Below are 57671 nucleotides of genomic sequence, written 5' to 3' on the forward strand. Positions count from 1 at the left end.
CGGCTCACCGGCGCCGCCGAGCGGCTCTACGCCGAGGGGCTGACCCTGCCCAGCGGCAGTTCCCTCAACGAACGGCAGGTCACCGCCGTGCTCTCGGCGATCGACGAGTTCCTGGCGGCGCGTACGAGAGTACCGACGGCGTGACGGTACCGCTGGTCATCGTCGGGTGCGGCGGGCACGGTCGGGAGGTCCTGAGCATCGCCCGCGCGATCAACACCGCCGCCCTCCTGCCCCGCTGGCAGGTGCTGGGTTTCGTCGACGACCGCCCCTCAGAGGTGAATCTCAAGCGGGTGCAGCGACTCGACGTGCCGTACCTCGGCGGGGTCTCGTGGTTCGCCGAGGCGCCCGCCGACACCCACCACGTCATCGGCATCGGCGATCCACGGGTCCGACGCGCGGTCGCCGAGCGGGTCGACCGCTACGGGATCCCCGCCGCCAGTCTCGTGCACCCCGACGCCACGCTCGGCCCGGACCTGCGGCACGGCCCCGGTCTGGTTGCCTTCGCCGGGGCCCGGGTCACCACCAACGTGACGCTCGGACGGCACGTGCATCTCAACCAGAACTGCACCGTCGGACACGACTGCGAGCTGGCCGACCACGTGTCGGTGAATCCGCTGGCCGCGATCTCCGGGGAGTGCCGGCTGGACGAGGGGGTGCTCGTGGGCACCACCGCCGCCGTCCTGCAGGGGTTGCGGGCGGGCCGGGACAGCACCGTCGGCGCGGGTGCCTGCGTGGTTCGGGACGTGCCCGCCGGTGTCGTGGTCAAGGGCGTACCCGCTCGCTGATCACCCCGGCCACCAGGCCCGATCAGCCGACCGGCCACCAGGCAGGATGCGATTCGCCACCAATCGCCGAAAAGCCCGCAAAGCACTCATCACGGATGTAACAAGGACAAGAGCGCACCGCTCCTTCCGCTCACCCCGGGCGGAAGTGGTCGACAGCACAGGAGCCGCAGATGCGGGACACACAGACCACCCGGCAGCCGGACCCGACACCCCGCCGGAGCAGGATCCGGTGGCGCACCCTGGCTTTCCTCGCCACCGACGCCATGGCCTGGGTGGGCGGGTTCGTCGCTGCCGCCTGGACCCGCTACGAGTTCGCCCTGACCACCAGCCAACTGACCCGCGCCGCCGGCTGCGGGCTGCTCGCCGCCGGGCTGCACCTGGCGGTGGCGGGGGCACGCCGGATGCGCTCGGGACGCCACCCGCTCGGCAGCCTCCAGGAGGTACAGGGGCTGGCCGGAACCGCACTCACCGCCGTCGCGGTGATCCTGCTCGGCGTACTCCCGGTTCCCGACCGGCCGGTGCCGGCGAGCGCCCCACTGGTCGGCGGCGCGCTCGCCCTGCTGTTCATGCTCGCCGCCCGGTTCGCCTACCGGCACCGCCGTGACCTGGCCCTGCGCCCGGACGCCCGCTCGTCGACCCCCGTGCTGCTGTTCGGAATGGGTGACGCCGGCCAGGGCCTCCTTCACGCGCTGCTCACCGACCCGCGCAGCCGCTACCGGCCCGTCGGGGCTCTCGACGACGACCCGGACAAGCGCGATCTCTGCGTCGACGGCGTCCGGGTGGTCGGCGGGCGCGGTGACGTCGCCGAGGCGGTACGCCGCACCGGCGCCACCACCGTGATCTTCTCGGTCGCCAACGCCGACGCCGCGCTGATCCGGCAGATTCGGGAGGCCACCCTCAACACCGGGGCCGCGTTCAAGGTCCTCCCGCCGGTACGCGACCTGGTCGACCACCGGATCACCGTCACCGACGTACGCGACGTGCGGATCAGCGACCTGCTCGGCCGCCGACAGGTGGTCACCGAGATGGCGGTACGCACCAACGGCCTCACCGGCCGACGGATCCTGGTCACCGGCGCAGGCGGCTCGATCGGCTCCGAACTGTGCCGCCAGGTGATGAAGGCCGACCCGGGCGAGCTGATGATGCTCGACCGCGACGAGTCGGCGCTGCACGCGCTCCAGATGTCGCTGAACGGTCGGGCGATGCTGGACGGACCCGAGCTGATCCTGGCCGACCTGCGCGACGACGAGGCCATCCGGCGCATCATCCGGGAACGCCGCCCCGAGATCATCTTCCACGCCGCCGCGCTCAAGCACCTCACCCTGCTCGAACGACACCCGGGCGAGGCCGTGAAGACCAACGTCTGGGGCACCCTGTCGGTGCTGGACGCCTGCCAGGACGTGGCGAAGTTCGTGAACATCTCCACCGACAAGGCCGCCGACCCGATCAGCGTCCTGGGCTACTCCAAGCGGATCACCGAACGGCTCACCGCCCACGCCGCCTCACGCTTCCCGGGCACCTTCCTGAGCGTCCGCTTTGGCAACGTGCTGAGCAGCCGAGGCTCGGTGGTCACCGCCTTCCAGCGTCAGATCGAGGCGGGCAACCCGCTCACCGTCACCCATCCCGAGGTGACCCGGTATCTGATGACGATGCAGGAGGCAGTGCACCTGGTGCTCCAGGCCGCCGAGATCGGTCGCGACGGCGAGGCGCTGGTGCTCGACATGGGCGAACCGGTACGCATCACCGACCTCGCCCGGCAGATGGCCGAGCAGGCCGGTAGCGACGTGCCGATCGTCTACACCGGCCTGCGCCCGGGCGAGAAGCTGCACGAGGACCTGCTGGGCACCGGCGAGACCGACACCCGCCCGCTGCACCCGCTGGTGTCACACGTCGCGGTGCCCCCGCTCGACCCGCTGGAGGTCAGCGGACTCGACCCGTTCGACGAGCCGGCCAAGGTCATCGCGGAACTGGCCCGCCTCTGCACCGAGCCGGCCGGCCGTGTCGGCGAGACCGTCCGGGGCGGCCTGCCGCTGCCTCGATAGCAGCCGTCGTACCGAAAGGGCTGGTGACCGGATCGGTCACCAGCCCTTGCCGCTTCAGCTCAGCGGCGGATGCCCGCCCAGTCGTGGTGCCGGCGCACGGTGGACAGGATGAAGTTCACCACCAGCCGGGACGTGTCGGTGACCTGGTAATCGGCCGGGCAGGGGACACCGGCCGCCGCCACCTGGTCGATCGCCACCCGGGCTGCCTCGACGACGCCGTCGCGATCGAGACCCGTCATGATGATCCCCCCGGCGTCGAGCGCCTCGGGACGCTCCATCGAGTCCCGCAGGGTCACCGCGGGGAAGCCGAGAATGGCAGCTTCCTCGCTGATGGTGCCGCTGTCCGAGAGGACGCACCGGGCCCGGGTCTGCAGGCGTACGTAGTCGAAGAAGCCGAACGGCTCATGGAAGGCGATGCCGTCCAGGTCCGTCCCGTCGTCGGTCAGTGACTCCAGTCGCTTGCGGGTACGCGGGTGGGTGGACACCAGCACGGGCAGACCCCACTCCGCGCGTACCGCCCGCAGACAGTCGAGCAGCCGCCGCAGTCGGGCGGGATCATCCACGTTCTCCTCCCGGTGGGCACTGACCACGAAGTACCCGCCGGGTTCGAGTTCCAGTTGGTGCAGGATGGGCGACGCCTCGATCTCGGGTCGGTAGTGGTCGAGCACCTCCCGCATCGGCGAACCGGTGTGCAGGATCCGCCGTGGGTGCAGACCCTCGGCGAGCAGGTTCCGCCGGGCATGCTCGCTGTAGACCAGGTTGAAGTCGGCGACATGGTCGACCAGGCAGCGGTTGGTTTCCTCCGGCACGTTGAGGTCGAAGCACCGGTTGCCGGCCTCCATGTGATAAACGGGCACGCGCATCCGCCGCGCGATGACCGCCGCGATTGCGCTGTTGGTGTCACCGAGCACGAGCAGCGCGTCCGGCCGCAGCTCGCGGATCGCCTCCTCCACGCCGACGAGGACGCCGCCGAGCACCCGCCCGAGCGAAGCAGTGTCGACCCGGAGGAAGCGGTCGGGTTCCCGAATCCGCATTTCCGCGAAGAACACGTCGGAAAGCGATCGGTCCCAGTTTTGTCCCGTATGGACGAGGACATGATCGACCGTTCGGTCCAACCGCTCCGCGATCCGGGACAAGCGGATGATCTCCGGTCGCGTTCCCACCACGGTCATGACCCGCGTCATCGCCTCACCCTTCGCATGGCCGGCTCCGACAATGTGCCGGCAACGGACCGAGGTTCAACGAATGGACCGACCTACGGTGACGTAGCCGAATTACGAGTAAGCGTCACCTTATTGCTCCTGCGATTGATTCTCCAATTGTCAGCTCGCCGCAACCCGTCGAGTTGTAGGGTCCGATTCGATGCGATTCATCAACTCCCCCGGGGACAGCAGGGAAAGACAGGAGGAAATGTGGATTCCTCACTTTCGGGCCGTCGTTTCTTGATCACCGGCGGCACCGGCTCCTTCGGGCAGACGATGGTCTCCCGGCTGCTCGACGCCGGTGCCGCCGAGGTGCGCGTACTCAGCCGTGACGAGTCCAAGCAGGACGTGATGCGGCACCGACTCCGCGACGACCGCGTGCGCTACTACGTGGGCGACGTCCGCGATTCCGACAGCGTCCACAAGGCGGCCCGAGGTGTGGAGTTCGTCTTCCACGCCGCCGCTTTGAAGCAGGTCCCGTCCTGCGAGTTCTTCCCGTTGGAGGCGGTACGGACCAATGTGCTCGGCAGCGCCAACGTGGTCGACGCCTGCGAGCGCAACGGCGTCGAAACCCTGGTGCTGCTCAGCACGGACAAGGCCGTCTACCCCGTCAACGCCATGGGAATGACCAAGGCCTTGATGGAGAAGGTTGCCCAGGCGCACGCACGGAACAATCCGTCGGCACGGACGCGGGTCTGCTGCGTGCGATACGGCAATGTGATGTATTCGCGGGGATCGGTCATCCCGCTCTTCATCGACCAGATCCGCAACGGTGTCGCGCCGACCGTGACCGAACCGACCATGACCCGGTTCCTGATGTCGCTGGGCCAGTCCGTCGAGCTGGTCGAGCACGCGTTCCGGCACGGCCAGCCGGGCGACATCTTCATCCGCAAGGCGGACGCCTGCACCATCGCCGATCTCGCCACCGCGTTGTGCAATCTGTTCGGCGTGCCGGCCAAGTTCGAGGTGCTCGGCATCCGGCACGGCGAGAAGCTGTACGAGACCCTGGCCAGCCGCGAGGACCTGGCTCGGGCCGAGGACTTCGGTGACTTCCTGCGGGTACCGGTCGACAGCCGCGACCTCAACTACGCCCTGTACTTCGACGAGGGTGACACCCGGCAGGAACACGTCGCGGACTACCACTCGCACAACGCCCGGCGGCTGGACGTACCCGAGATCATGTCGCTGCTGCTGACCCTGCCGGAGATTCGCGTGCAGCTCGACGAGGTCGGCCAGCCGACCGCAGTACGCGGCACGTGACCGGGCGTTCGGCCGTCGACCCGGTTGCCGCCCGGGTCGCGCTGGTCAGTCAGTTCTTCCCACCGGAGCCGGTGCCCATTCCCCTGGGTCTCACCCGCTGTCTGCGCCGGCAGGGCTTCGAGGTGGACGTGGTGACCGGGGTACCCAACTACCCGACCGGCATCGTCCACCCGGGCTACCCGCATCGACGGCGTTTCGTCGACCGAGTCGACGGCCTCCGGGTGCTGCGTACCCCGCTGCACCCGAGTCACGACCGCTCCGCGGTCGGCCGCGCCGCCAACTACCTGAGCTGGGCGGCGTCGTCCACGTTGCTGGGCGGGCCGCTGCTGCGTACCGCCGACGTGGCGCTCGTGTACTCCTCGCCGGCGACGGCGGCGACGGCGGCCCTGGCGGCCCGGCTGCGTTGGGGGACCCCCTACGTGCTGATGGTCATGGACCTTTGGCCCGACTCGGTCTTCGCGACCGGCTTCCTCACCGACGGTCTCGCCCGCCGGGTCGCGGAGGGAACGCTGAGCCGGTTCACCGACCTCACCTATCGCTGGGCCGAACACGTCACCGTGCCCTCCCCCGGCCTGCGGGACACCGTCGTGGCGCGGGGTGTGCCCGCGGAGAAGGTGTCGGTCGTCTACAACTGGGCCGACGAGAAGCTCATGCAGCCGACCGAGCCCGATCCGCAGCTGCGTACCCGCCTGGGCCTGTCCCCCGACGACTTCGTGGTGCTGTACGGCGGAAACCACGGACCAGCGCAGGACCTCGGCGTCGCGATCGCGGCGATGGACCGGCTCCACGACCTGACCGACGTACACCTGGTGCTGGTCGGCGACGGGGTGAGCAAGCCGGCCCTGCGTGCCGAGGCCGAAAAATCCGGCCTCCGCACGGTGCATTTCGTCGACCCGGTGACGCCGGAGCGGATGGCCGCCGTGATGGCGGCTGCCGACATCCAGCTCGTCTGTCTGGCCGACGAGCCACTGTTCCAGATCACCATGCCGAGCAAGGTGCAGACCATCCTCGCCTGCGGTCAGCCGATCCTGTCCTGCGCGCCGGGGGACGCCGCACGGGCGGTGCGCGAGGCAGGCGCCGGATTCACCACCGCACCGGGCGACCCCCAGCGGCTGGCCCAGACCATCCGGCTGGCGCGCACCACCCCGCGCGCGCAGCTACGAGCGATGGGACGCGCCGGTCTCGACCACTACCGACTTTTCATGAGCGAGGGGGCGAACGCCCAGGTGCTCGCCGAACTGCTCACCGCAGCCACCGCGAAGGGCGGCGACAGGTTCAACCGAAAGCGGGTGCGACAATGAAGCGACGGGTACTCGTCCTGGGCGCCACCGGCATGCTCGGGCACACCCTGATGCGGGAACTGCCCGACGCCCCCGGCGTCGAGGTGCACGGCGCGGCACGCGGCGTGGCCGGCCTCCCGCCATCGGTCGCCGACCGGGTCACGACGGGTGTGGACATCCTCGTCCCGGGACGGCTCGGCAGGCTGCTCGACGAGGTCAACCCCGACTTGGTGATCAACTGCGTGGGTGTGATCAAGCAGCGGCCCGAGGTCCAGAACGCGGTGCACACGGTCACGGTCAACGCCCTGTTCCCGCACCAGTTGGCCGAGGAGTGCGCACGGCGTGGCATGCGTCTGGTGCACATCAGCACCGACTGCGTCTTCTCCGGTGACCGGGGCGGCTATGTGGAGACCGACATCCCCGACCCACCGGACCTGTACGGCCGGTCGAAGCTGCTCGGCGAGGTCGACCTCGCACCGGCCCTGACACTGCGTACGTCGATCATCGGACACGAATTGAACGGTCACCGTTCTCTCGTCGACTGGTTCCTGTCCCAGGACTCGGTGGTGTCCGGCTACACGAAGGCGATCTACAGCGGGGTCACCACCGTCGAGTTCGCGCGGCTGCTGCGGTCGGTGGTGATACCACGGGAGGACCTCACCGGCCTCTACCACGTGGCAGCGTCGCCGATCTCGAAGTACGAGCTGCTCAAGCTGGTCGCGGACGCGTACGGCTGGCGAGGCTCAATTGTTCCGCACGACTCGTTCGTCTGCGACCGCTCCATGAACGCCGACGCCTTGGCGCAGACCACCGGATACCGCGCTCCGTCCTGGCCGAGGATGATCCACGACCTGCACCGCGCGCGGCATCGGTGGAGCTGAGATGGCCACCTTGTTCCTTCCGGTCCTGGCGCTCGCCGTCATCCACTACGTGGTGGCTGTCCGGCATTACGGGATACTCACGCCGGACGGGTTGTTCGTGGCATGCCAGCTGCTGATGCTCTACGGCACCGTACGCCTCGTGGACCGTGATTCCACCGTCGACCTCTTCTACGCCCAACTGATGGCGGCGGCCACCGCCATCTACATCGTCTCCAGTATGCTAACGAATCTGCTTACACGCCGACGAATAACCCGAGGCAAGAAGAGTGCCGACGGCTACTCCGTGTCGCTGACCAAACCGAACGGATGGATCATCGCGGCCGTAGCAACATCCATCACGGTTACCTTCGTCTACTTCGCCGCCATCGGTTACAGTGCTTTCTGGGTGGGCCTTCAGGGCCAGTTGAACGGCACGCCAGAGGATATCGCCACCCTACGTTTGCAATCGTACGCAGGCGAGACGTACCTGTTTCCGGGCTTCGTCAACCAGTTCAAGAACGCCATTCTTCCGGCCTTGAGCCTGGTGGTGGCAGTATGGTCCTTCAAGAATGGCGGGTTGGCCGCAAGGGCAGCCTCCATCTGCCTCATCCTGATGGCAGCGTTCGCACTCCTCGCCACCGGCCAACGAGGCGCACTTGTGGTCTTTCTGTTGACCACCATCGTTTACGCATACATGCACAACAGACGGCGTCTCCCCAAAGCCGCAGTGATACCGATACTGTTGGGTCTGCCGCTTGTCCTGCTGTCGACAGCGGTTCTCGCCAGAAGTACCGATGCCGCCAGTCCCTTGAGCGGTGCTTGGAGCGACCTGACAAACCGGTTCCTTCACGACAATCAAATATCGGGTATCGCAGCTTTTCGCCACACGTCCTCGCTGTCTGTGGCATACGGCCGCGAGTGGCTCGACGGACTGCTGAGCGTGCTACCGGGCCATCGGGGGAGCACCCTCAACTCCGACGTCTTCTACACGGTTTACGGGTCGACGCGGGGCACCTCCCCACCGTCACTGTGGGGATCGATCCACTACAACTTCGACACTCTCGGACTGATATTCTTCGCAGCTCTCTTCGGTGTCGCGCTACAGTACTTCACCCAACGATCGCTGCGCGGCAGGCGATACAACTCGCTGCAGCTGGTAGGGCTCGCCGGGATCACCGTCGTGCTTGGCACCTGGATCGCCGGCGGGATCGAGACACCTCTCAATGTCGGCCTCGTGAGCTATCTCGGACTCTGGTACTGGGGTAGCCGCGCCGGCGACCCCGGTAGACGACCGGCGGCACACAGAAAGAGGGAACACGGCTGGGCTCCGCCAGCGACCATGGGGAGCGGTTGGACAGGCGCTCCCCGCAAGGCCTACGCAGTACACCCACCGCAGCCGACCAAGTCCGCTTCCTGACCGGCATGGGTCAACCGGGGACGGAGACGAGACGGAGCACGCCGAGACTCTCGACGGGTCGGCATCGTCGCCGCCGGACGGGCTCAGGTCTACGGGGCGTCTTGAGCATCGCGGCGGGAAGTGCCGGCGGCCAGTTGATGCTCCTGCTCGCCGCGCCGGTTCTCGCACGGCTCTACGGCCCGACCGACTTCGGACTGTTCGCCGTGCTTGCCACCTTGGCCGCGACCATCAGTGCGGTCGCGGCTGGCCGGTTCGAGCTCGCGGTGCCACTACCAGCGCACGACCGCGAGGCCCACGACCTGGCCCTCGTCGGTCTCCTCACCACGCTGGCGACAGCCCTGGTCACCACCGCCGTGGTGGCGGCCACCCGCGACGAGGTCGCCGCTGTGTTCGATCATCCGGCGTTACGGACCTGGTTATGGCTGACGCCGTGGACGGCGGCGGCCATGGCGGCGGTTCAGGTACTCAACCAGGTGGCGATCCGACACCGGCGCTACGCCGCGATCGGCCGCCGCAACTTCCTCCAGGCTCTCGCGACACTCCTCACCCAACTCGGCGCGGGCACCCTAGGCGTCCGCACCGGCGGCCTCGCACTCGGCCTTGGGATGGGTCACCTGATCGGTGCGTTAAGCCTGCTGCCTGGTGCGAGGTTGCGCCGCAGCGAAGCGGCACCTGCCCCACGGCGGCGCGGCCTCTGGCGGGTCGCGAAGGAGCATCGCCGGTTTCCGCTGCTCCTCGCACCGGCCGGTCTACTCAACGTGCTCGGTCTCCAGCTCCCCGTGCTGCTGATCGCCCTCTACTACGGTGCGGAGGTGGCCGGCTGGTTGGGCCTCGCCCAACGGATGCTGGCCCTACCGGTGGCGCTGATCGGCATGGCGATCGCGCAGGTCTATCTGGCCGAGGTGTCACAGGCCACGCGTACGGGCAGCGGGAACGCATCGGCACTGTTCCTCCGGACGAGCCGTCACCTCGGCATCGTCGCCGGTGCCGGAGCACTGCTCATCGGCTTCGGCGCGCCATGGGCCTTTGCCATGGTGTTCGGTCCCGAATGGCGCACCAGCGGCGTCTACGCACAGGCCCTAGCGGTGTTCGTCGGGGCACAGTTCGTGGGGTCACCACTGTCACAGACCCTGATCGTCTTCGGCCGGCAGGGTCTTCAACTCGGATGGGACGTGGGACGGGTGCTGCTGGTCGCCGCGGCCGTGACGGTTCCCGCCCTGACCGGTGCCCCCGCCCTGGTCGCAGTGTGGGCGTTCGGACTCACCGCCAGCCTCGCCTACGGGGCGTCCTGGATACTCTCGCTGCACGTCGTGACCGCCGCACAGCGAACGAGGGTAGCGCCGACGGACGACGGTGCATCTCCAACGCTCGCGCCCGTCGAGCGTTGATGGTGACCCGGCAGCGGTGCCACCAGGGCAGGCTGTCTCGCACTGGGCACCCCTTGTCCGGCGCACGCCGGCCACGAAGGCGGGGTGGAAGAGCTATCGTCCGCGACGTCCGGAGAGCTGACGGTAGAAACGGGATCGGATGGAGTAGAGCAGAGGGCTGGCAGCCGAAGCCATGGCGAGTCGATCGGCCATGGGCAGTCGAGTCCGCAGCAGCACCTGAAGTGGCTTTCCGGCGTACCGGAACTGCTCAGCCTCCCACAGCCGCTGTAGCTGCTCCCGCGTCGGCGTCGAGAGGTTCAGTTGCCTCGCGTCGAGCAGCGCCTTATACGACCGATGCCGGGCATACGTCGCCTGAGTCATGTGGCTGAAGGACAAGGCGCGTGGGTTCGAGTTGCCGGAGTGGATCCGATAGTGGAGCACTATGTGCGGGTCCTCGATGACCGTCGTCGCCAAATCTTCCGCCGCGTACCCCCACCAGATGTCCTCACACGCCAGGCTGTCGTCGACGGGGAACACCTTCTCGGCCAGCGGACGGTTGATGGTGATACTGCCACCGGAGCGGCTCGAAGCGCTTCCGCGTGGCAGGACCATGTCGGCGAACCGCGGGTTCTCGGAGAACGTCTTCAACTTGAAGAAGGCGACCGCTGGTTGCGCCGGATCCAGACTTCGGAACGCCGAAACCCGCCGGGCGAACGAGTCGGGCGGCACCACGTCATCGCCACCGACGTGCAGGATGACCTGCCCGGTCGAGGCGCCATACGCCCGGTTGAAGGCAGCGACCTTCCCCAGTTTGCGGCCGTACTCGACCAGCTTGATCCGCTGGTCGCCCCGGGCCGCCTCGACGATGACAGAGCAGGTCGAGTCGGTCGAGCCGTCGTCTACGAACAGCAGTTCCCAGTCACGGTAGGACTGTCCACGTACGCTGTCGATCATTTCGCCGATGAACTTCTCTTCGTTGTGCACCGGCGAGAGCACAGAGATCTTCAAGAGCCGTCCTTACGCCCATCGAACACTGGCTGAACCACGTGCCAGCCGTCACGGATTCGGCGGGACCGGAGTCGGCCTGCCAGTGGCCGGGCCGTCGGGCTACTGCCCGAGCGGCGGCATCGTTTCGCGGCCGCTCCGCCAGCCCCGCCACCACCTCAACGATCCGGGCGACACCGGGTCACGCACTACCGGCCGAGGAGGCTCGCCGCGTCGGGCCAACTGCCGCTGGCACCAGCCATTCCGGATCACGCCGGGTCGACGCTTGGCGGTGCCCGCCGTGCCAACGGCGAGCCACTCCTGGTGCCCAGTGACTGACCGCATAGCCGAGAGCAAGTAGGAAGAAGAAGGTTCGGGCATTCAGTTCACCGGTGGAGGTGACCGCGATGGCCTCGGCTAGTAGCGCCAGAGCGAGCCCTGCTGCCGGTGCGGCTCTCGCGGCCCGCCAGAGCCGGACAAGCACCCAGGCCACTGTGGCGATAAACACCGCACCGATGAGCCAGCCATTCTCCGCCAGCAATTCGAGCCACAGGTTGTGCGGGTACGTGTAGGCGGGCTGCGGCACGTGGACCACCCAGTTGCCGAATCCCACGCCCCACGGATGTTCGGCGATCACACCGATCGTCGCGTGAGCCAACTCTGCCCGACCTGACGCCTCGAGTTCGCCACGGAAGTCGACCAGGGTCGCACCGATGCGGGACGTCGTCGGGATCGCCCCGAGCATCACCGCCAGGTAGAGGCCGGTCGCGACGGCAAGCATCACGGCGCAGGCGCGGACGAATCGCACTGTCACCCCCGAACAGGCGACCACCGACAGCAGCCCGATCATCAACGCCACCATCGGCCCCCGGGAGCCGGTAGCGTACATGCCGGCGAACAGCAGCACTCCGATGGCCAGGGCAGCTCTTCCTACCGCTCGCTGGTAGGCGAGCCAGAGCAGCGCAACGAGCGGCGACCCGATTGCCCGGGCCAACCAGAGCGGGTTGCTGTCGCTCCAACCAGTCGCCCGACCTGAGGCATCGGCCTCACCGATCAGGGCGAGTACCGCAAGCACACATCCGAAGGCCACCCACATCTTCGCCCAGGTCATCAGCATGTCGCGGTCGGCGATCAGGAGTGCTGCTGCGGCCGTGGGCACAGTCAGCAGGAAGAACGTCTACGCCTTGTGCTCCCCGTACTCGGTGGTGGACGGTCCGAACCAGATGGCGACCGCCACGGTCAGTGCCAGCACCGACGCCAGAACCGCCGCCTTTGGTATGACGGGGAGTCCGCGGATGATGGCCCAGAGCACCAACGGGACCAACAGTGCACCGGCGATCATCACCAGCGGGACTCCCCGGGCAGGAAGCAAGGACCCGATGAGCAGTAGTACCAGCAGCAAGGCTGGTACCTGCTGCCTCGCACGACTCGGTGCGGCCATGGCGCCACCTCGGTACGGATCAGTCAACAGGACAGGACAGCGATCTAGCGAGCCGCCCGGGAACGGCCGAGCCGACCGCACCCATTCGGACATTTAACCTCAATAGCCGACGACGTCGACCGGGAACGCGACTGCCCGCGGAATGATCATCCGATCGCCTAATGCCGACCGGCCCCACCGACAACAGTCCACTGCCGGGACGTACCTCCGGCGAGCACCGACCGGACGGGGAGCGGTCGGCAGGTGATGAGGGCACACACATCCCCCTTTCAGTCCGGCAATCGACACCAATGTTTATTGGCAGATGTCCCTACCTTCGAAAGGCTCGCGCCGACAACCCTTCCACCCAAAGGGGGCAGGATGAGGCGCACACCGCTGGCGATCGCCGGCGTGTTCACTCTGGTCGGTGCGCTGGTGCTGACCGCACCGGCGAGCGCACGGCCGCCGTCCGACCCGGGCGGTCGCGACGGCCTGGAGGTGTACGTCGGCACGGTCGATCCCGCGCAACTGAATCAGTTGCGGGAGGCCGGTGTCGACATCGGGCACGACTCGAAGCCCGATCAGTCCGGCATGGCGGAGATTGAGACGGTGCTCAGCCGGGGGCAGGCCGACCGGCTGGCCCGCAAGGGCATCGATCTGAAGGTCAAGAAGGTACGCGGCAAGGATGCCTCGCAGGTGCTGCGGGAGCAGAGCGCGGCGGGCTGGCGGGCCTTCCGGTCGTACAGCGAGCCCGGGGGTATCCGTGACGAGATCACCGCGACGGCGGCCCGCTATCCGAGGCTGACGAAGGTCGAGACGATCGGGCGCAGCCACCAGGGCAAGCCGATCCTCGCGGTCAAGGTCACCAAGAACGCGAAGACCACCAGGGACGGCAAGCGGCCGGCGGTGCTCTACGGAGGGACCCAGCACGCTCGGGAGTGGATCACGCCGGAGATGACCCGCCGGTTGATGCACCACGTGCTGGCCGGGTACGGCTCCGACCGGGAGATCACCCGGTTGGTGGACACCACCGAGCTGTGGTTCATCCCGGTGCTCAACCCGGACGGCTACGACCACACCTTCACCGCCGGCAACCGGTTGTGGCGCAAGAACCTGCGTGACAACGACGGCGACGGCCAGATCACCGGGGTCGACGGCGTCGACCTGAACCGGAACTTCAGCTACAAGTGGGGCTACGACAACGAGGGTTCTTCGCCGAACCCGACCAGCGAGACTTACCGTGGCCCCGGCCCCAACTCGGAGCCGGAGACGAAGGCGCTGGATGCGCTGTTCAAGCGGCTCAAGTTCAAGTTCTTCGTCAACTACCACTCCGCGGCGCAGTTGCTGCTCTACGGCGTCGGTTGGCAGGTGGCCACGCCGACCCCGGACGACGTGATCTACGAGGCGATGGCCGGTGACGACGCCAACCCGGCGGTACCCGGCTACGACCCGGACATCTCCGCCGAGCTGTACACCACCAACGGTGACACCGACAGCCACGCCACGGTGCGCTACGGCACGCTGGGCTTCACCCCGGAGATGTCGACCTGTCAGGCGGCCGCCGCCTCGGACCCGGACGACCAGTGGCGTCCGGAGGACTGCGTCAGCGTCTTCACCTTCCCTGACGACGAGAAGCTGATCGCCGCCGAGGTGGCCAAGAACATCCCGTTCGCGCTGTCGGTGGCGAAGTCGGCGCACCGGCCGGACGATCCGGTGTCGGTGGTCGGTCGCAGCACCCCGGACTTCGTGGTCGACGCCTTCGACGTGTCGTACGGCCGGGACCAGCAGGTCGCCGCGATCACCCGGCGCTCGCTGAAGAACGTCAAGCTGAACTGGACGGTCAACGGGGGCCGGGCGAAGTCCACCACGGTCCGCGAGTGGCGCGGCGGTGAACGCTACGGCGACACCCACAACGACTACTACGCCGAGCTGCGGGGCAAGGTCACCGGCACCCGGCCGGGTGACCGGGTGCAGGCCTGGTTCACCGCGACCCGGCCCGGCCGGGGCAAGGTCAGCAGTGAACGCTTCACCTACCGAGTGCATCACGACATCGGCGGGGACGTGCTGGTCCTGGCCGTGGAGGACGTCACCGGCGTGAGCCCGGTCCAGGACACGACCACCGCGAAGTACGCCGATGAGATCGCCGCCTCGCTGAAGGCGGCCGGACGCAGCAGTGACGTGTACGACTTCGACGCGATGGGGCGTACCGCGCCGCACCACCTGGGCGTGCTGTCGCACTACAAGGCGGTGGTCTGGGAGACCGGCGACGACATCATCCTGCGCTCGCCGGGCCAGGTGCCGGGCACGGCGGCGAAGGCGGCGGCGGACATCGAACTGTCCGTCCGGGACTACCTCAACGAGGGCGGCAAGCTGCTGGTCAGCGGCAAGTACGCGCTCTACGCCCAGGCGGCCAACGGTTCGTACGGCTACCAGCCGGACGCGCCGCCGGAGTGCACGGACGCCGCCGATCCGACCTGCCTGCCGCTGCTCAACGACTTCCAGCAGTACTGGCTCGGGGCGTACAGCTACGTCAGCGACGGCGGCACCTCCCCCGACGGGCAGCCGTACCCGGTCCGGGGCGACGCCGGAGCGTTCGCCGGTTTCGCCGGCACGCTCAACGCCGAGGATTCGGCGGGCAACCAGGACCACACGGCTTCGTTCCTGACCACGTCGGGTTTCCTGCCACCGGCGCAGTTCCCCCAGTTCGCCAGCTCCGCTCCGGTGGGCTGGGAGCGTCCGGGCGGGGCGCCGTTCGACCCGCGTACCGGCGAGTGGTACCTGTTCAGCGGGCAGTCCGACGAGTCGTACAAGCGGTTGAGCCGGACGGTGGACCTGACCGGGGCGAGCAGCGGTGAGCTGCGCTTCTTCACCTCGTTCGACATCGAGACGAACTGGGACTTCATGTTCGTCGAGGCTCGTGAGGTCGGCACCGACAACTGGACCACGCTGCCGGACGCCGGGGGCCTGACCACGCAGGCGACCGGGGACAGCTGCGCCTCCGGCTGGGTGGCTCAACTGCACCCGTTCCTCGCCCACTACCAGGGTGCGGACTGCTCACCGACCGGAAGCACGGGCCAGTGGCACGCGGCGACCGGCACCTCCAACGGCTGGAAGGAGTTCGTGGCCGACCTGTCCGGGTACGCGGGCCGGCAGGTGGAGGTCTCCATCACCTACGCCAGCGACTGGGCCACCCAGGGCCTCGGGGTGTTCGTCGACGACACCAGGGTCGTGGTGGACGGGACCACGGTCGCCGAGACGTCGTTCGAGACGGACCTGGGTGGCTGGACCGTGGCCGGCCCGCCGGCCGGGTCCGCCCCGGCGGCCGACGACTGGTCGCGCAGTCAGCAGGCGTTCGAGGAGGGCTCGGTGGTGGTCACCCGGGACACCGTCTACCTGGGCTTCGGGCTGGAAGGGCTGGCCCCGGCGGACCGGGACGAGCTGGTCGCCCGCTCGCTGACCCACCTGACCGGCCGGCCGCGCCGGTAGCGGCGGTCCAGGGCGCGCCGGCGGTCGGGACACCGCCGGCGCGCCTTGCCGCGTACCGGCATGAAAGCCGCCCGGACTGTGGTGAGCTGTGGGTATGGACCGGATCCGGCTCGGGCTGGTGCTCCACCCCACCCGGGACGTGTCCCCGGTGGTGGACACCATCGCCGCCTGGGCCGCGCCGCACGAGGTGGCCCTGACGGTACGGTCCGAGGACCGGCAGCGGGTGCCCGAGTCGGTCCGGCCGGTGCCGGAGGGTCAGCTCGCCACCGGCTCGGACGTGCTGGTCAGCATCGGTGGGGACGGCACGATGCTGGGCGCGTTGCGGGCGGCCGTACACGATCCGAAGCCGGTGCTCGGCGTACATCTGGGCAGGTTGGGGTTTCTGGTGGAGGTGGAGCCGCCGGAGCTGCCGGAGGCGCTGGACCGGGTCCTGGCCGGCGACTACACCGTTGAGGCACACAGTTGCCTGGCCTGCGACGTGTGTGGCGACGACGTGGTCGCGTTCAACGACATCGCGCTGATCCGCCGTCCCGGGCAGGGTTTCGTCACCGCCACCCTGGCGGTGGACGGGCAGCAGTACGGCTACTACCGCTGTGACGCGCTGGTGGTGAGCACCCCTACCGGGTCGACCGCCTACAGTTACGCCGCCGGCGGACCGTTGATCTCCCCGGCGACGCAGGCGGTGGTGGTCACCCCGAGCGCGCCGATGTCCGGCATCTCCCGGTCGGTGGTGCTCTCCCCCGAGGAGCGGATCCATCTGGAGCTGCGTCCCGGGTCCGGGCCGGTCGCCGTGGAGGTGGACGGAATGGTGATCCGCGACGGGTCGACCGAGGGCGCGGTGCACGTCCGCTACCGTCCCGACGCAGGCCTGGTGGTCCGCCTCGACCCGCGCCGCTACCAGGAACGCAGCCAGCTCAAGCTGAGCCTGCTCGACCTGCCGCTGCTGCCTGAGCAGCTCCGCGAGCTGCTGCCCGAGAACCTGCGCCGCCAACTCGGCCGCCGCGAGCTGCCGCCCCCGCGCTGAACTGTCACGCCTCGCCCGCCCTCGGTAGCAGCCGCCGTCCATCCGCTTGTCATGATCGGCGTGTTCCCGGTCCGGCCTCCGAGGGCGGCCGCACCTGCTTCCACCCGACGCTGCCATGACGTGTGCCCCCGGGCATCCGCGGGCGGACCGCACCCTCCTCGACGCTGTCGAGCTGAGAGCGCAGGCGAATCACGCCCGCCACCAGCCCATCCCCGCCGGCCGAGGCACACCATTCCTGCGGCGTCCATGGCGGCGCGGGCAGCATTCGAGCCCGGCGAGAGCACAGGCGATTCAGCTCGACAGTGTCCGCCCACCACAGCCGTTGCCCTGCCCGACACGCGCCGGCTCGGGCACGTTCCATCTGACCCGCAGGGCCCGGACACGTCCCACCCGACCCGCAGGGCTCGGGCACGCCCGACACCCGGGGCTCGGGCGTGCGCTGGCGCTGTCAGGCGTTGTCGAGGACGTCGGTCACCAGGGCCTGGGCTTCCTGTTGAAGGCGGGCCAGGTGTTCCGGGCCCTGGAAGGACTCGGCGTAGATCTTGTAGACGTCCTCGGTGCCGGACGGCCGGGCGGCGAACCAGCCGCTCTCCGTCGTCACCTTCAGCCCGCCGATCGGTGCGCCGTTTCCGGGCGCGGTGGTCAGCGTCGCGGTGATGGGTTCGCCGGCCAGTTCGGTGGCGCGTACCTGCTCCGGGGCGAGCTTGCCGAGCACGGCCTTCTGTTCCCGGGTGGCCGGGGCGTCGATCCGGGCGTACGCGGGCGAGCCGAAGCGGTCGGCCAGGTCGGCGAAGTGTTCGCTCGGGGCCCGGCCCGTCATCCCGATGATCTCGGCGGCGAGCAGGCAGAGCAGGATGCCGTCCTTGTCGGTGGTCCAGGTGCCCCCGTCTCGGCGCAGGAAGGACGCGCCGGCGCTCTCCTCACCACCGAAGCCGACCGCGCCGTCGAGCAGGCCGGGCACGAACCACTTGAAGCCCACCGGCACCTCCAGCAGCGGCCGGCCGAGGTCGGCGGCCACCCGGTCGATCATCGAGGAGGAGACCAGGGTCTTGCCGACCGCGGCGTCCGGGCCCCACTGCTCCCGGGTGCGGAACAGGTGGGCGATCGCCACGGCCAGGTAGTGGTTGGGGTTCATCAGGCCGGCGTCGGGGGTGACGATGCCGTGCCGGTCGGCGTCGGCGTCGTTGCCGGTGGCGACCTGGTAGTCGGCGCGCATGGCGATCAGCGAGGCCATCGCGTTCGGCGAGGAGCAGTCCATCCGGATCTTGCCGTCGCCGTCGAGGGTCATGAACCGCCAGGTCGGGTCGACGGTCGGGTTGACCACGGTCAGGTCGAGCCGGTGCCGGTCGGCGATCTCGCCCCAGTAGTCGACGCTGGCGCCGCCGAGCGGGTCGGCGCCGATGCGGACCCCGGCGGCGCGGATCGCGTCGAGGTCGAGCACCGCCGGCAGGTCGTCGACGTACGCGCCGAGGAAGTCGTACGTGTCGGTGGTGTCGGCGGCGCGGGCCCGTGCGTACGGGATGCGGCGCACCTCCTTGAGCCCGGCGGCGAGGATCGCGTTCGCGCGGTCCTGGATCCACTTCGTGACGTCGGAGTCGGCCGGCCCGCCGTGGGTGGGGTTGTACTTGAACCCGCCGTCGTCCGGTGGGTTGTGCGACGGGGTGATGACGATGCCGTCGGCGAGGCCGGCGGTGCGACCCCGGTTGTGGCCGAGGATGGCGTGTGAGACCGCCGGGGTGGGGGTGTAGCCGTCGCGGCTGTCCACCAGCACGGTGACCTCGTTGGCGGCGAGCACCTCCAGGGCGTCCACGGCCGCCGGGGTGGACAGCGCGTGGGTGTCGCGGCCGAGGAAGAGCGGCCCGTCGACGCCCTGTTCCCGCCGGTAGTCACAGAGCGCCTGGGTGACGGCGAGGATGTGGTCGGAGTTGAAGGCGTTGCGCAGGCTCGACCCGCGGTGCCCGGACGTGCCGAAGGAGACCTGCTGCGCCGGGTCGGCCGGGTCCGGATGCTCGCTGTAGTAGGCGGTCACCAGCCGCGGTACGTCGACCAGGTCGGCGGGCTCGGCCGGCTGACCGGCACGGGGATGACTGCTCAAGGTTCCACCTTCTGTCCCTTGCCGATGACCACGATGCCGTTGTCGGAGACTGTGTAGCGTTGCCGGTCCCGTTCCAGGTCCACGCCGATCTCGGCGCCCTCGGGCACGTAGACGTTCTTGTCGAGGATGGCCCGGCGGACCACCGCGTGCCGGCCGATCTCGACGCCCTCCATGAGTACCGCGCCGTCCACGTGGGCCCAGGAGTGGACCTTCACCTTCGGCGAGACGATCGAGTTCTCCACCAGCGAGCCGGAGATCACCGCGCCGGGAGAGACCATCGAGGCGACCGCGCGACCGACCCGCTCGCCCCACTGGTGCACGAACTTGGCCGGCGGGTACGGCGGCTGCTCGGTGTAGATCGGCCAGTCGAAGTTGTAGAGGTTGAACACCGGGTGGACGTTGATCAGGTCCATGTGGGCGTCGTAGAACGAGTCGAGGGTTCCCACGTCCCGCCAGTAGCCCCGGTCCCGGTCGGTGCTGCCGGGCACCTCGTTGTCCCGGAAGTCGTAGACGTTGGCCTCACCGCGCTCGACCAGCATCGGGATGATGCTGCCGCCCATGTCGTGCTTGCTGGTCTTGTCGTCGGCGTCGTGCTCGACCGCGTCGATCAGCGCGCGGGTGGTGAAGACGTAGTTGCCCATGGAGGCGTAGATCTGGTCGGGCGCGTCGGGCAGGCCGACGGCGTCGGTGGGCTTCTCCCGGAAGGCCCGGATCCGCCGGCCGTCCTCGCCGACCTCGATGACGCCGAACTGGTCGGCGGTCGACAACGGCTGCCGGATGCCGGCGACGGTCACCCCCGCGCCGGAGGCGATGTGGTCCTCCACCATCTGCCGGGGGTCCATCCGGTAGATGTGGTCGGCGCCGAAGACGATCACGTAGTCGGGCTGCTCGTCGTAGATGAGGTTGAAGCTCTGGTAGATCGCGTCGGCCGAGCCGGCGAACCACCAGGGGCCCCGGCGCTGCTGCGCGGGCACCGGGGTGACGTAGTTGCCGAGCAGCGTCGACATCCGCCAGGTCTTGGTGATGTGCCGGTCGAGGGAGTGGGACTTGTACTGGGTCAACACGACGATCTTCAGATAGCCGGCGTTGGCCAGGTTGGAGAGGACGAAGTCGACCATGCGGTACATCCCGCCGAACGGGACGGCCGGCTTGGCCCGGTCCGTGGTCAGCGGCATCAGGCGCTTGCCCTCTCCGCCGGCCAGGACGATCGCGAGCACCTTGGCAGCCATGAGCAGACGCTATCCATACCGGTGCCGGTTCACCACTCGTACGGGCACAGTTCCGCAGCCGGTGCGGGGTGGGATTCTGCACTAGGGTGCCGGACATGACCGACTCCGCACGGCTGCGCGTGGACCTGCTGACCCGCGAGTACCCGCCGGAGGTGTACGGCGGCGCCGGGGTGCACGTCGAGTACCTGGCCCGGGAGCTGCGCCGGATCACCGACGTGCGGGTGCACTGCTTCGGCGCGCCCCGTACCGAGCCCGGGGTGCGGGCGTACGCCGAGCCGGCGGCGCTGGCCGGCGCGAACGCCGCGCTGCGGACCATGGGCGTGGACCTGGAGATGGCCGCCGGGTGCGCCGGCGCCGACGTGGTGCACAGCCACACCTGGTACGCGAACCTGGCCGGACACACGGCGAAGCTGTTGTACGGGGTGCCGCACGTGGTGACCGCGCACAGTCTGGAGCCGCTGCGGCCGTGGAAGGCCGAGCAGCTCGGCGGCGGCTACGCGCTCTCGTCGTGGTGTGAGCGCACCGCGTACGAGTCGGCCGACGCGATCGTGGCGGTCAGCGCGGGGATGCGCCGGGACGTGCTGGCCGCGTACCCGTCGATCGATCCGGACCGGGTGCGGGTCATCTACAACGGCATCGACACCGCGCAGTACGCCCCCGACCCGGGCACCGACGTGCTGGCGCGGCTCGGCATCGACCCGGCCCTGCCCAGCGTGGTCTACGTCGGGCGGATCACCCGGCAGAAGGGCCTGCCGCACCTGCTACGGGCCGCCCGCGAGCTGCCGGCGGACACCCAGTTGGTGCTGCTGGCCGGCGCGCCGGACACCCCGGAGATCGCCGCCGAGGTGGAGGGTCTGGTCGCTGAGCTGCGGGCCAGCCGCTCCGGGGTGGTGTGGGTGGCCGAGATGCTGCCCAAGTCCGAGGTGATCCAGGTGCTCACCCACGCGACGATCTTCGTCTGCCCGTCGGTGTACGAACCGATGGGCATCGTCAACCTGGAGGCGATGGCCTGCGAGACGGCGGTGGTGGCCACCGCGACCGGCGGCATCCCGGAGGTGGTCGCCGACGGCGAGACGGGGCTGCTGGTCCCCATCGAACAGGCGGCCGACAGCACGCCGCTGGACCCGGCCCGCTTCGAGGCCGACCTGGCGGGGCGGCTCAACGAGCTGCTGGCCTCTCCGGAGCGCGCCGCCGCGCTCGGCCGGGCCGGGCGACGCCGCGCCGTCGAACACTTCTCCTGGGACGCCGTCGCCGCCCGCACCCTGGAGCTGTACCGCGCGTTGCGCGGGTAAGGAAGGGCACCTTATTAACGCCTGCGGTAGAGGAAGGGCCCCCTTTTAACACCGCGCAGCCCTCGAAGTTGAGGGCGGCCCGCAGCGGGCCGCCCTTTCCGTGGTGCGTTCGTCAGGGTGACGTGCGGCGTCAGCGGAAGGCGGGGATGCGCCCCGCGACCCATTGGGCGAAGGTGCGCGGCGCCCGCCCGAGCAGTTGCTCGACGTGTGCGCTGATGCGCTGCTCGGCCTCGGTGGGCTCGCCGAGAATGGACAGCGTGCCGTCGACCACCGGCTCGGGCATGAAGGCCAACATCTGTGCGCGAGCCTCCCGCGGTGTCTGCTCGACGAAGGCAACCGGCTCGCCGAGCGCGTCGGCGAGATCGGCGACGCGTTGCCGAGGCGTGCTGAGCACGGGCCCGGTCAGTTCGTAGGTCCGGCCGGCGTGTGCGTCGTCCCGCAGCACGACGGCGGCCACCTCGGCGATGTCGTCGGGGTCGATGACCGGCAGACCGACATCACCGTACGGTGCCGCGACGGTCCGGCGGGTACGGACGGACTCGGCCCAGGCGTACGCGTTGGAGGCAAAGCCTCCCGGTCGCAGGATCGTCCAGGCCAGGCCGGAGTCCTGGATCGTCCGCTCAGTCTCCCGCAGCGGCGCGTGCGACACCGACTGCGGGCGGGTGCCCGCCGCCTGGGAGGACAGCAGCACGACCCGTTCGAGCCCGCCGGCCTGGCCCACCTTGAGGATCTCGTTGACGTCCAGATGGCCGCCGGCACCGGAGACCAGGAGGAAGAGCGTACGAGCGCCGGTCAGCACAGTGCGGAGGGTTTCCGGCTCGGCCAGGTCGGCCTGCTGGTAGTGCACGCCCTCGGGCAGGTCGACGGGCAGTTGTCCGCGCGACACCGCCGTCACGGCGCCCGTCCCCGCCAGCGCCCTCAGCAGGGTACGACCGACGTTCCCGGTGGCTCCCGTTACCACAATCATGATCAGTTCTCCCCGTCACAACGGTTCGGTCGCGTCCGGTCAGGACGCGACACCGCCTCGCGCCGGTGCGGCTACGGGCGACGCCGGGAACCGTAACAACGCGGGTATAGTAGGTACCTAGAAGAAAGTGACTATCCGATCGGGAGCGTGGATGGCGGACAGTCAGGCGACCTGGGAAGCGTCCATGTCCGCCGATCCGGAGCTGGCCTGTCCGATCGCCCCGGTGGTGGACATCGTGTTCAGCCGCTGGACGACTCCGATCCTGTGGGCACTGCACCAGTACGGTCGGCAGCGGTTCGTCGAGTTGGAACGCCGGCTGACCACCATCACGCCGAAGGTGCTGACCCAGCGACTACGGCAACTCGAACGCGACGGCCTGGTCGCCCGCACCTACCACCCCGAGGTCCCACCCCGCGTCGAATACGAGATCACCGAACTCGGCGCCAGCCTCGCCCCACTCTTCGCCCACCTCGCCGAGTGGGCCGCCACCAACCTCGACGCCGTCGAGCAGTCCCGGCACGCCTACGACACCGCCCAGCAGGCCCGCCCACGGCACCCGCCGGCGTGATCCGGAACAACTTCGGGGAAACTGCTGCCTCCGGCACGGGTGAGGCAGCAACTTCCCCGAAGTTGCGCGTATCGAAATGAGCTGACGGTAGGGGCGCCGGGTCCGGGTCAGCCGCGGAGGCCAGATATTGCGTCGGGAACGAGCCCGAGCCCGTGGGCGGTCGACCGAGCGAGCAGGGGGCCAAGCGCTGTTGGCGCGGCTCAGGCCAGGCGGGTGCGTACGACCAGGTCGTGCAGGGCGTCCACGGCGGCCGGGTCGGGCTGGTCGGGCAGGGTGGAGGCGTCCCTGGCCTCCTCCAGGTCGGCGCGCAGCCGTGGTACGTCGACGGCGAGTCGCTCGGCGGTGCCCGGGGGCAGTGGCCCGTGCTCGGCCTCCCGCTTGGCGGCGATGAGATCCGGCACGTACGTCAGGCTCTTTCCCAGGATGCCGAGGTCCGTCTCCAGGCGGCCCGTGCGCATCAGGTGGCTCCCGGTGAGCAGGACCCGCAACGTGTACAGCGCGGGCTTGAGTTTCCCGGTCTGTAGGTACAGCCGCTGCTGGGTGGCGGCGAAGCCGAGGTAGTGGTGCGCGTGATGACGGGTGACAAGTCTCGGTGCCAGGGCCACGAGTTCGGCGTGCACCGGGGTGGTCACGACCACCAGCGGCGACAACACCTGTTCCAGCACGTACCCGTTTCGGCTGTTCAGCAGCCGGGCGAACTTCAGCAGATCGTGGCTGACCACGTCCAGTTCGACACCGTCGCGTACGCCGGTGTGCTGCAGGGTGTCCGGTCCGGTGCGTAACCCGACCACCTCCGTCGCCGGCAGCAGGTGCGCGGCGCGTAGATCCAGGTCGGAGTCGACGGACGCGAAGCCGTACAGGTGGGCGCCGCTGACGGTGGCGAACAACAGCGGGCGGGGTAGCTCCCGGGCGGCCTCGGCGGCCCACGACGGCACGTTGACGGTCACTACAGGTTCCTCTCCCGTACGCCGGTGAGCAGCCGGTCGACGGCGTCCCGGTCGGGTTGTTCCGGCAGCGTGGTGGTGGCCGCCGCGTCGGCGAGTTCGGCGAGCAGGTCCTCGGCCCAGCCGGTGACCGACTCCCAGCTCAGGTCGCCGCGGCGTACCGCGAGCAGCCGGTCACGCAGGTGCCGTACGTCCACCAGGATCTCCCCGGTGCGCAGCACGTGCACCCCGGCGATCAGCAGTCGGACCATGTGCATGGCCTGCTTGTGGTTCGTCTCGCCGGTGCGCTCGCGGCTGGCCGCCACCCGGTCGAGTTGGTCCCGGGCGTAGCTGCCGTACGTCTGGGCCACCCGCCGCGACAGGAACGCCCGCCGCGTGGCCAGCAACTGCCGCCCGTCCTCGGTGATCGTCTCGACCAGCGGGGACCAGAGCACCTCCAGCACCGTCGGGTTGCTCTGCAGAGCCAGCTCGCAGAGGCGTTCGAACTCCCAGGAGAACTGCTCCTCCGCCGGCCCGTCGAGGTGGGTGGGCGGCTTGTCCAGGTGCCAGAAGGCACGGGTGGGCGCCACGTACACGCCACGCCGGTCGTGGTCGGAATCCGGGCCGTGCAGCCCGTACGCCCGCGACCCGACCACGACGGCGAGCACGGTGTGCCGCTCGACCAACTCGATCACGCCCGGCACGCTACCCGCCTTGTTCTGTGGCAGTTCTGCCGTCTTCACCTCGGCGTGTCGTCCACCTCGACCGCCATGGATCGGGCGTACCGCCGCCCTTCATGATCTCGTTGGTTGTCGGCCGAGCGCGAAGCGATCTCGCGCAGTAGGTTGAGGCGGTGAGCGGACGGTTCCCGATCGAAGACGTCTCCCCCGTCGTCTCCTGCGGGCGTTACCCGGCCCGTGCCGTGGTCGGCGAGTTGGTGCCGGTGTCGGCGCGCGCCTACCGCGAGGGGCACGACGCGCTCGGCTGCAACGTGGTGTGGCTCGGCCCCGACGGGCTGGCCCGCCCGTTCACCCGGATGAGTCCGGGTGAACCCGGCCAGGACCGGTGGCACGCCACGATCGTGCCGGACGCCGTCGGCGAGTGGATGTTCACCGTGGAGGCGTTCAGTGACCCGTACCTGACCTGGCACAACGCGGTGACCAAGAAGATCGCCGCCGGCCAGGGGCCGGCCGAGCTGGCCAACGACCTCGCCGAGGGCGTACGCGTGCTGACCGCCGCCACCGCACTGGTGCCGAAGGCCGAGCGGGCCCGCGTCAAGAAGGCCGCGAAGGCCCTGGGCGACGTCGACCGGGCGCTGCCGCAGCGGGTGAGTCCGGCGTTGGAGCTGGCCGACCTGCTCTGGGCGCATCCCGTCCGCGAGTTGGTGACCACCGGCGAGGAGTACCGCATCTGGGTGGACCGCGAGCGGGCGCTCTTCTCCGCCTGGTACGAGTTCTTTCCCCGCTCCGAGGGGGCGATCCCGGCCACCGTCGACGCCCCGGCCCGCTCGGGCACCTTCGCCACCGCCACCGAGCGGCTGCCGGGGGTGGCCGCGATGGGTTTCGACGTGCTCTACCTGCCGCCGATCCACCCGATCGGCCGGGTCAACCGCAAGGGGCCGAACAACAGCCTCGTCGCCGGCCCGGACGACGTGGGTTCGCCGTGGGCGATCGGCGCGGCCGAGGGCGGGCACGACGCCATCCACCCCGACCTGGGTACGGCGGAGGACTTCCGGGACTTCGTCGCCGCCGCCGCCGAACACGGCCTGGAGGTGGCGATGGACCTGGCGTTGCAGTGCGCGCCGGATCACCCGTGGGTGACCGAGCATCCGGAGTGGTTCACCACCCGGGCCGACGGCAGCATCGCGTACGCGGAGAACCCGCCGAAGAAGTACCAGGACATCTACCCGCTGAACTTCGACAACGACCCCGACGGCATCCGCGCCGAGGTGCTGCGGGTGGTGCTGCACTGGGTCGGCGAGGGCGTGAAGATCTTCCGGGTGGACAACCCGCACACCAAGCCGGTCGACTTCTGGCACTGGCTGATCTGGGAGGTCAAGCGGGTCGACCCGGACGTGCTCTTCCTCGCCGAGGCGTTCACCCGACCGGCGATGATGCACGGGCTGGCCAAGGTCGGCTTCACCCAGTCGTACACGTACTTCACCTGGCGGACCTCGGCCGCCGAGATGCGGGAGTACTGCGTGGAGCTGGTCGCGGCGGCCGACTACATGCGGCCGAACTTCTGGCCCAACACGCCCGACATCCTGCACGCCTCGTTGCAGCACGGCGGGCCGCCGATGTTCAAGATCCGGGCGGTGCTGGCCGCGCTGCTCTCCCCCTCCTGGGGCATGTACGCCGGCTACGAGCTGTTCGAGCACGTGGCCCGCCCCGGCGCGGAGGAGTACCTCGACAACGAGAAGTACGAGCTGCGCCCGCGGGACTGGGCCGGCGCGGAGGCGCGGGGTCGCTCACTGGCGCCGTTCATCACCACCCTGAACCGGGTACGCCGCGACAACCCGGCCCTGCGCCGGCTGCGTAACCTGGTCTTCCACGACATCGACAACCCGGCGCTGCTGTGCTGGTCCAAGCACGACCCGGCGACGGGCAACACGGTGCTGGTGGTCTGCTCGTTCGACTCGCACACCGTGCAGTGGGGCAACACCACCCTGGACATGCCGGCGCTCGGTCTGGACTGGCACGACCGGTTCACCGTGCACGACGAGCTGACCGGCGCAGACTACGACTGGGGGCAGCGCAACGCGGTCCGGCTCGACCCGTACCTGCAACCCGCACACGTGCTCACCCTGCGCCGACCGGCCGCCGGGTCGCCGGGGCCGGCCGGCACCGAACCGGCCACCCTGACCGTCGAGGACGTGCCGGGCGACCTGTCCGGCACCACCGCACCGACCTCTCCCGCCCAGAAGGACGACGCCCGATGGACCAGCTGATCTCCGGGGAGATCCACGACCCGCACGCCGTGCTCGGCGCGCACCCGGCCGGCGGGCGTACGGTGATCCGCACCCTGCGCCGGGGGGCCGGCGACGTGAGCGTGCTGGTCGGCGACGAACGGCACCCGATGAAGCGGGTGCACGACCTCGGCGTCTTCGAGGCCACCGTCCCCGGCGAGGTGCTGGACTACCGGCTCGACGTCGACGGCGTACGCCACGACGACCCGTACCGCTTCCCGCCGACCCTCGGCGAGCTGGACCTGCACCTGATCGGCGAGGGCCGGCACGAGCGGCTGTGGGAGGCGCTCGGCGCGCGGGTCGTCGACGGCGGGGTGGCGTTCGCGGTGTGGGCGCCGAACGCCCGGGGGGTGCGGCTGGTCGGTGACCTGACCGGCTGGGCGCCCGACGACGGCTGGCCGATGCGCTCGCTCGGCTCCACCGGCGTGTGGGAGATCTTCGTGCCGGGGGTCACCGCCGGCGCCCGCTACAAGTACCGCGTCCTGGGCGCCGACGGGTACTGGCGGGACAAGGCCGATCCCCTCGCGGCGTACGCGGAGGTGCCGCCGGCCACCGCGTCGGTGGTGCACCGGTCGACGTACGAGTGGTCGGACGCGGACTGGCTCGCCCGGCGGGCGCAGCGGCAGCCGCACCAGGAGCCGATGAGCGTGTACGAGGTGCACCTCGGTTCGTGGCGGCCCGGCCTCGGTTACCGGGAGCTGGCCGAGCAGTTGACCGCGTACGTGGTGGAGCTGGGCTTCACCCACGTGGAGTTCCTGCCGGTGATGGAACACCCGTTCGGCGGCTCGTGGGGCTACCAGGTGACCGGCTACTTCGCCCCGACGTCCCGGTTCGGCGACCCCGACGAGTTCCGGCACCTGGTGGATCGGCTGCACGCCGCCGGGATCGGGGTGATCCTGGACTGGGTGCCGGCGCACTTCCCGAAGGACGAGTGGGCCCTGGCCCGCTTCGACGGCACCCCGCTCTACGAGCATCCCGACCCGCGTCGCGGCGAGCACCCCGACTGGGGCACGTACGTGTTCGACTTCGGCCGCCGGGAGGTGCGCAACTTCCTGGTCGCCAACGCGCTCTACTGGTTGGACGAGTTCCACGTCGACGGGCTGCGGGTGGACGCGGTCGCCTCGATGCTCTATCTGGACTACTCCCGGCAGGACGGGCAGTGGACGCCGAACGTGCACGGCGGTCGGGAGAACCTGGAGGCCATCGCGTTCATGCAGGAGGTCAACGCGACGGTCTACAAGCACCACGCCGGAGTGGTGATGATCGCCGAGGAGTCCACCGCCTGGCCGGGTGTGACCCGGGCCACCAGCGACGGCGGGCTCGGCTTCGGGTTCAAGTGGAACATGGGCTGGATGCACGACACCCTGCTGTACACCTCGAAGGACCCGATCTACCGCCAGCACCACCACCATCAGCTCACCTTCTCCCTGGCGTACGCCTGGAGTGAGAACTACGTGCTGCCGATCAGCCACGACGAGGTGGTGCACGGCAAGGGGTCCCTGGCGGGCAAGATGCCCGGCGACGAGTGGCAGCGGCTGGCCAACGTACGCGCGCTGCTGGCGTACATGTGGGCGCACCCGGGCAAGCAGCTGCTCTTCATGGGCTGCGAGCTGGCCGACGACCGGGAGTGGAGCGAGGAACGCGGCCTCGACTGGTACCTGCTGCACGACCCGGCCCGGGCCGGCGTGCAACGCCTCGTCGGCGACCTGAACCGGGTCTACCGGGACACCCCCGCCCTGTGGGCGCAGGACACCTCCCCCGCCGGTTTCCGCTGGCTCGCCGGTGACGACGTCGCCAACAACACCGTCTCGTTCGTCCGGATCGCGCCCGACGGGGCGACCCTGGTCTGCGTGGCCAACTTCTCCGCGCTGCCGCTGGAGGACTACCGGATCGGCCTGCCGGCCGCCGGTGCCTGGGCGGAGGTGCTGAACACCGACGCCCACCACTACGGCGGTTCCGGCGTCGGCAACCTCGGCACGGTGCACGCGGAGAACGTCCCCTGGCACGGCCAACCCGCCTCGGTGTCCCTGCGCGTGCCCCCACTCGGCGCCCTCTGGCTCCGCCCGAGCTGACCCAGATCTTGGTGTGTTCCCTCCCCTCCGGGGGCGTTGACATACCAAGATCTCGAAATCCGGCCCGTGAGTGAACCGTCGTGGTCGTTGTGTCCGTATCACCGGGGGTAGACGGGCGACGATGCGGAGGATCGATGGCGAGCAGCAGGCGTACGGGTAGGGACAGCGGACACGAACCGTCGCCACGGCAGCGGAAGATCGCCGGTCTCGCGGCGATCGGACTGACCTTCGGGGTGGCCTTCGCGGTGGCGACCGGGACCAGTTCGGCCAGCGAGAACTGCGACGGCCTGGACGCCGCGGTGGGCAGCAACCTGGCGTTCATCGCCGACCAGCTGGTGTTCCCGGACGAACTGTCGGAGGCGCGGATCGCCAACCGGCAGGCGGTCATCGACCAGTTGGAGCAGCGGCGCGCGGCGTCCGGCTGCACCGGCGAGGTCGAGGTACCGGACGCGGACCCGAACGCGGCGCTCAACGGTGGCGCGGCGGAGAACTGCGACGGCCTCGCCGGCGCGGTCCGCAACAACCTCGCCTTCATCGAGGGGCAGCGGCGCAACCCGGACGCCCTCTCGGAGGCCCGGATCGCCAACCGGCAGGCCGTCATCGACCTGCTCGAAGACCGTCGCACCCTGGCCGGCTGCACCGGCGAGGTCAGCCTGACCCCGGGCGGCTGACCGACCGGAACACGCGGGCGGGACCGCACCGCGGTTCCGCCCGCAGGCAGGGCCGCACGGACAGTTCCGCCCGCAGGCAGGGCCGCACGGGCGAGGCGGCAGCCGGCTCCGGATCAGGCCGCGCCCAGGCGGCAGATCCAGCTCAGACCAGGCCCGCGCCGCGCAGCAGGGTCCACAGCCCGGCACCGTCGGGAGCGGAGAGCCACTTCTGCCCGATCGGCCCCTCCGTGGGGTGATCGTGCGGGACGGGCAGGCTACCGGCGAGCACCGCCTGGGTGGGCGAGAGCCGGCGGATCGCCACCCCGGCCACGTTGTCCGGGTGGGCGACGGCGAACTCGCGGTAGATCTCCTGGTCGTGCTGGCCGTCGTCGCCGACGAGCAGCCAGCGTACGTCGGGGAACTCCTTGGCCAGCCGGGCCAGGGTGGCCCGCTTGTGTTCCCGGCCGCTGCGGAACCAGCGGTCCTGGGTCGGCCCCCAGTCGGTCAGCAGCAGCGGCCCGGCCGGGTAGAGGTGCCGGGACAGGAACCGGGTGAGCGTCGGGGCCACGTTCCACGCGCCGGTGGAGAGGTAGAACACCGGCGCGCCGGGGTGGGCGGTGACCAGCCGCTCGTAGAGCACCGCCATGCCGGGCACCGCCGCGCGGGCGTGCTCGTCGAGGACGAACGTGTTCCACGCGGCGAGCAGCGGCCGGGGCAGCGCGGTCACCATGACCGTGTCGTCGATGTCGGAGAGGATGCCGAAGCGCACCTCCGGGTCGAGAATGCGTACCGGCGCCTCGACCGGCTCGGCGTCGGGCATGCTCAGCCGCACCGAACCCCACCCGGGCGGCAGCGCGGTCTCGACCACCGTGTCGATGAACCCGCTGCGGTCGGCCTGCGCCTCGTGGACCACGCCGCCGGTCTCGATGGTCACGGTGACGTGCTTGGCCGGCAGGGTGGTGAAGCTGCGCCAGCCCCGGACCTTCTCCAGCCGGCCCCGTTGGCGGGTGTCGGGCCGCCCCAGCAGCACCCGGCACATCACCCGTACCCAACCCGGCGCGCCGTAGCCGGTGTACGCGATGATGTTGGTCCGCCAGCCGGTGCGCCGCAGCCGGCGTTCGACCAGGGCGTGCACGGCGTCCTCGATCCGCGCGGCCCGGTGCAGGTTCGGTATGGCCAGCTGGCCAGCGGGAGTGGGTGGCACGGTTGCAACCCTGCCACAGAGCGGCGACCTCGGCCACGCGAGCTGAGCCGAACCGCCACGCCCGGCGTCGCCGCCGTGTCACACTCCGGTCGGGACGGCGACGGGGGCGAGGTCGTGCCGCGAGCAGGGACGGAACCAGAGCAGCAGCGCGGGTGGTGGCGGCCACGGCTCGACCGGCCGGCACTCGTCGCCCTGCTGCTCGGGCTGATCGGAGTCGGCTACCGGCTGGTCCTCGTGCTGAACACGGTGCCCGTCTCCAACAGCGACGAGGCGACCTTCGGGCTGGCCGCGCTGCACATCGCGCAGGGCCGCGAGCATCCGGTCTTCCTCTACGGCCAGCGGTACATGGGCACGCTGGAGTCGTACCTGGCCGCACCCCTGATCGCGGTGACCGGGCCGCGTTGGCCGGTGCTGCGGCTGCCGGTGCTCGCGCTCTACGCGCTGTTCCTCTGGCTGATCCACCGGTTGACCCGGCGGATCGGCTCGCCGTGGTTCGCCACGCTGGTCGTCGGGCTGCTCGCGCTGGGCTCCGAGCGGGTGATCCGGGACCAGGTGACCGCCGTCGGCGGCCGGCCGGAGGTCAAGGCGGCGGTGCTCGCCATGCTGCTGGTCGTGGTGGCGCTGGCCCGTGGCACGGTACGTCGCCGGGCGCTGGCCGTCGGCGGGTTCGGGCTGCTCGCCGGGGTGGCGCTCTGGTCGGACTGGTTGATCGTGCCGTACCTGGCGGTGGCCGGGCTGGCCCTGGTGTGGACGCTGCGCCGGGAACTGCTCGGCTGGGCGGGTCTGCTGCTGGTCGCCGGGTTCGTCGTCGGGCTGGCCCCGATGATCCGGGACAACCTGGTGGCCCCGCCCGGGCAGGACTCCCTGTCGGTGCTGCGCGGCGTCAGCGGCGGAAACGGTGCGGTTCCGCCCTGGTCGCAGCGGCTCGGTGGCGGGCTGCTGGACGGCGTGCCGCTGGCCGCCGGGCTCTGCCCGGTCGACGGTTGCGCCCGCTGGCAGGAGTCGTTCGGCCTGCTCTACCCGGTGCTGCTGGTGGTGGCGGCGACGCTGGCCGGGCTCGCGTACCGGCGGGCCGCCGGGCGGGGCGACCGGGTCGGGCCGATCGTGCACCTCACGCTGCTCGTCGGCGCGGCGCTGACCCTGCTGGCGTACGTGCGCAGCCCGCTGGCCGCGACGGATCCGCTGGGCAACGCCCGTTACCTGTCGGTGCTGCAACTGTCGCTACCGGCCGTGCTCTGGCCGCTGTGGGTGGCGGCGGTGGCCGGCTGGCGGGGCGCCCTCGGCGCGGCCGGCCGGGTGCTCGGCGCGGCGGCCACCGCCGTGCTGGCTGCGCTGGCGGCCACGTCGCTGGTGGTGACCGTGCTCTTCGCCACCGGCGGCGCCGCGCCGGGGCGCACCGAGGAACGGCACGCCCGGGAGCTGGCCGACACCGTGCGTGCGGCCGGCCTGCGCGAGGTGTACGGCGAGTACTGGACGTGCAACCGGCTGGTCTTCAACACCGCCGAGGAGGTGGTCTGCGGGGTCCTCGACGGCAATCTGCACCCGGGGCAGAACCGGTACCCGGCGTACTGGTGGCGGCTGGCCCGGGCGCAGCGGCCCGGGTACGTGCTGGCGGCGGACGCCCCGGCGGACCGGCGGTTGCGGGAGCTGCTCGGCGACCGGGCCGACGCGGCGTTGCTCGCTGAGGTCGGCGGTTTCCGGGTGTACCACCCGCCGGAGCCGCTGCGGCCCTGGCGTTAGAGTCACCCATGCTCATCCTGCTGCCGCCCTCGGAGGGCAAGGCCGAGGCCGGCTCGGGCCGCCGGCTGAACCTGGACAGGCTCTCCCTGCCGGAACTCAACCCGGTGCGGGAGCAGGTGCTGTCCGCGCTGGTCGCCCTGAGCGCCGGGCCTGCGGAGGCGGCGCTGACCGCGCTCGGCCTCGGCACCGGACAACAGGGCGAGCTGCGGCGCAACGCCCGACTCCGGCAGGCCGCCACCGCGCCCGCCGGCCGGATCTACACCGGCGTGCTCTACGAGGCGCTCGACCTGGCCACCCTGCCGGCGGCGGCGCAGCGGGCGGCGGGTCGGCAGGTGCTGGTCAGCTCCGGTCTGTGGGGGGCGGTACGGCTGACCGACCGGATTCCGCCGTACCGCTGCCCGATCGGTGCCCGACTGCCCGGCACCGGTGCCCTGCCGGCGCTGTGGCGCCGGGAGCTGGGCCCCGCGCTGACCGCGGCGGCCGGACGCGGCCCGGTGCTGGACCTGCGCTCGGGGGCGTACGCCGCGGCCTGGACGCCGCGCGGCGAGCTGGCCGAGCGCACCCTGACCGTGCGGGTGCTGCACGAGCGGGAGGTCGACGGGGTGCCGGTGCGGTCGGTGGTCAGCCACTTCAACAAGGCCACCAAGGGCCGCCTGGTCCGTGACCTGCTGCTCGCCGGTGCCCGCCCGCGTACCGCCGAGGCGCTGGTGACCGCGCTGCGGGACCTGAAGTACACGGTGTGCGAGCAGGCCACCGCGCCCGGCCGTCCGCGCCAGGTCGACCTCGTGGTTTCCGAGTTGTAACCAGCCGCAAGATTTCCTCAAGCCTCGACCGGATCGGTACCACCGTCCGGTGTCGCCCGTCACCGTAAAGGGACCCGACGCGACGAGGAGGCCTTGCGGTGGTTGCCGAACCCGTCCTGCTCGACCGGTCCCGTCCGTCACCGGCCGCGACGACGTCCGCCGTGCCGTCGCCGACCCGGCCGGCCTCGACCCTGCCACCGCTGGACTGGACGACCCTGGCCGACGCCTTCGAGACGGCCTGCCTGCTGCGCTGCATGCCGCCTCCGGCGACGCCCGGGCACCGGCAGCCCGGGCAGCAGACCGTCCGGCCGGCGATGATCGAGTTCAACCGGGAGGAGGCGGCGCGACGGACGCGGCAGTTGCTCGATCGCCTCGACATCCCGGTCCGGCACGAACTGACCGTCGGTGGGCTGCGCCGCCGCTACGAGCTGCACCGGCTGCACGTCCCGCGCGAGCACCGGCCGGCGTACGCGGCGGTGGTGGAGAACGGCTGGCGTCGCGGCCGGCGGGAACTGCTCGGCGGTCCGGTGCCGGGTGCCTCGACGGCGCGGCGGTTGTGGCGCACCCGGCTGGCCGCCGCCGCCTGGCGGGCCGCGCTGCTGGCGGGCGGCCGGCACGTCCGTCGGCACATCCTCGGGGTGCGGATCACCGACCGGGAACTCGGTGCGGTGCTGGTGCGCGGCGCCGCCCTGCTCGACGTGCCGGCGCTGCTGCGTCCGAGCACCGGGTGCTTCCTGGTCAGCGTGGCGCACGGCCCCGACCGGGACCGGATCCTGCGGCACGCGGCGGAGGAGGCGGTGCAGCGCCCGGTGGCCTGACCGCCGGCCGACACCCGGCCGCACGACGCTTCGCCGACCCCGGGCTTGCGCCGCGGGGGTCCGGCGGCGCACAGTGCTGCCCGTGAGCCGTTCCCGGTACCCTGCCCGATCCCGGTGGCGCGGCGCCCGCGCGGCGCTCGCGCTGGCCGTGCTGCTGGCCCTGCCCGGCCTCGGCGGCTGCCGCGACGATCAGGGTGAGCCGGTGGTCATCCGCATCGCCACCGGCAGCCCGACGGCCGTGTACCACGCCTTCGGCGAGTCGCTGGCGGCCATCCTCAACCGGGAACTGCCTGAGGTGCGGGCGGAGGTGCTGGTCACCGCGGCCTCGGCGGAGAACGTGCAACTGCTCAACAGCGGGGCGGCGGAGCTGGGGTTCACCCAGGCCGACGTGCTGCCCGCGGATCCGGGTCCGGACCCACAGGTGGTGGCGGTCGCCCGGGTCTACGACGACCTGCTGCACCTGGTCACCACCGCCGACGGCCCGGTGCGGACCCTGACCGACCTGCGCGGGCGGCGGGTGTCGGTCGGCGCGCCCGGCTCCGGGACCAAGATCACTGTGGACCGGCTGCTCGACGTGGCCGGCCTGGGCGGCGTGCAGGTGCGGCAGGAACGGCTCGGTCTGGACGACTCGGTGGCCGCGCTGCGGGACGGCCGCATCGACGCCTTCTTCTTCTCCGGTGGCCTCCCGGTCCGCGCCGTCGCCCAGTTCGCCCAGGACACCCCGACCCGCATCGTCGACCTGGGCGAGTGGACCGCACCGCTGCGCCGCGGCAACCCCGAGGTGTACGTGCCGCGGGACATCCCCCGCTCGGTGTACGGCGTCGACCCGGTCACCACCGTGGCCAACCCGAACTACCTGGTGGTGCGGGCCAACCTGCCGGAGTCGCTGGTCCGCGAGGTGACCCGGCTGCTGATGGAGCGCCGCTCCGAACTGGCCGCCGCGCACCCGGCGGCCGGCCGGATGAGCCCCCGCTCGGCCATCGCCACCTCGCCGTTGCCCCTGCATCCGGGCGCCGTCGACTACTACCGGGCCAGCAAGCCCTGACCCGACGGGTCAGGCGGACCGCGCGGCGGGCGGGGCGTCGCCCAGCCGGGGGAACGGTTCGGCGGAGAAGACCACCTCCACCGGCACCTCGAAGTGCCGGGCGATGCGCAGCGCCAGGTGCAGGCTCGGGCTGAACTCGCCGCGCTCCAGGTAGCCGATCGTCTGGTAGTGGACGCCCAACGCCTCGGCCAACTGGCGGCGGGAGATGCCCCGCTCGGCCCGGAGCATGGCGATGCGGTTGTAGACGACCTCACTCATCGACGGCCCTTCCTCACGTCACCCGCTGCATGGCCTTCTCGCGACGGGCCGCCACGCTCGACCCGGACTCGCGACGAGCCATCCGGCGCAGCACCATCGGCGCCAGGATCAGCCCGGCGACCGCCCAGCCGCCGAGCACCAGCAGCGTCTCCAGATGCCGCCACGAATCGCCGATCTCGACGGCGGCCATGGCCTCCGGCAGCAGCGCCGACCGCATGCCGAGGCCGAGCCAGTAGATCGGGAAGATCTGCGCGACCGCCTGCAACCAGCCGGGCAGCGCCGTGATCGGGTAGAAGATGCCCGACGTGGCGATGAGTCCCATCATCGGGAGCATGATCAGCCCCATGTTCCGGGGATTGGAGAGCAACGAGCCGAGGACCGCGCCGACCGGCATGGTCGCCACCATCCCGATCACCATCACCCACGCCAGGGTCAGCCAGGCTCCGGCGCTGTCGAGTGCGAGCGCGTCGAAGAGGAACAGGCCCGGCACGAGCAGCAGGACGACGCTGACCAGCGTCATCCCGGACACCAGAGTGATCTTGCTGATGAGGTAGCCGAACATGCCGTTCGGGGTGGCCTTGGCCCGTAACAGGGTGCCGTCCTCCCGCTCCACCGTGAGGATCGACGCCATGTTGACCAGCCCGCCGAACGCCACGGTCATGCCGAGCGTGCTGGGCAGGGTCTGCGCGCCGAGGGAGAACTCGGTGCCCGGCACGGTGGCGCCGCGCAGGAAGAACATCACCACCAGCAGGACGACGGTCGGGAAGAGGTAGCCCCAGAGGGTCTCCGAGTGGGTGAAGCTCTGCCGTAGCTCGATGCGGCCCCGGGACAGACCGGCCCGGGCGGCCACGACCAGCGGGCGGACCGTCGGAGTCATCGGCCGACCTCCTCGAACGCGCGGGTCGCGCTCTCGGCGCGCCCGGACTCGTGATCGCGTACCAACGTCATGTAGGTGTCTTCCAGGCTCGCCCGGCGTACCTCAAGGTCGGCGATCTCCTCGCCGTGCCGGGTGAACAGCTCGCGGACGAACCCGGTCGCGTCGCTGGTGGAGTGCACGAAACGGGTTCCGCCCCGGCTCCACCGCACCTCGGCGTCGGCGGAGATGCGGCGGGACAGTTCGTCGGCGGAGCCGCTGGCGATGATCCGCCCCCCGGCCAGGATGAGGATCCGGTCGGCCAGCTTCTCCGCCTCGTCCAGATCGTGGGTGGTGAGCAGGATGGTGGTGTCGTCGATGTCGGTGAGCCGGTGCACCAGGTCGTGGAACTCGCGGCGGGCAGCGGGATCGAACCCGGCGGTCGGCTCGTCGAGGAAGAGCACCTCGGGCCGGCCGACGATGCCGATCGCCACGTCGACCCGGCGACGTTGGCCGCCGGAGAGCTGACCGACCTTCTTGTGCGCGTGCTCGGTGAGGCCGACCACCTGGATCAGCTCGTCGATGTCCCACGGCCGGCTGATCCGCCCGGTGGAGTACGGCGCGTAGAAGGAACCGAGATGCTCCAGCAGCTCCCGCACCCGCCATCGGCTGTGGTCGCGCCAGGACTGCAGGACCACGCCGAGTCGGGCCCGCCATCGCTCGTCACCGCGCGCCGGGTCGGTCCCCAGCACGGTGACCCGGCCGCCGGAGCGCATCCGGAAGCCCTCCAGGATCTCGATCGTGGTCGTCTTGCCGGCACCGTTCGGGCCGAGCAGGGCCAGCACCTCACCCTGACGTGCGGTGAACGACACGCCGGTGAGCACGTCGGTGGTGCCGTACCGCATGCGCAGGTCGTGCACGTCCAGGGTGACGCCCCGCTCGGGCGGCGACGTGGTGCTGGTCGGGGTGTCCGCCCCGGCACTGACTGCCATCGACCACTCCCTCCGTATGATCTGTGCGGTGGAATATAGCACTCATACTACGGATGACAGCAAACCTCGGTCGTCGGGTGCGAACTGCTGCTGCTCAGGCCACCACCGGCGCGGACGAGGCCGGGTCGACGGGCGACGCCGGACCGTCCGCCGCGCCCGGCCCGGCGGAATCGGCCGGTTCCGCCGGCTGCGGGAACCACAGCGCGGCGACCAGGCCGCGTGGCGAGTTCGGGTGCATGGTGAGCCGGCCGTCGGAGGCGTCGACCAGCACGGCGGCGATGGTCAGGCCCAGCCCGGCGCCGTCGACGTTCTGCACCTCCGGGGCCCGCCAGAACCGTTCGGTGGCCCGACCGAGCTGGCTGCGGGTCATCCCCGGGCCGGTGTCGCGTACCTCCAGGGTGGTGCCACCGTCGCGGGCCGCGACCGTCACCGTCACCTCGCCGCCCGCCCCGCTGAACTTCACCGCGTTGTCGATCAACGCGTCGAGCGCCTGGTCGATGGCGGTCGGCACGGTACTGGCGTACACCGGCCCCGGATCGGCCGCCAGACGCAGGGTGACCGACCGGTGCCGGGCCAGTGGCTCCCAGGCCGCGACCCGGGACGCGGCCGCCGCCGTCGCGTCGACGGTGACCCGCTGGTTCTCGCGCCGTTCCGCCCGGGCGAGGGTGAGCAGCGCGTCGAGGAGCAGCGCCAGCCGGTCGGTCTCCTCCAACGCCAGCCGGTGCTCCGCCCGCCCCTGCTCGTCGGTGACGCTCAACCCCAACTCCTCCACCCGCAGCCGCAGCGCGGTCAACGGGTTGCGCAGCTGATGACTGGCGTGCGCGACGAACGCGCGCTGTCGGTCCATCACGTCGGAGACCACGTCGGCCATGTGGTTGAAGCTCGTCGCCAGGCGACGCAGCTCCGGTGGCCCCTGCCGGTGCTGCACCCGGGCACCACGGTCGCCCTCGGCGATCTCGTGGGTGACCGCGTCCAGCTCGGTGACCGGACGCAGCACCCAGCCGGCCAGCCCGAACGCGGTGAGCACGCAGGCCAGCACGGCGAGCAGACCCAGCGCCGCGACCAGCAACCACCAGGTGGCGACGGTACGCCGGACCCCGTCGGCCGGGGTGGCGGTGACCACCGCCCCGAGGACCTCACCGCCGTCGTTGATCGGCACGGCCACCACGATCGGCCCGTCCACCCACGGCCAGACCGAGTCGGGTCCGCTGGCCTGCTGCCCGGACAACGCGACGTCCAACGCCTCGCGGGTGCCCGCGGCCGGCCGCCAGTGCGCCGAGGCCACCACCACCCGCCGGTCCCGGTCCACCACCGCGGCACCGATGCCGTACAGCTCGTCGTAGCTGCTCAACTCGTGGTCGAGCGGCCCGGCCGTGCCGTCACGCAACGCGGGCCCGGCCAGCGACGCGAAGCGCGTGGCATCGGCGAGCCGGTCGGCCCGTACCCGGTCGGTCTCCCGGGTGGTCAGCGTCACCGCCAACGGCGTGCCCAGCGCCACCACCACCAGCACCATCAGCAGCAGATAGCTGATCACCAGCCGGCGTCGCACCCCGGGCCCCTCACTCGCCCCGGAGCCGGTAACCGACGCCGCGGACGGTCTCCACCAGGCGCGCGTCGCCGAGTTTGCCGCGCAGCGAGCCGACATGCACCTCGACCGTGTGCCGGTCGGTGAAGGTGGTGCCCCAGGCGTCGAGCAGGATCCGGTCGCGTGGCACCGCGACACCGGGTTGCCGGGCCAGCGAGAGCAGGACGTCGAACTCCTTGCGGGTCAGCGCCACCGGCCGCCCGGCCACGTTGACCGTACGGGCGGCCACGTCGATGTGCACCGGCCCGACCTCGATCAGGCTGCGTTCCGGCGCGGCGTGCGAAGCCCGTCGCAGCACCGCCTCGATCCGGGCCTGAAGCTCCACCATCGAGAAGGGCTTGACCACGTAGTCGTCCGCGCCCAGCCGCAGGCCGAGCACCCGGTCACGTTCCTCGCCACGGGCGGTCACCGCGATGATGCCGAGCTGGTTGCTGCGCCGCCGCAGCTGTCGGCACAGGTCGGTGCCGTCCCCGTCCGGCAGGGTGAGGTCGAGCAGCACCAGGTCGCAGGGGGCGGCGGAGAGCGCGGCGGCGACGGTGGCGGCGTGCTCCACCTCGTACCCCCGTCGGGTCAGCGCCGACGACAGCGCGGCGGCCACCCGACGGTCGTCCTCGACCAGCAGGATGCGCACCCGGCCTCCCCCGTTCGGTCCACTCATCGTGTGCGCTAGATGGTGGCAGACGAGCGGCCGGGTGGACAGGCCCGGGGCGGTCGGTCCGTCCCTCAGAGCCCGAAGGTCTCCTCGGAGGTGCTGTCGCGCACCCCGTCGACGAACCCCTTGAACCCGGGGTCCTCGTGGCTGGCCGGCACGGTGGCGACGACCTCGCCGGAGGCCTCGGTGACGGCGTCGATCAGCGGCGCGAAGTCGATCTCAGCGTCGGCGAGGGTGTCGTCGTCGGCCTCCGCAAGGTTGATCACGTGCTGCACGTCCTCGGACGGCGTGTCGGGGTCGTCGGCCCAGTCGGCACCGGCGCGGTAGCACTCGTCGTAGAGCGCGCGCTGGCTGTCGGTCCAGTCCTCGTGGTAGCTCTCCATGCCCATCCCCCTCGGCGGCGGCCTGCCCTTCGAGCATGCCCGCCGGGGCGACGGACCGGGCCGGTACCGGACAAAACTCCGCCGGTTCCCCGGTGCGACGCCGACGCCGCCCGGGACGAGGGCGCGTACCCGTCAGCGGCAGAGCCGCCCGACCTCCTCGGCGAACCGGTCCATCGGGTCGGCCTCGGCCGGACCGAGCAGGTAGGTCTTCAACTCCCGGCGGGCCTCGGTCATCGGGTCGTCGCCCGCCCGGGTCAGCGCCACGATCTTCTCCAGCTCCGCACAGTCGGCGGCCAGCAGGTACGCCGCGCGAGAGGTCGGGAAGGAGCGCCGGAACTCGTCCTCGGGCAGCCCGGCGGGATTGGCCACCACGTACGGTCGCTGGCTCTGCACGAAGTCGGACACGACGCTGGACACGTCGCTGACCAGCAGGTCGGTCTGGTCGAAGCAGTCGAACAGCGCGGGCACCCGCCCGGTGACGACCCGGTGCGCCGGTCCGTCCAGCGTCGTCGCGTCGACCTCCCCACCGGCGCTGCGGATGCGCTGCACGATCCGCTCGTGTGCCGCTCGGGCCCGCCCGGAACGGCTCCCGGTGAGCGGATGCGGCTTGTAGATCAGCCGGACCTCCGGCCGGATCGCCAGCAACCCGGCGACGATCCGTTCACCCATCAGCAGGACCGAGCTGTGATAGGGATCGTCGGCAAGCCAGCCCTCCCAGGTTGGTGCGTAGAGCACGGTGAAGGGACGGCCGGTGGGCCGCCGATCGAGGGCGCGCACGCCGGCCAGTTGTGGCCGGCCGATCTCCACCACATCCTCGTCGCGGACGCCCGTCCCGGCGCGGGCGAGCCGCTCCCGGCCGGCCGGGCCGGCCACCCAGACCTCGTCGTAGACCTTGCAGAACGGGTTGACGCTGGCCGCCTTGTCGCTGTCGCCGTGCCCGACGAACACGTGCCGCACGCCGGGCTCCCGCAGCATGTGGATGTTCTCCCCGGCGTTGGCGGGATACAGCGCCACCCGGACGCTGGCCTTGCCGAGGTTCATGAAGTCCGCACCGGGCGGGACGCAGACCACCGGCAGCCGCGTCTCGGCCAACTCGGCCAGGGCCTCCGGGTTGCGCAGGAAGACCACCGTCCGCCGGCCCAGCGCCTCGATCGGGGCGAGCCACATGTTCGCCTGGTAGATGTCCTTGCCCGGACCCGCGAAGTACAGCGCGACCTCCGGGCGGTGGCTGTCGAGCCACCGCTGGACCGCCGACAGCCGGGCACCGTGCCCGGCGCCCCTGCCCCGCAGCCAGGTCCACGCGACGACGCCGCCGAGCACCCCGGCCAGCCCGACGGCGATCCCGCCGGCCACGAGGAGTGGCGCCGCAGTACCGGCGACCGCCGCGGCCACCGCCGCCGGCACGAGCAGCACGTTCACCCAGGGCAGCCGGTCGCCGGCGAGGGCGGCAGCCCACCGTGGCAGTCCCGGCCCGGCGCCGAGCCGACCAAGGTCGATGTTGCGCACCATCGATCCGCCCGGGTTGCGCCGGTCGATGATCCGGTGGAACGCTCCGGCGAAGACGGCGATCAGCCACACCGTGGCGGGCAGCAGGAGCAGCAGGGTGAGTTCGCCGCCGGCCGGTCGCACCTCGGCGACGGTCAGGAGCACGACCGCCACGTCACGGCCCAACTGCCGGTAGCCGAGGCCGAGACCGGCCTTCTCCATCAGCGTCGCGGTGGCCGGTGACCATCGCTGCACCGCGAACTCGCCGAGCACCGCCGCCAGGGCGACGACCGCGAACCCGGCGACCCAGCCGAGCGCGCCGGTGGCGAGCAGGAGCAGGTACGCCCCCACCAGCAGGGCCCCGCGCGCGGCCACACCGACGCGCCCAGTCAACGTGCCGAACACGGGACAGCTCCCTAGCGAGATCGACGGCCGGCGGCCGCTCGGCTCCAGCGCAGCTGCGACCTTAACGCGGGACATCGACGCGGTGACGTCCGGGTGCCGGTCTACTCGCGACGCAGACAGGTGACCGCGTTGGGGTGGACGGGAGGGTCGGCCGGGCGCTCGGCGAACCGGGTGTAGCCGAACCGCTCGCCGGTTCGCTGGGCGAAACGGTTCTGGCTGTAGACGCAGATCGTGCCGACGTCCAGTCGCTCCAACGCGGCCACGACGTCGTCCCGGGCGGGCCGCTCGGCAGCCGGACCGCCGTTGGCGAACCGGGTCAGCAGCAGTCGGTCCTGCGAGAACTGCGAGTTGATGTCGTACTCGACGAGGAAGAAGTCGCGGGGCAGGACCACCCGCGCCTCGGTGGTCATCAGCGGAATGGTCCGCATGATGCTCGCCGGTGCGAGCACCAGACCGTCCGGCCGGTCGAGGTCGACGATGAACTGCGCGATGGCCTGCCGTTCCGTCCGGATCTTCCAGGTGGGCTCGTCGTGCACCAGCACCGCGCTGCGCTCGTCCCACATCGGCACCGCGTAGACGGCGAACGAGGTCACCATCGCCCCGGCCAGCACCACACCGACCAGCGCCCGCACGGTACGCAGGCGGGTCGGCAACCAGACGGTGCACAGCAGGCCGATCAGCGCCGGCAGGGCGAGCAGCCACGAGACCCGCCACAGCACGACCGAGATGCCGGTGACCGCGCTGAGCCATTCCAGGACCCCGGGTACCAGCAGCACGCTCAGCGTGAGCGCGCCGCCGGCCGCCAGCAGTCCCGGGGTGCGGCGGCGGGCCAGCAGCGGCCCGCACCACAGCGCGAGGCCGCCGATCACCCCGACGATGCCGATCTCGAACGTCCGCCGGTAGGTGTGCGCGGCGTCGTAGAAGTTGACGTCCGCGGCGGCCTCGGTCGCCGAGCCGAGGATCAGCTGGGTGATGACCACCGCCCCGACCGGGTACGCCAACGCGGCCACACCGGCGGCCAGCGCCGACTTCCAGCGGCCCACCAGCAGCATCATCAGGGCCGCCCCGCCCACCAGCAACGGCAGGATGATCGCGGCCGTGGTGGTGAGCCCGGTCGCGGCGATCGACAACGCGACGATCAGCACCAACCCGCGCCGGGAGCGGTCGTCGAACCATCGGGTCAGGTAGAGCCACATCAACGGCACGACCGCGGAGACGAACATGCCCTTGCCCTGGTAGAGCCGGGGCAGATGGAAGGTGCCCAGGGCGGCGTCCGGGCCGCAGACCAGGGCGAGGAAGGCGATGGCCACGGTGAAGGCGAGCACCGGGCGTCGAGGTGCCCAGCGCTGCACCAGCCGCCACAGGGCCAGCACGGCGAGCACGGCCATGATCGGCAGCAGCACGTACCAGGTCGCCGAGGCGGCCGGCAGGCCGAAGAAACGGGCGATCGCGCCGGCCAGCACCTCGATGCTGGCGATCGGTGGCTGGGACGCCATCGCCGGCAGGACGTTCTCGCTGAACAGGAAGTCGTTGAGCGGAACATTGTCCCGCTCCGCGACCCACACCGAACGTCCCACGTAGTAGATGTCGTCCGGGGTACTACGGGCCAGGTAGAGCGAGGCGACGGCGGCCCCGCCGGCGATCAACAGCGCGTACGCCGACTGCCAGGCCGTCGGCGCGGGTGCGGGCGGCCTGGTTGCCGGGGTGGTTCGCCACGTCCGCCAGGTCAGCAGCACCGCGCCGACGGCCGCCACGGCTCCCGCGGAGGCCGGTACCCACCAGGACAGGCCGGCGCCGGCCGGCGTGCCCGCGACCCCGGCGGCGATCGCCGCGCCGGTGCCGACCAGCAGGACCAGCGCGGTCAACCAGCGCTGCGCGACGGGCATTCGGCCGGCACGGCCCGCCTCGTGCGCGAGCGCCGGGGCAACACCCGCCGCGTCCTCCGCCCGGGCCCCGACGGCGACGGTCGCCCGGTCCTTTCCCCCTCCCGACGCCGGGACGGCCTCGCGGTCCGCCGGGACGTTCTCGGGGTCCGCCAGGGCGGCCTCGCGGTCGGTCGGGACGGCCTCGCGGTCCGTCGAGGTGGCCTCGGGGTCCGCCGGGACACCCTCGCGGTCGGTCGGGACGACGTCGGGGTCCGCCGCCGGTGCGTCGTCGGAGAGGGCTGTCGCGACGTCGGTCTCCCGGTGCGTCGCCGCGCCGCTTTCGCCGGAGCCGACGTCCATGTCTCCGTCCGGCGTGCCGGTGGCAGCGGGAGCGCCGTCGGCCGGACCGGGCGGCCGGGCGGCGCGGTGGCGTCGACGCCACCACAGGGCGAGCCGGACCAGGACGGCGAGCAGAGCCAGCGCCGGCCCGGCCACCAGCCAGATCCGCAGCGTCAGGGACGGGGCGAGCCCCAACGGCAGCGCGGCGTGGTAGAGCAGAGTCCAGAGCGCGAAGGCCAGTACGGCACCGTCGGTCAGTACGGCGGGTATCGCGGCGAAGCCCGCCCGGATACGGCCCGCCACCAGCCGCGCCCGGCCGGGGCGGGCGGGTGCGGGGACGGTCGCCTCATCGGCCGGCGCCGGCTCGGCAGCGGCGACGGCGACGGTCTGGTCGGTCATCGACACGGGCGTCCTTGTCGTCGTACGGGCGGGTGCGGCTGGGCTGCGCGCTTCGTACGCGCTACGGCGCTCCTGCGGCACGATCCACACCGAGAGTAGTAGTCCTGCCGGGGTCGCCAAGTCGAGCCGACGCGCGGGGCGGCGGCCGGTCCGATCAGCCGTACCCCGGGCGGCCGGCGCTCAACCCGGGCTCAGCCAGGGCCGGACGCCGAGCGTTGCCGTGGCACCGCGTCCTGCGCACCCAGCCCGAGGGCCACCGACTCGACCAGGGTTTCCAGGTAGCTGTCGGTGACGGGGGTGCGGGCGATGGCGATCCGCCAGTACAGCGGCCCGACGATCAGGTCGACCGCCGTGTCCGGTTCGGTGTCGGCGGGAAGTTCACCGCGCCGTACCGCACGCGTGATCAACTGGCCGACGACCTCCTGCTGACGGGCGCGCAGCACGCGCTGGAGGGTCTCGTCGATCGTCGGGTTGCGGGCCGCCTCGGCCAACAGGTCGGGGATGATCTGCGCGGCCAGCGGGTGCCGCAGCGCGTGGGTCACCACCTGGAACAGCAGCGACAGGTCACTTCGCAGGCTGCCGGTGTCCAGCGCGGGCAGCCGACCGCTGGCGGCGTCGGCCACCACCTCCAGCACGAGGTCGAGCTTCGAGTTCCACCGGCGGTAGATCGCGGTCTTGCTGACCCCGGCCCGCCGGGCCACCGCCTCGATGGAGAGCCGGCCGTAGCCGACCGCGGCGAGTTCCTGCATGAGGGCACGACGGATGGCCGTGGTGATCTCTCCACGGAGCACCGCCGCACCGGCTGGTGTGCGTCTCTTCCCGGCCGTCACCTGGGACTCTTCTCGACTGTCACGGGGAACAGCGTAGCGCAACGACGCTACGGTTGCGTCCCGACGTATTTCGGACTACTGTCCAGCCAGCGACGGGGGCGGCGCTCCCGCACCGGCACGCTAGATTCTCTCGTCGCGAGACATAACGCCGGCACGACAGATCGGAGCGCCCAACCCCATGGCCAACCTGCTGGCCGATCCCGACTCCGGCCTCCCCCCAGCTCAGCTGGCTGCCCGACACGGGCTCCGGGTGGCCGGCGAGCGGCCCTCGTTGGGCCGCTACAGCGGCCAACTGTGGCGTTACCGACACTTCATCTCCGCATACGCCCACGCCAAGCTGACCGCCTCGTTCAGCAACGCGCGACTCGGGCAACTGTGGCAGGTGCTCACCCCGCTGACCAACGCGGCGGTCTACTACCTGATCTTCGGTATCGTGCTCAAACAGGACCGGGGGATGGACAACTTCATCGCCTACCTGACCACCGGGCTGTTCATCTTCAACTTCACCCAGACCAGCGTGCAGCAGGGCACCCAGGCGATCAGCGGCAACCTCGGCCTGATCCGCGCCCTGCACTTCCCCCGGGCCAGCCTGCCGCTGGCCATCACCACCACCCAGTTCCAGCAGCTGCTCGGCTCGATGGTGGTGCTGCTCGGAATCGTGGTCGCCACCGGTGAGCCGATCACCCTGATGTGGCTGATGCTGGTGCCGACGGTACTGCTCCAGATGATCTTCACGGCCGGGTTGACCATGGCGGTGGCCCGACTGGGCGCCAGGGCCACCGACCTGAAGCAGGTCATGCCCTTCATCCTGCGCACCTGGATGTACGGCTCCGGAGTGCTCTACAGCGTCAACCTGTTCGCCGAGAGTTTGCCGGGCTGGGCCACCGCGGTGGTGCAGTTCAACCCGATGCTGGTCTACATCGAGCTGGCCCGGATCTCCCTACTGGAGGAGACCCACCTGCTCAACGACTCACTGCCGCTGACCTGGCTGATCGCGCTCGGCTGGGCGGTCGTGGCGGGAGTCGGGGGCTACCTCTACTTCTGGCGCGGCGAACAGGAGTACGGCCGTGGTTGATCACCTTGAGATGTCCAATGATGTGACGGTGACCCTGCCCCGGATCCAGGAGCGGATCCCCACCGTGGTGGTGGACGACGCGCACATCGTCTACCGGGTGTACAAGGGTGCCGCCGGCAACACCAGCCCGGTGGCCGCCTTCAAGCGGATGGTCACCCGCACCTCCGCCCCGAACGTCCGCGAGGTGCACGCGGTGCGTGGGGTCAGCTTCACCGCGTACCGCGGCGAGGCGATCGGGTTGATCGGCACCAACGGCTCCGGCAAGTCGACCCTGCTGCGGGCCATCGCCGGGCTGCTGCCGGTGGAGCGCGGCGCGATCTACACCCAGGGGCAGCCCTCGCTGCTCGGGGTGAACGCCGCGCTGCTCAACGACCTGCCCGGTGAGCGCAACGTCATGCTCGGCTGCCTGGCCATGGGCATGCCCCCCGACGAGGTGCGGCGCAAGCTCCCGGAGATCATCGAGTTCTCCGGGATCAACCAGCGCGGCGACTTCGCCTCGCTGCCGATGCGTACCTACTCCTCCGGCATGTCGGCCCGACTGCGCTTCTCGATCGCCGCGGCGAAGCAGCACGACGTGCTGCTGATCGACGAGGCGCTCGCCACCGGCGACAAGAAGTTCCGCAGGCGCAGCGAGCAGCGGGTACGGGAGCTGCGGGAGAGCGCGGGCACGGTGTTCCTGGTCAGCCACCAGCTCTCCTCCGTACGGGACACGTGCGAGCGGACCATCTGGCTGGAATCCGGCGAGATCCGGATGGACGGCCCGACTGCCGAGGTGCTGGCGGCCTACGAGGCATTTACGAACGGGAAGTAGAGTCTGGGTGAACGTGCCGCGCCCTGGGCCGCGTTGTCCCGTTGGGGCGACGCGGCCCGCGCGTTATGGTTCACTCCGTCGCCGTGTCGGCGGAACCCTCCGTTCACCTAACCCACCACAGTCATGCACCCCCGAGAGCGAGGACCGGCAATGACGCAGGACCAGACCACCGACCCGGGCAGTACGCCAGAAACCCGGGCCCCGTGGCGACCCTCACGGACGGTGGCGGTGGTGCTGGCCGGTGGCACCGGCACCCGGCTGGGCCTCGGCATCCCCAAGCAGTTGCTGAAGATCGCCGGTAAGCCGATCATCGAGCACACGCTGGCCGTCTTCGAGGCCGCACCGGAGATCGACGAGATCATCGTGCTGATGGCGACCGGACACGTCGCCGAGGCGCAGCGGATCGTCGAGAAGGCCGGCTTCCGCAAGGTCACCAAGGTGATCGAGGGCGGCGACACCCGCAACGACACCACCCGCGTCGCCCTGGACGCGGTCGGCGAGGGTGACTGCAACATCCTCTTCCACGACGCGGTGCGTCCGCTGCTCAGCGGCCGGATCGTACGGGAGTGCGTGAACGCCCTGTGGACGTACTCGGCCGTCGACGTGGCCATCCCGTCGGCCGACACGATCGTCCAGGTCGACGAGAACGACTGCATCACCGACATCCCGGTGCGGGCCACCCTGCGCCGGGGCCAGACCCCGCAGGCGTTCCGCTCCGGCACCATCCGCGAGGCGTACCGCCGGGCCGCGGGCGACCCCAACTTCGCCGCCACCGACGACTGCGGTGTGGTGCTGCGTTACCTCCCCGAGACGCCGATCAAGGTGATCGACGGCTCGGACGAGAACATCAAGGTCACGCACCCGGTCGACGTGCACCTGGCCGACAAGCTGTTCCAGCTGGCCGCCGCCAAGGTGCCCCGGCTGACCGACCACCGCGCCTACAGCGAGGAGGTCTCCGGCCGTACGATCGTCGTCTTCGGCGGCAGCTACGGCATCGGCCACGACCTGACGGAGCTGGCCCGCCGCTACGGCGCCCAGGTCTTCCCGTTCAGCCGTTCCAGCACCGGCACCCACGTGGAGCGCCCGGAGGACGTCGAGGCCGCGCTGAAGACCGCCTTCGAGGCCACCGGCCGGATCGACCACGTGGTGGTGACCGCCGGGATCCTGGAGAAGGGCGCGCTGGCCGAGATGGACCAGGACACCATCGACCGGGTGCTCCAGGTCAACTTCGTCGGCCCGGTCACCGTGGCCCGCCAGGCCCTGCCCTACCTCCAGCAGACCAAGGGCCAGCTACTGCTCTACACCTCCAGCTCGTACACCCGCGGCCGGGCCGACTACGCGCTCTACTCGGCCACCAAGGCCGCCCTGGTCAACCTCACCCAGGCGCTCGCGGACGAGTGGGCGGAGTTCGGCGTACGGGTCAACGTCATCAACCCGGAGCGGACCGCCACGCCGATGCGTACGAAGGCCTTCGGTGCCGAACCGGAGCACACCCTGCTCGCCGCCGAGACCGTCGCTCAGTCGTCGCTGGACGTGCTGATCTCGGATCTCACCGGTCAGGTGATCGATGTGCGTCGGCCGCCGGGTGAGGCGCCCGTCGCCGTCGCCGTACCCACCCAGCCCGACCGGTCGGCCAGCGCCGCTCCCGTCGGCTGACCATCCGACCCACCCGACCGCGAAAGCGACACCGAGATGCGTGGTGAGCTGGTCCGCAAGTTGACCGCACGGGGCCTGGCCACCGGTGGAGCGGTCCTGGCGTTCCTGGTGGTCGCCCTCACCGGCGCGACCTCCTGGGGGCTGTGCCTGGCCGTGGCGGCGCTCGCCGCCACGGTCTGGGAGCGCCGGGTCCGACCCGGTGCCGACAACGTCGCGGAGACCGCGCTGATCGCGGCCGGGGTAGTGGTCGGCTACGCCCGGCAGCTCGACGCCGGCTTCGACCCGGCGCTGGCCGCGACCGCCCTGGTGCTGCTGGGCCTGGTGCTGGTCACCGGCCCGTTGCGTCAGGCCGCGGATCTGGAGATCCGCGCCGCCAACCTGCCGGTACGCGCCTGGGTGCCGCAGGTAGCGGCGGGTCTGGGTGACGTCGTGGCGGCCCTGCTCGCCGTGCTGGCCCTGGCCGCCCTGGCGAGCCTGCCCACGGCGGTGGCCCTGGCGGTGGCCCTGCTGGTGGGCGTCGCCGCCGGCGCGGTCGCCCTTCACCTGGCCCGGCGGCGGTTCCGGCCGTCGCCGGGGGGATCGGCGGTCGCCCGGGCGCTGCGCCGGCACCAGCCCGAGTTCGTCCTGCACTTCTCCGCCCCTCCGGGCTCCGAGTACCAGGTCACCATGTGGCTGCCGTACCTGGAACGGATCGGCCGGCCCTTCGTGGTGATGGTTCGGGAGCCGGAATTCCTGGCCCCGGTCGCGGCGGCCACCACCGCGCCGGTGGTCTACTGCCCCACCACCCGCACCATGGACGAGGCGCTGGTGCCGAGCCTGCGGGTGGCGTTCTACGTCAACCACGGCGCGAAGAACAGCCACTGCATCAGGTTCACCCAGCTCACCCACGTGCAGTTGCATCACGGCGACAGCGACAAGGCCCCCAGCGCCAACCCCGTCTCGGCGATCTTCGACCGGATCTTCGTCGCCGGTGAGGCGGCCATCGAGCGGTACGCCCGGGCCGGGATCGACATCCCCGCCGAGAAGTTCGTGGTGGTCGGTCGTCCCCAGGTCGAGGGGATCGAGGTGCACCCGCGGCCAACCCTGGGCCGGACGAACCCGACGGTGCTCTACACCCCGACCTGGACCGGGCATCACGCCGACGCCGACTACTGTTCGCTGCCGGTGGCGGAGACACTGCTGCGCCGTCTGCTGGACCGGGGAGCCACCGTCATCCTGCGGGCCCACCCGTACACCGCGCAGAACCCGGCCTCGGCACGGCAACTGGCCCGGCTGCACGACCTGCTCGCCGCCGACCGCACCCGCACCGGCCGACAGCACCTCTTCGGTCCCGCGGCGAGCCGGCTCAGCCTGACCGACTCGGTCAACCGCGCGGACGCGCTGGTCTCCGACGTGTCCGGGGTGGTCTCCGACTGGCTCTACTCGGGCAAGCCGTACGCGGTGACCGACATGGGTACCGACGGTGACCGGTTCGTCGAACGCTTCCCGCTGGCCGCCACCGGCTACGTGCTGCGCCGGGACATGGCCGACCTGGACGACGTGCTGACCCGGCTGCTCGTCACCGACCCGCTCGGCGAGGCCCGCCGGGCCACCCGCCGCCGCTACCTGGGCGACTTCCCCGCCGACTCGTACGCCGAGGCCTTCCTGGCCGCTGCCCGACGGGAACTGGACCCGGCCTGGACCGCACCCGCGCCCCGGGCCGCCACCGACGCACCCCTCTCCCCCGCCACCTGACCGCCGAGGACCCCGGACGGTCGGCGTACCGCGCCGGCTGGACGCGCCCCCGGCCGGGTGCGCTGCCGGCCGGGTGGTGCGTGCCGGACGGGTCAGACGGCGGTGAGCAGGGCGTCGAGCGGGCGCGGCAGGGCGTCCCGCGCGACGGCGGCCTCGACGAGCAGACGTGCGTAGCGCAGGTTGCGGCGCGAACTGCTGCGCAGGAACCGCCACAGTTGCGCGTCGAGCTGCTGCCCCCGCCAGGCGGGTTGGGTCTGGAACGACCGGAACGACCGGAGGTCGCCGTGCTCCTCGAAGAGCGCCTCGACCCCGGCGGTGCCCACCGCGCGGATCAGCTCATCCTCCAGGTCCTCGACGCAGACGTGGAACCCGAGCCGCTCCATCTCGTGACGCGTGGCGGGTGCACCGACGCCGGTCGCCCGCAACGCGCGCCGGAAGATCTCCTCCTCGCGCAGGTCGCAGAGACCGGCCAGCCGGGCCTCGACAGGACGCAACCTGGTCAGGAAGCGACCGATCGCGTGCGCCCCGCCCATCGGTACGATCACCACCCGGTCCGCCTTGAGGTCGCGGCCTCGGGCCGCTGCCGCCGTCTCCAGGGCGATCTCGTCGCTGATGCCCTCGACGAGTAACACCGCCGTGGCGGACTCGACCTTCGCCAGGGCCCGGGCCGTCGCCCGGATCGAGGCGGCGTTGCCACCCAGGTCGCCGTCGAGCACGTCCGGGGTGGACCTCTCGGCTCGCCGGATCGTGGCCATGGTCGCAATCATCGATCACACACCCCGGACCCGACCAGCGCTTTACCCACCCGAATCGCCGCCGGCCTGGGCGGCGGGAACATCGTCGTCGACCCGGACCGCGCCGGCGACGTGGTGGACCCCGGTGACGGCTTCGACCGGCAGGGCTCCGTAGACGTGCGGAAACGGTCCGCCGTTCGGCGCGTCCTCCCACCGCACGTCGCCGAGCAGCGAGGCGTCGAGCGCGACGACGACCAGCGATGGCTGGTCGCCGAAGACCCGTGCGGCGGTACCGGGCAGCTGCGTCCGTGACGAGCAGTGGATGAACCCGCTCTCCCGGTCGAACGGCGAGCCGTCGAACCTGCCGGCGGCCTGGAACTCGGACCACTCGTCGGGCAACAGGATCTTGTAGATCAGCACGCCCTCATGGTCCCAGAGCGGCGGAGCCGCCCGGCGTCAGCCGGACCGCCCGCCGGCCGCCAGCGGTCACTCGGCGCGGGCGGCGATCTGGAGGGTGTTCAGGTAGTGCTTGCGCACCGTCGCGGTCGGCCGGGCGGCGATCATCTCCCGGATCCCGGTGAACAGTGTCTGCCGCTGCCAGGGCGAGGCGGCGATGTGTCCGGAGTAGGTGGACAGCAGGGTCAGGTATTCGTCGGCGGTGTAGTCCTGGCCCCAGACGTAGCGGTGCACGGTCGGTCGGCCGAAGAACCCGCTGCCCTCCATCGCCGCCACGTCGGGCGCCGCGATCGCCTCGGGTGGTTTCGGGCCGCCCTGGCCGTCGCCCATGCCGACCTCGTCGTAGATCCGCTCCACCTGCCGGAAGAAGTCGTCGCCGTCCGGTGGTGACACGTGCTCGGTGGCGACGATCGCCAGGTGGCCGCCGGGGCGTAGCAGCTCGGCGGCCCGCCGGTAGGCGACCCCCGGGTCCAGCCAGTGCCACGACGTCGCGGCGAACACGAGGTCGAAGGGTGCGTGGTCGGCCGGCTCCCACCGTTCGAAGGGCGACTCCACGACGCGCACGTCACCGAGGCCGTCGAGCATGCGCCGCGCCACCGCGGCGAGTTCCCGGCCCGGTTCCAGGGTGACCACGTGCCAGCCCTGCGCCAGCAGGTCGCGGGTGGCCTGGCCGGTGCCCGTGCCGATCTCCAGCACCCGGGCCGCTCCGGTCGCCAGGCCCGTCGTCGCCGCCAGGTCGGCGAACAACCGCGTCGGGTAGCGCGGACGGGCCCGCTCGTACAGCTCCGCCGCGGTGTCGAAGGTCGTGGCCAGCCCCGCGTACGGTTCCCGCTCCCCCATGATGTCCCCTCGCACAAGTGTCAGACGTGGAAGTCGATCTCACCCGTGATCGTCGCACCGTCACCCACCACCCCGCCGACTCGCCGAGCCGCCGCCCCGTTCATATGCCGAGATCTTGGACGGTTGCCGTTCCGGCGGAGCGGCAACTGTCCAAGATCTCGTGTTGCGGGGCGCTGTGGCCGGCTATCGGGGGCGGCATGAACCAGGAGGAGTTCGGTCGGCGGACGAACTACTCGGCGTCCCTGGTGTCCGCTGTGGAGGTGGGCACCGGGCCGCTCGACCGGCCGTACGCGAAACGGGCGGACGAGGTCCTGGAGACCGGCGGCATGTTCGAGGAGCTGCTGCGGACCGCCGAGGTGCTGCGCCAGCCGTCGTGGTTCCGGCCCTACCTGGAGGCCGAGCGCCATGCCCGGCAGCTGCGCTGCTACCAGCCGACGCTGGTGCCGGGCCTGCTTCAGACCGAGCGCTACGCCCGCGCGGTGATCCGGACCGACGCCGCCCTGACCGAGGCGGAGGTGGATCGGCGGCTCGCCAACCGGCTGGTCCGGCAGGCCATCCTGGAGCAGGACGACCGCCCCAACTCGTCGCGGTGATCGACGAGGCGGTGCTGCGGCGGGTCGACGAGGATCTGAAGGACGCGCTGGTCGAGCAGGTGCACCACCTCGTCGACCTGGCTCGACGGCCCAACATCAGCGTGCATCTCGTGCCGGCGGGCGTCGGCATGCATGCCGGACTGACCGGCCCCTTCATCCTGGCGCGAAGCGCGGACGACGGCTGGGTGGGTAACCGGGACACCCCGCTCGGCGGCGTCCTCGTCGACAAGGACGACGACCTGAGTACCCTGCTGTCCCGGTGGGAGATGGTGCGCAACGAGGCGCTGTCCGGCCGCCAGTCGATCGAGCTGATGAAGGATGTTGTGAAGCCACGGATCTGAACGGCGCGACCTGGCGCAAGTCCATCCGCAGCGGCTCCAGTGGCAACGACTGCGTGGAGGTCGCCGACAACCTGCCCGGCGTGGTGCTGGTCCGCGACACCAAGAACCGCGACGGCGGCACGCTCTCCTTCACCCCGGATTCCTGGGCGAGGTTCGTCGCGCTGGCGAAGCAGCACGGCCCGCACGCCTGACGTACCCGAAACGGAAGCCCTCGACCAGCGGGCCGAGGGCTTCCGCGTGCATCGGGACCGGTGCGATCAGGCCGAGTAGCCGCGGGTGGCGGCCCAGTTGGCCAGGTCGATGGTGCTCATCCAGTACGACGGGTACGAGGCGTCGGCCGAGTCGGCGATCTTCACCATCCGGCCGGAGTCCTCGTAGCCGACCACGGCGATGTAGTGGCCGCCGGGGAAGGAGTGCCAGCGACCGTTGGTGTCGGTGGCGCTGCCGGCGATGTTCACCACGACGCCCCTTCCGGCGGTGACGGCGGCGACGACGTCGGCCTGGAGCTGATCCATCTGCGCCGGGGTGGCCGCGCCGCCACGGATCATCGTGGTCTTGTACGGGCTGCCCTTGACGGTGGCGTTGAGGACGCGGGTGGTGTCCTCGGCCGAGTTGGTGCCGGCGAAGGTGGTGCCGAGCTGGGTGGCCAGGGCGTCCTGGTTGCGCTCGATGCCGGCGGCGCTGAGCGCGTTGCGCACGGCGGCGGGGCCGCAGTAGTAGCCGGTCGTCTGGGCCTGGTGCGCGTACTTGAGGACCTTCGACGCGGGCGGCTTGGGCGCGGCCTTCTTGCTGGTCAGGTCGGGGTCCGGGGTGGCCGAGGTGGCCTTCGGCGACGGCGCGGCGGTGGTACTGGCCGGTGCCGCGCTGCTCGGTGCGGCGCTGCTCGGTGCGGCACTGCTCGGCGCGGTGGTCGACGGAGCGTCCTCGACCCGGTCCTGGCCGCGCGATGCCGCGGTGTCGCCGCGCAGTTCGGCGGCGGTCGTGGTGGGCTCGGTGGCCGGGGTGTTGCCGGTGCCGGCGAGCGCGGCACCGGTGCCGGTGGCCAGCACGAGCGCGACGGCGGAACCGGCCACGATCTGGTACGGGCGTTCGGTGGCGAGCCGCCGGAGCCGGCGGGAAAGGGTGTGCTTCACGGATTCCTCCACGGGCTGAGGGGATGACGGCGCACCGGCTCCGGCGGTCAGGTCGGCATGGGGACGCCGAGGACCGCCCGGGCGAGCGGGAAGGCCGTTCAGGGGTACGCCCGGTGAACCCGGGCGGTGGCGATGACCGGGTCAGCTCGCGGCGATCGGGCCGGCGAGTGCGGGCACCGCGGTGCCGTGGAGGCGAGGGGAAAGCGGGGGGATCACATCGGACTGCACGAGGGTTGGGACTCCTTCCGACACCGCCGACCGGGTTAGCTGACGGATTCGGGCGGGAAGATCGCCCTACCGCGGGCCGAGGCTCGCGGATTCACCCCAGTGGTGCAGTGGGTCCCCGGTTCGTGAAATCACGATTGAGCGGGTCGATGCGGCGTCGCCTCTTGCGATCGGTTACCGCATCGGACGGGCTGACACTACTGGTCAGTCACGTCGTTTCCAACCCCGCTTGAACTGCTTAAACATGATCCAGCGCGGCTATTTTCGGGTATTCGTCGACTGGCGTCGCTCAATGGGATCGACGGCGTTTCGGGCATCTTCGGGCGGGAACCGGACGACTCCGGGACAATGCCGACGGAGATTGCTGCGACAATAGGCTCAACTACGAACAGTGACCGAATTCGGACCTCGTGTGACCCGCCTCACGGAATTTTCAGCCCAGCCGGGCCGGTCGCCACCGCAGGACCGCGGCGGGCCGTTCGGCGGTGGCCCGATCCGGGGCCGGCAACCGGACCGGTCGGAGCCGTTCGGCAGCCGCGTACGCCTCGGCGGAGAGGGTACGGGCCGCCTCGGTGGCCAGTTCCGCGGCCCGCCACAGCTCACGCTCCCGCTCAGCGGCCGCCCGGTAGGCCGCCAGGCGGTTGTCGCGGACCACCCGGGCCAGGATCACCTCCTGCTCGGCCGGATGCCGGCGGGGGTCCCAGCCGGACCGGCGGGCCAGGACGTCGCAGAGTTGGCGGGCGGTCAGATCCCCACGCCAGTGGGCCGCCATCGCGGCGCGGTGCAGCCACCGCTCCCGGGCCGCGTACTCGGCCGGAGTTCGGGGGGTACGCGGGGTCGGCAGCCCGGTGACGCCGGCCAGCCGCCGGGCGGCGGACTCCGCTTCGTCGTACGCGGCCCAGGCGCGGTCCAGTTCCGCCTGGGCGGCCCGCCAGGCCGTACGCCGCCGGTCGGCGTTCTGCGCGGCGCCAGCCGCCGCGACCGCCACCTCACCGGCGTACCGCCGCCGGTCGGCCGCCTCGATCGCGGCGCGCTCCTCATCCTGGCCGGGTCTTTCCGCCGGCCCGGTCGGCTCCGGGCGCGCGACCAGGACGGTGAGTACGCCCAGCGCGAGCACGAGCAGGACCGACCAGATGGCGGCGGCGCGTGGCACCTCGATCAGGAACTGGTAGAGAACGGTCTTCTCCATGTCGGCACCTCGAGAACATCGGCACGGCGCCGGTGGCCGTACCGGCAGCGGATCGTCATGGCGAGACCCGAAGCCGCAGCGGACGGCGACGGGCTGGCAGGTGCCTGGCGCGGACGCGGCACCGGGGTGCGGAAACGACGGAAGGTCGCCGGTATTCAGGCGGACGGCGGGGCGCGGGGCGCGCGAGCGTCCGAGCCGGCGGACGCCGGGGCCGACCCGACCTCCGCGGGGGCGGTGCCGAGCACCGTCAGCTCCGGCGGGCCGGGGATCACCGGCAGGGTCGTGGACCCACCGGCCAGGTCGGCGGGGCCACCGACGCCCGGCACGGTCGCCGTCGCGACGCCGACCAGATCGAGGGCGACGGCCGGGTCGCCGCCGCCGGACGCCGATGGTACGGCGACCTCGACCGACGGGGTGGGTGCGGTGGCGGCGAGCTTCTCGGCGGGGACCGCGTGGGCCGGCAGCGTCCACGCGCCAAGCGTGAAGGCGGCAGCGACCGCGAACCCGGTCAGCAGCCGCACGGCCCAGCGCGCCAACCACCACAGAGGACGGGTCGGCGCGACGGGAAGCACCTCGCCACGCTACCGCGACGAGCACCCGGACGCACCGTCACCGGGCGTGTCGTGTCGCCCGGCGCGTCGCCGCCCGCGCCGGTTTCCGCAGGTCAGGTCGCTTCCCGAGTCACCGTCCCCGATGGACGGTCCGAGTCTGGTCGGCGCCCTCGGCAGGGTTCGTGTCGCCGCGCGCCGTCCGCTGTCGGGGCAGGCGTTCCGCGGCGGGTTCACCACCCGCCGCGGATCCCGCCACGCCGCCCGCCACCGCCGGTCGCGCCGCTCGGGGCGGCGCCAGGCGGCGCATCATCGGCTGTTCCACGTACCGGTGCAGCAACGCGGCCAACCCCAGGGTGAGCAGGAGGAACCCGATCACGGCGAGGGGGCCCCACCAACCGGGCAGGCCGGTCCCCCAGTCGCCGGTCAACCGCAGAATCGTCATGATCACGAACACGTGCACCAGGTAGAAGGCGAAGGACACCTCGCCGAGCCAGACCATCGTCCGGGACCGCAGCGGCGAGCGCCGCCCGTGCACGTCGGCGTCGGCCGCCGCGGCGATCACCAGGACGTACGCCGCCGACAGCAGCGCCGCCCAGAGTTCGGCCCGGATCCACTGGGAGGCCGCCACCCAGGTCAGGACGAAGATCACGCTGGCCAGGGGGAGCCGAGGGCCGCGCCAGCGGCCCCGCAGCATGAGTTCGGCGGCGGCCACGCCCATCCAGAACTCCAGCGACCGGACCAGCGGAAACACCTGGGTGAACCACCAACGGCTCTGCTCCGGCACCAGCG

General features: G+C 71.2%; 50 protein-coding genes, 1 pseudogene and 1 riboswitch (2 of these 52 running past the window's edge). Of the genes and pseudogenes, 25 read left to right on the top strand and 26 right to left on the bottom strand.

The window, feature by feature from the left end; translation table 11 throughout:
- The 3 genes from SM447_RS08300 to SM447_RS08310 all read left to right on the top strand — a co-directional run.
- A protein-coding gene (locus SM447_RS08300) for a DegT/DnrJ/EryC1/StrS family aminotransferase (RefSeq protein WP_474572146.1) crosses the window boundary here: on the top strand, nucleotides 1-144 show its final stretch. 1005 nt of this gene lie to the left of the window's left edge; the window shows 144 of its 1149 coding nt (coding positions 1006-1149); its start codon lies off the left edge, out of view; its stop codon occupies nucleotides 142-144.
- Complete coding sequence (locus SM447_RS08305) at nucleotides 141-785, top strand: acetyltransferase (RefSeq protein ID WP_474572147.1); 645 nt, start codon at nucleotides 141-143, stop codon at nucleotides 783-785. The genes SM447_RS08300 and SM447_RS08305 overlap by 4 nt, the downstream gene beginning before the upstream one ends.
- A gap of 170 nt (nucleotides 786-955) precedes the next feature.
- Nucleotides 956-2827, top strand: a complete 1872-nt coding sequence (locus tag SM447_RS08310; RefSeq protein WP_474572148.1) for a polysaccharide biosynthesis protein — start codon at nucleotides 956-958, stop codon at nucleotides 2825-2827.
- 59 nt (nucleotides 2828-2886) lie between these two features.
- Here the strand turns inward: SM447_RS08310 and wecB are convergent, their stop codons facing one another.
- On the bottom strand, nucleotides 2887-4011 hold the full coding sequence (wecB, locus tag SM447_RS08315) for a non-hydrolyzing UDP-N-acetylglucosamine 2-epimerase (protein WP_474572149.1): 1125 nt from the start codon (nucleotides 4009-4011) through the stop codon (nucleotides 2887-2889).
- Nucleotides 4012-4239: 228 nt separating this feature from the next.
- On the opposite strand from wecB, the gene SM447_RS08320 reads away from it, so the two are divergent.
- From SM447_RS08320 to SM447_RS08340, 5 genes are all read left to right on the top strand, one after another.
- A complete protein-coding gene (locus tag SM447_RS08320) occupies nucleotides 4240-5289 on the top strand; it encodes a polysaccharide biosynthesis protein (protein ID WP_474572150.1) in 1050 nt (349 codons plus the stop codon).
- Nucleotides 5286-6590 (top strand): glycosyltransferase family 4 protein, encoded by a 1305-nt coding sequence (locus SM447_RS08325; RefSeq protein ID WP_474572151.1) that lies wholly within the window; start codon nucleotides 5286-5288, stop codon nucleotides 6588-6590. The genes SM447_RS08320 and SM447_RS08325 overlap by 4 nt, the downstream gene beginning before the upstream one ends.
- The gene (locus SM447_RS08330; RefSeq protein WP_474572152.1) at nucleotides 6587-7450 is read left to right on the top strand and encodes a dTDP-4-dehydrorhamnose reductase family protein; all 864 of its coding nucleotides are present in this window, start codon (nucleotides 6587-6589) and stop codon (nucleotides 7448-7450) included. The genes SM447_RS08325 and SM447_RS08330 overlap by 4 nt, the downstream gene beginning before the upstream one ends.
- Nucleotide 7451: 1 nt before the next feature.
- Nucleotides 7452-8846 (top strand): O-antigen polymerase, encoded by a 1395-nt coding sequence (locus tag SM447_RS08335; protein WP_474572153.1) that lies wholly within the window; start codon nucleotides 7452-7454, stop codon nucleotides 8844-8846.
- 101 nt (nucleotides 8847-8947) lie between these two features.
- Nucleotides 8948-10234 carry a lipopolysaccharide biosynthesis protein gene (locus SM447_RS08340; protein ID WP_474572154.1) on the top strand — a complete coding sequence of 429 codons (1287 nt, stop codon included), beginning with the start codon at nucleotides 8948-8950 and terminating at the stop codon, nucleotides 10232-10234.
- Between the two features lie 93 nt (nucleotides 10235-10327).
- Here the strand turns inward: SM447_RS08340 and SM447_RS08345 are convergent, their stop codons facing one another.
- From SM447_RS08345 to SM447_RS08355, 3 genes are all read right to left on the bottom strand, one after another.
- Nucleotides 10328-11221: a glycosyltransferase family 2 protein gene (locus SM447_RS08345; protein WP_474572155.1), complete on the bottom strand. Its 894-nt coding sequence runs from the start codon at nucleotides 11219-11221 to the stop codon at nucleotides 10328-10330.
- A gap of 178 nt (nucleotides 11222-11399) precedes the next feature.
- On the bottom strand, nucleotides 11400-12356 hold the full coding sequence (locus SM447_RS08350) for an O-antigen ligase family protein (RefSeq protein ID WP_474572156.1): 957 nt from the start codon (nucleotides 12354-12356) through the stop codon (nucleotides 11400-11402).
- An 18-nt stretch (nucleotides 12357-12374) separates the two neighbouring features.
- Complete coding sequence (locus SM447_RS08355) at nucleotides 12375-12542, bottom strand: hypothetical protein (RefSeq protein ID WP_474572157.1); 168 nt, start codon at nucleotides 12540-12542, stop codon at nucleotides 12375-12377.
- Between the two features lie 456 nt (nucleotides 12543-12998).
- On the opposite strand from SM447_RS08355, the gene SM447_RS08360 reads away from it, so the two are divergent.
- Both SM447_RS08360 and SM447_RS08365 read left to right on the top strand, forming a co-directional pair.
- The gene (locus SM447_RS08360) at nucleotides 12999-16103 is read left to right on the top strand and encodes a M14 family metallopeptidase (protein WP_474572158.1); all 3105 of its coding nucleotides are present in this window, start codon (nucleotides 12999-13001) and stop codon (nucleotides 16101-16103) included.
- A gap of 94 nt (nucleotides 16104-16197) precedes the next feature.
- Nucleotides 16198-17127 carry an NAD(+)/NADH kinase gene (locus tag SM447_RS08365; RefSeq protein WP_474572159.1) on the top strand — a complete coding sequence of 310 codons (930 nt, stop codon included), beginning with the start codon at nucleotides 16198-16200 and terminating at the stop codon, nucleotides 17125-17127.
- 448 nt (nucleotides 17128-17575) lie between these two features.
- Here the strand turns inward: SM447_RS08365 and pgm are convergent, their stop codons facing one another.
- Both pgm and glgC read right to left on the bottom strand, forming a co-directional pair.
- Nucleotides 17576-19222 (bottom strand): phosphoglucomutase (alpha-D-glucose-1,6-bisphosphate-dependent), encoded by a 1647-nt coding sequence (gene pgm / locus SM447_RS08370; RefSeq protein ID WP_474572160.1) that lies wholly within the window; start codon nucleotides 19220-19222, stop codon nucleotides 17576-17578.
- Nucleotides 19219-20451, bottom strand: a complete 1233-nt coding sequence (gene glgC / locus SM447_RS08375; protein WP_474572161.1) for a glucose-1-phosphate adenylyltransferase — start codon at nucleotides 20449-20451, stop codon at nucleotides 19219-19221. Before glgC ends, pgm begins: the two co-directional genes overlap by 4 nt.
- Nucleotides 20452-20546: 95 nt before the next feature.
- On the opposite strand from glgC, the gene glgA reads away from it, so the two are divergent.
- Nucleotides 20547-21743: a glycogen synthase gene (gene glgA, locus SM447_RS08380; protein ID WP_474572162.1), complete on the top strand. Its 1197-nt coding sequence runs from the start codon at nucleotides 20547-20549 to the stop codon at nucleotides 21741-21743.
- Nucleotides 21744-21873: 130 nt separating this feature from the next.
- Here glgA and SM447_RS08385 read toward each other — a convergent pair whose 3' ends face one another.
- Nucleotides 21874-22710, bottom strand: coding sequence for an NAD(P)H-binding protein (locus SM447_RS08385; protein WP_474572163.1), 837 nt, complete (start codon nucleotides 22708-22710; stop codon nucleotides 21874-21876).
- A gap of 151 nt (nucleotides 22711-22861) precedes the next feature.
- Here SM447_RS08385 and SM447_RS08390 point away from each other — a divergent pair, with 151 nt between their 5' ends.
- Entirely contained in the window at nucleotides 22862-23278 is a 417-nt protein-coding gene (locus tag SM447_RS08390; RefSeq protein WP_474572164.1) for a winged helix-turn-helix transcriptional regulator, read from the top strand.
- Between the two features lie 200 nt (nucleotides 23279-23478).
- Here SM447_RS08390 and SM447_RS08395 read toward each other — a convergent pair whose 3' ends face one another.
- Together SM447_RS08395 and SM447_RS08400 are read right to left on the bottom strand one after the other, a co-directional pair.
- Complete coding sequence (locus tag SM447_RS08395; RefSeq protein WP_474572165.1) at nucleotides 23479-24225, bottom strand: nucleotidyltransferase domain-containing protein; 747 nt, start codon at nucleotides 24223-24225, stop codon at nucleotides 23479-23481.
- Nucleotides 24225-24896, bottom strand: coding sequence for a nucleotidyltransferase domain-containing protein (locus tag SM447_RS08400; RefSeq protein ID WP_474572166.1), 672 nt, complete (start codon nucleotides 24894-24896; stop codon nucleotides 24225-24227). Before SM447_RS08400 ends, SM447_RS08395 begins: the two co-directional genes overlap by 1 nt.
- A gap of 158 nt (nucleotides 24897-25054) precedes the next feature.
- Between SM447_RS08400 and SM447_RS08405 the strand changes: the two genes are divergently transcribed.
- The 3 genes from SM447_RS08405 to SM447_RS08415 all read left to right on the top strand — a co-directional run bounded on the left by SM447_RS08405 (nucleotide 25055) and on the right by SM447_RS08415 (nucleotide 29909).
- Complete coding sequence (locus tag SM447_RS08405) at nucleotides 25055-27148, top strand: alpha-1,4-glucan--maltose-1-phosphate maltosyltransferase (protein ID WP_474572167.1); 2094 nt, start codon at nucleotides 25055-25057, stop codon at nucleotides 27146-27148.
- On the top strand, nucleotides 27136-29238 hold the full coding sequence (gene glgB, locus SM447_RS08410) for a 1,4-alpha-glucan branching protein GlgB (protein ID WP_474572168.1): 2103 nt from the start codon (nucleotides 27136-27138) through the stop codon (nucleotides 29236-29238). The genes SM447_RS08405 and glgB overlap by 13 nt, the downstream gene beginning before the upstream one ends.
- A 134-nt stretch (nucleotides 29239-29372) precedes the next feature.
- Nucleotides 29373-29909: a hypothetical protein gene (locus SM447_RS08415; protein ID WP_474572169.1), complete on the top strand. Its 537-nt coding sequence runs from the start codon at nucleotides 29373-29375 to the stop codon at nucleotides 29907-29909.
- A 142-nt stretch (nucleotides 29910-30051) separates the two neighbouring features.
- Here SM447_RS08415 and SM447_RS08420 read toward each other — a convergent pair whose 3' ends face one another.
- The gene (locus SM447_RS08420) at nucleotides 30052-31092 is read right to left on the bottom strand and encodes an App1 family protein (RefSeq protein WP_474572170.1); all 1041 of its coding nucleotides are present in this window, start codon (nucleotides 31090-31092) and stop codon (nucleotides 30052-30054) included.
- A gap of 114 nt (nucleotides 31093-31206) precedes the next feature.
- Here SM447_RS08420 and SM447_RS08425 point away from each other — a divergent pair, with 114 nt between their 5' ends.
- From SM447_RS08425 to SM447_RS08440, 4 genes are all read left to right on the top strand, one after another.
- Nucleotides 31207-32832: an ArnT family glycosyltransferase gene (locus SM447_RS08425; RefSeq protein ID WP_474572171.1), complete on the top strand. Its 1626-nt coding sequence runs from the start codon at nucleotides 31207-31209 to the stop codon at nucleotides 32830-32832.
- Between the two features lie 8 nt (nucleotides 32833-32840).
- Nucleotides 32841-33635, top strand: a complete 795-nt coding sequence (yaaA, locus tag SM447_RS08430) for a peroxide stress protein YaaA (RefSeq protein ID WP_474572172.1) — start codon at nucleotides 32841-32843, stop codon at nucleotides 33633-33635.
- 98 nt (nucleotides 33636-33733) lie between these two features.
- Nucleotides 33734-34453 carry a hypothetical protein gene (locus SM447_RS08435; RefSeq protein ID WP_474572173.1) on the top strand — a complete coding sequence of 240 codons (720 nt, stop codon included), beginning with the start codon at nucleotides 33734-33736 and terminating at the stop codon, nucleotides 34451-34453.
- An 82-nt stretch (nucleotides 34454-34535) separates the two neighbouring features.
- Nucleotides 34536-35498, top strand: a complete 963-nt coding sequence (locus tag SM447_RS08440) for a TAXI family TRAP transporter solute-binding subunit (RefSeq protein ID WP_474572174.1) — start codon at nucleotides 34536-34538, stop codon at nucleotides 35496-35498.
- Between the two features lie 9 nt (nucleotides 35499-35507).
- Here the strand turns inward: SM447_RS08440 and SM447_RS08445 are convergent, their stop codons facing one another.
- The 9 genes from SM447_RS08445 to SM447_RS08485 all read right to left on the bottom strand — a co-directional run bounded on the left by SM447_RS08445 (nucleotide 35508) and on the right by SM447_RS08485 (nucleotide 45505).
- Nucleotides 35508-35756, bottom strand: a complete 249-nt coding sequence (locus tag SM447_RS08445) for a helix-turn-helix transcriptional regulator (RefSeq protein ID WP_474572175.1) — start codon at nucleotides 35754-35756, stop codon at nucleotides 35508-35510.
- A 13-nt stretch (nucleotides 35757-35769) separates the two neighbouring features.
- Nucleotides 35770-36633, bottom strand: a complete 864-nt coding sequence (locus tag SM447_RS08450) for an ABC transporter permease (protein WP_474572176.1) — start codon at nucleotides 36631-36633, stop codon at nucleotides 35770-35772.
- Entirely contained in the window at nucleotides 36630-37601 is a 972-nt protein-coding gene (locus SM447_RS08455) for an ABC transporter ATP-binding protein (RefSeq protein WP_474572177.1), read from the bottom strand. Before SM447_RS08455 ends, SM447_RS08450 begins: the two co-directional genes overlap by 4 nt.
- Before the next feature lie 94 nt (nucleotides 37602-37695).
- A complete protein-coding gene (locus tag SM447_RS08460) occupies nucleotides 37696-39150 on the bottom strand; it encodes a sensor histidine kinase (RefSeq protein WP_474572178.1) in 1455 nt (484 codons plus the stop codon).
- Nucleotides 39151-39160: 10 nt separating this feature from the next.
- Nucleotides 39161-39817, bottom strand: a complete 657-nt coding sequence (locus SM447_RS08465; RefSeq protein ID WP_474572179.1) for a response regulator transcription factor — start codon at nucleotides 39815-39817, stop codon at nucleotides 39161-39163.
- 92 nt (nucleotides 39818-39909) lie between these two features.
- The gene (locus SM447_RS08470) at nucleotides 39910-40221 is read right to left on the bottom strand and encodes a hypothetical protein (protein ID WP_474572180.1); all 312 of its coding nucleotides are present in this window, start codon (nucleotides 40219-40221) and stop codon (nucleotides 39910-39912) included.
- 132 nt (nucleotides 40222-40353) lie between these two features.
- The gene (locus SM447_RS08475; protein WP_474572181.1) at nucleotides 40354-42111 is read right to left on the bottom strand and encodes a CDP-glycerol glycerophosphotransferase family protein; all 1758 of its coding nucleotides are present in this window, start codon (nucleotides 42109-42111) and stop codon (nucleotides 40354-40356) included.
- 101 nt (nucleotides 42112-42212) lie between these two features.
- Nucleotides 42213-44714, bottom strand: a complete 2502-nt coding sequence (locus SM447_RS08480; RefSeq protein WP_474572182.1) for a DUF6077 domain-containing protein — start codon at nucleotides 44712-44714, stop codon at nucleotides 42213-42215.
- A gap of 191 nt (nucleotides 44715-44905) precedes the next feature.
- A complete protein-coding gene (locus tag SM447_RS08485) occupies nucleotides 44906-45505 on the bottom strand; it encodes a TetR/AcrR family transcriptional regulator (RefSeq protein ID WP_474572375.1) in 600 nt (199 codons plus the stop codon).
- 217 nt (nucleotides 45506-45722) lie between these two features.
- On the opposite strand from SM447_RS08485, the gene SM447_RS08490 reads away from it, so the two are divergent.
- The 4 genes from SM447_RS08490 (at nucleotide 45723) to SM447_RS08505 (ending at nucleotide 50820) form a co-directional block, all read left to right on the top strand.
- Nucleotides 45723-46619, top strand: a complete 897-nt coding sequence (locus tag SM447_RS08490) for an ABC transporter permease (RefSeq protein WP_474572183.1) — start codon at nucleotides 45723-45725, stop codon at nucleotides 46617-46619.
- A gap of 10 nt (nucleotides 46620-46629) precedes the next feature.
- Nucleotides 46630-47430, top strand: coding sequence for an ABC transporter ATP-binding protein (locus SM447_RS08495; protein WP_474572376.1), 801 nt, complete (start codon nucleotides 46630-46632; stop codon nucleotides 47428-47430).
- Between the two features lie 150 nt (nucleotides 47431-47580).
- Nucleotides 47581-49086 (top strand): D-ribitol-5-phosphate cytidylyltransferase, encoded by a 1506-nt coding sequence (locus tag SM447_RS08500; protein ID WP_474572184.1) that lies wholly within the window; start codon nucleotides 47581-47583, stop codon nucleotides 49084-49086.
- Nucleotides 49087-49122: 36 nt separating this feature from the next.
- Nucleotides 49123-50820 carry a CDP-glycerol glycerophosphotransferase family protein gene (locus SM447_RS08505; RefSeq protein ID WP_474572185.1) on the top strand — a complete coding sequence of 566 codons (1698 nt, stop codon included), beginning with the start codon at nucleotides 49123-49125 and terminating at the stop codon, nucleotides 50818-50820.
- 92 nt (nucleotides 50821-50912) lie between these two features.
- On the opposite strand, the gene SM447_RS08510 is transcribed toward SM447_RS08505, so the two are convergent.
- From SM447_RS08510 to SM447_RS08520, 3 genes are all read right to left on the bottom strand, one after another.
- Complete coding sequence (locus tag SM447_RS08510) at nucleotides 50913-51575, bottom strand: TOPRIM nucleotidyl transferase/hydrolase domain-containing protein (RefSeq protein WP_474572186.1); 663 nt, start codon at nucleotides 51573-51575, stop codon at nucleotides 50913-50915.
- 42 nt (nucleotides 51576-51617) lie between these two features.
- On the bottom strand, nucleotides 51618-51974 hold the full coding sequence (locus SM447_RS08515) for a DUF952 domain-containing protein (RefSeq protein ID WP_474572187.1): 357 nt from the start codon (nucleotides 51972-51974) through the stop codon (nucleotides 51618-51620).
- 66 nt (nucleotides 51975-52040) lie between these two features.
- Entirely contained in the window at nucleotides 52041-52850 is an 810-nt protein-coding gene (locus tag SM447_RS08520) for a class I SAM-dependent methyltransferase (RefSeq protein WP_474572188.1), read from the bottom strand.
- Nucleotides 52851-53176: 326 nt separating this feature from the next.
- Here SM447_RS08520 and SM447_RS08525 point away from each other — a divergent pair.
- Both SM447_RS08525 and SM447_RS08530 read left to right on the top strand, forming a co-directional pair.
- Nucleotides 53177-53784 (top strand): annotated as a pseudogene (locus tag SM447_RS08525) (DUF5753 domain-containing protein).
- Nucleotides 53781-53975 (top strand): DUF397 domain-containing protein, encoded by a 195-nt coding sequence (locus SM447_RS08530; protein ID WP_474572377.1) that lies wholly within the window; start codon nucleotides 53781-53783, stop codon nucleotides 53973-53975. The pseudogene SM447_RS08525 and the gene SM447_RS08530 overlap by 4 nt, the downstream one beginning before the upstream one ends.
- 66 nt (nucleotides 53976-54041) lie before the next feature.
- Here the strand turns inward: SM447_RS08530 and SM447_RS08535 are convergent, their stop codons facing one another.
- The 4 genes from SM447_RS08535 to SM447_RS08550 all read right to left on the bottom strand — a co-directional run.
- Nucleotides 54042-54929, bottom strand: a complete 888-nt coding sequence (locus SM447_RS08535; protein WP_474572189.1) for a C39 family peptidase — start codon at nucleotides 54927-54929, stop codon at nucleotides 54042-54044.
- A 225-nt stretch (nucleotides 54930-55154) separates the two neighbouring features.
- Nucleotides 55155-55296, bottom strand: a riboswitch (cyclic di-AMP (ydaO/yuaA leader).
- A gap of 279 nt (nucleotides 55297-55575) precedes the next feature.
- Nucleotides 55576-56331: a hypothetical protein gene (locus SM447_RS08540; protein ID WP_474572190.1), complete on the bottom strand. Its 756-nt coding sequence runs from the start codon at nucleotides 56329-56331 to the stop codon at nucleotides 55576-55578.
- Between the two features lie 155 nt (nucleotides 56332-56486).
- Nucleotides 56487-56903: a hypothetical protein gene (locus SM447_RS08545; protein WP_474572191.1), complete on the bottom strand. Its 417-nt coding sequence runs from the start codon at nucleotides 56901-56903 to the stop codon at nucleotides 56487-56489.
- 109 nt (nucleotides 56904-57012) lie between these two features.
- On the bottom strand, nucleotides 57013-57671 hold the 3' portion of the coding sequence (locus tag SM447_RS08550; protein WP_474572192.1) for an acyltransferase family protein. It continues 589 nt past the right edge of the window; the window shows 659 of its 1248 coding nt (coding positions 590-1248); its start codon lies beyond the right edge, outside the window; its stop codon occupies nucleotides 57013-57015.

The organism is Micromonospora aridisoli (assembly GCF_056150025.1).

What these genes read in the sequence shown, in the direction of transcription:
- SM447_RS08500 (WP_474572184.1), top strand. Translation starts at nt 47,581, where the DNA reads ATGACGCAGGACCAGACCACCGACCCGGGCAGTACGCCAGAAACCCGG.
- SM447_RS08390 (WP_474572164.1), top strand. Translation starts at nt 22,862, where the DNA reads ATGGCGGACAGTCAGGCGACCTGGGAAGCGTCCATGTCCGCCGATCCG.
- glgA (WP_474572162.1), top strand. Translation starts at nt 20,547, where the DNA reads ATGACCGACTCCGCACGGCTGCGCGTGGACCTGCTGACCCGCGAGTAC.
- SM447_RS08470 (WP_474572180.1), bottom strand. Translation starts at nt 40,221, where the DNA reads ATGGAGAGCTACCACGAGGACTGGACCGACAGCCAGCGCGCGCTCTAC.
- SM447_RS08385 (WP_474572163.1), bottom strand. Translation starts at nt 22,710, where the DNA reads ATGATTGTGGTAACGGGAGCCACCGGGAACGTCGGTCGTACCCTGCTG.
- glgB (WP_474572168.1), top strand. Translation starts at nt 27,136, where the DNA reads ATGGACCAGCTGATCTCCGGGGAGATCCACGACCCGCACGCCGTGCTC.
- SM447_RS08495 (WP_474572376.1), top strand. Translation starts at nt 46,630, where the DNA reads ATGTCCAATGATGTGACGGTGACCCTGCCCCGGATCCAGGAGCGGATC.
- SM447_RS08445 (WP_474572175.1), bottom strand. Translation starts at nt 35,756, where the DNA reads ATGAGTGAGGTCGTCTACAACCGCATCGCCATGCTCCGGGCCGAGCGG.
- SM447_RS08480 (WP_474572182.1), bottom strand. Translation starts at nt 44,714, where the DNA reads ATGACCGACCAGACCGTCGCCGTCGCCGCTGCCGAGCCGGCGCCGGCC.
- SM447_RS08310 (WP_474572148.1), top strand. Translation starts at nt 956, where the DNA reads ATGCGGGACACACAGACCACCCGGCAGCCGGACCCGACACCCCGCCGG.
- yaaA (WP_474572172.1), top strand. Translation starts at nt 32,841, where the DNA reads ATGCTCATCCTGCTGCCGCCCTCGGAGGGCAAGGCCGAGGCCGGCTCG.
- SM447_RS08490 (WP_474572183.1), top strand. Translation starts at nt 45,723, where the DNA reads ATGGCCAACCTGCTGGCCGATCCCGACTCCGGCCTCCCCCCAGCTCAG.
- glgC (WP_474572161.1), bottom strand. Translation starts at nt 20,451, where the DNA reads ATGGCTGCCAAGGTGCTCGCGATCGTCCTGGCCGGCGGAGAGGGCAAG.
- SM447_RS08365 (WP_474572159.1), top strand. Translation starts at nt 16,198, where the DNA reads ATGGACCGGATCCGGCTCGGGCTGGTGCTCCACCCCACCCGGGACGTG.
- SM447_RS08330 (WP_474572152.1), top strand. Translation starts at nt 6,587, where the DNA reads ATGAAGCGACGGGTACTCGTCCTGGGCGCCACCGGCATGCTCGGGCAC.
- SM447_RS08540 (WP_474572190.1), bottom strand. Translation starts at nt 56,331, where the DNA reads ATGGAGAAGACCGTTCTCTACCAGTTCCTGATCGAGGTGCCACGCGCC.
- SM447_RS08450 (WP_474572176.1), bottom strand. Translation starts at nt 36,633, where the DNA reads ATGACTCCGACGGTCCGCCCGCTGGTCGTGGCCGCCCGGGCCGGTCTG.
- SM447_RS08360 (WP_474572158.1), top strand. Translation starts at nt 12,999, where the DNA reads ATGAGGCGCACACCGCTGGCGATCGCCGGCGTGTTCACTCTGGTCGGT.
- SM447_RS08510 (WP_474572186.1), bottom strand. Translation starts at nt 51,575, where the DNA reads ATGGCCACGATCCGGCGAGCCGAGAGGTCCACCCCGGACGTGCTCGAC.
- SM447_RS08505 (WP_474572185.1), top strand. Translation starts at nt 49,123, where the DNA reads ATGCGTGGTGAGCTGGTCCGCAAGTTGACCGCACGGGGCCTGGCCACC.
- SM447_RS08520 (WP_474572188.1), bottom strand. Translation starts at nt 52,850, where the DNA reads ATGGGGGAGCGGGAACCGTACGCGGGGCTGGCCACGACCTTCGACACC.
- SM447_RS08415 (WP_474572169.1), top strand. Translation starts at nt 29,373, where the DNA reads ATGGCGAGCAGCAGGCGTACGGGTAGGGACAGCGGACACGAACCGTCG.
- SM447_RS08335 (WP_474572153.1), top strand. Translation starts at nt 7,452, where the DNA reads ATGGCCACCTTGTTCCTTCCGGTCCTGGCGCTCGCCGTCATCCACTAC.
- SM447_RS08455 (WP_474572177.1), bottom strand. Translation starts at nt 37,601, where the DNA reads ATGGCAGTCAGTGCCGGGGCGGACACCCCGACCAGCACCACGTCGCCG.
- wecB (WP_474572149.1), bottom strand. Translation starts at nt 4,011, where the DNA reads ATGACGCGGGTCATGACCGTGGTGGGAACGCGACCGGAGATCATCCGC.